The organism is Pseudomonas sp., assembly GCF_035554175.1.
Taxonomy (GTDB): Bacteria; Pseudomonadota; Gammaproteobacteria; order Pseudomonadales; family Pseudomonadaceae; genus Aquipseudomonas.
This window is the reverse complement of the sequence record NZ_DATMIV010000006.1, coordinates 57,672-115,342: the sequence shown is the minus strand read 5'-3', so window position 1 is coordinate 115,342 and position 57,671 is coordinate 57,672. Positions and strand designations below refer to the sequence as shown.

The 57,671-nt window shown below is 60.9% G+C and carries 48 protein-coding genes and 2 pseudogenes (1 of these 50 only partly in view); 17 read left to right on the top strand and 33 right to left on the bottom strand.

The annotated features are described in order from the left end of the window. The 4 genes from VNV36_RS02555 to hemE all read left to right on the top strand — a co-directional run. On the top strand, window positions 1–586 hold the 3' end of the coding sequence (locus VNV36_RS02555; RefSeq protein ID WP_325715945.1) for an AAA family ATPase. It extends 1,019 nt beyond the left edge of the window; 586 of the gene's 1,605 nt are visible here — the last part of the coding sequence; its start codon lies beyond the left edge, outside the window; the stop codon is at window positions 584–586. Window positions 587–1,201: 615 nt separating this feature from the next. After that, window positions 1,202–5,647, top strand: coding sequence for a glutamate synthase large subunit (gene gltB, locus VNV36_RS02550; protein WP_325715943.1), 4,446 nt, complete (start codon window positions 1,202–1,204; stop codon window positions 5,645–5,647). Window positions 5,648–5,770: 123 nt separating this feature from the next. Then, on the top strand, window positions 5,771–7,189 hold the full coding sequence (locus VNV36_RS02545) for a glutamate synthase small subunit GltD family protein (RefSeq protein WP_007909438.1): 1,419 nt from the start codon (window positions 5,771–5,773) through the stop codon (window positions 7,187–7,189). Between the two features lie 252 nt (window positions 7,190–7,441). After that, window positions 7,442–8,509: a uroporphyrinogen decarboxylase gene (gene hemE, locus VNV36_RS02540; RefSeq protein ID WP_325715939.1), complete on the top strand. Its 1,068-nt coding sequence runs from the start codon at window positions 7,442–7,444 to the stop codon at window positions 8,507–8,509. Between the two features lie 120 nt (window positions 8,510–8,629). Here the strand turns inward: hemE and VNV36_RS02535 are convergent, their stop codons facing one another. Continuing rightward, entirely contained in the window at window positions 8,630–9,907 is a 1,278-nt protein-coding gene (locus VNV36_RS02535; RefSeq protein WP_325715937.1) for an MFS transporter, read from the bottom strand. Between the two features lie 118 nt (window positions 9,908–10,025). Here VNV36_RS02535 and VNV36_RS02530 point away from each other — a divergent pair, with 118 nt between their 5' ends. Continuing rightward, window positions 10,026–10,922: a LysR family transcriptional regulator gene (locus VNV36_RS02530; RefSeq protein ID WP_325715935.1), complete on the top strand. Its 897-nt coding sequence runs from the start codon at window positions 10,026–10,028 to the stop codon at window positions 10,920–10,922. 179 nt (window positions 10,923–11,101) lie between these two features. Here VNV36_RS02530 and VNV36_RS02525 read toward each other — a convergent pair whose 3' ends face one another. The 21 genes from VNV36_RS02525 to VNV36_RS02425 all read right to left on the bottom strand — a co-directional run bounded on the left by VNV36_RS02525 (window position 11,102) and on the right by VNV36_RS02425 (window position 30,171). After that, window positions 11,102–11,905, bottom strand: a complete 804-nt coding sequence (locus VNV36_RS02525) for a hypothetical protein (protein ID WP_325715933.1) — start codon at window positions 11,903–11,905, stop codon at window positions 11,102–11,104. A 26-nt stretch (window positions 11,906–11,931) separates the two neighbouring features. Further along, window positions 11,932–13,158 carry a beta-ketoacyl-ACP synthase gene (locus tag VNV36_RS02520; protein ID WP_325715931.1) on the bottom strand — a complete coding sequence of 409 codons (1,227 nt, stop codon included), beginning with the start codon at window positions 13,156–13,158 and terminating at the stop codon, window positions 11,932–11,934. Next, entirely contained in the window at window positions 13,158–13,886 is a 729-nt protein-coding gene (gene fabG, locus VNV36_RS02515) for a 3-oxoacyl-ACP reductase FabG (protein ID WP_325715929.1), read from the bottom strand. Before fabG ends, VNV36_RS02520 begins: the two co-directional genes overlap by 1 nt. After that, window positions 13,879–14,343 (bottom strand): hotdog family protein, encoded by a 465-nt coding sequence (locus VNV36_RS02510; RefSeq protein WP_325715927.1) that lies wholly within the window; start codon window positions 14,341–14,343, stop codon window positions 13,879–13,881. The genes fabG and VNV36_RS02510 overlap by 8 nt, the downstream gene beginning before the upstream one ends. Continuing rightward, window positions 14,340–15,536 carry a beta-ketoacyl-[acyl-carrier-protein] synthase family protein gene (locus tag VNV36_RS02505; protein WP_325715925.1) on the bottom strand — a complete coding sequence of 399 codons (1,197 nt, stop codon included), beginning with the start codon at window positions 15,534–15,536 and terminating at the stop codon, window positions 14,340–14,342. The genes VNV36_RS02510 and VNV36_RS02505 overlap by 4 nt, the downstream gene beginning before the upstream one ends. Continuing rightward, window positions 15,533–16,144, bottom strand: coding sequence for a hypothetical protein (locus VNV36_RS02500; RefSeq protein ID WP_325715923.1), 612 nt, complete (start codon window positions 16,142–16,144; stop codon window positions 15,533–15,535). The genes VNV36_RS02505 and VNV36_RS02500 overlap by 4 nt, the downstream gene beginning before the upstream one ends. Beyond that, on the bottom strand, window positions 16,144–16,869 hold the full coding sequence (locus tag VNV36_RS02495; RefSeq protein ID WP_325715921.1) for a class I SAM-dependent methyltransferase: 726 nt from the start codon (window positions 16,867–16,869) through the stop codon (window positions 16,144–16,146). Before VNV36_RS02495 ends, VNV36_RS02500 begins: the two co-directional genes overlap by 1 nt. Further along, window positions 16,866–18,113 carry an NAD(P)/FAD-dependent oxidoreductase gene (locus tag VNV36_RS02490; RefSeq protein ID WP_325715920.1) on the bottom strand — a complete coding sequence of 416 codons (1,248 nt, stop codon included), beginning with the start codon at window positions 18,111–18,113 and terminating at the stop codon, window positions 16,866–16,868. The genes VNV36_RS02495 and VNV36_RS02490 overlap by 4 nt, the downstream gene beginning before the upstream one ends. Beyond that, window positions 18,100–19,263, bottom strand: a complete 1,164-nt coding sequence (locus VNV36_RS02485) for a cation:proton antiporter (RefSeq protein WP_325715919.1) — start codon at window positions 19,261–19,263, stop codon at window positions 18,100–18,102. The genes VNV36_RS02490 and VNV36_RS02485 overlap by 14 nt, the downstream gene beginning before the upstream one ends. Further along, entirely contained in the window at window positions 19,260–21,590 is a 2,331-nt protein-coding gene (locus tag VNV36_RS02480) for an MMPL family transporter (RefSeq protein WP_325715918.1), read from the bottom strand. The genes VNV36_RS02485 and VNV36_RS02480 overlap by 4 nt, the downstream gene beginning before the upstream one ends. Next, window positions 21,574–22,176 carry an outer membrane lipoprotein carrier protein LolA gene (locus tag VNV36_RS02475; RefSeq protein WP_325715916.1) on the bottom strand — a complete coding sequence of 201 codons (603 nt, stop codon included), beginning with the start codon at window positions 22,174–22,176 and terminating at the stop codon, window positions 21,574–21,576. The genes VNV36_RS02480 and VNV36_RS02475 overlap by 17 nt, the downstream gene beginning before the upstream one ends. Further along, complete coding sequence (locus VNV36_RS02470) at window positions 22,173–22,598, bottom strand: acyl-CoA thioesterase (RefSeq protein WP_325715914.1); 426 nt, start codon at window positions 22,596–22,598, stop codon at window positions 22,173–22,175. Before VNV36_RS02470 ends, VNV36_RS02475 begins: the two co-directional genes overlap by 4 nt. After that, window positions 22,591–24,135 carry an HAL/PAL/TAL family ammonia-lyase gene (locus VNV36_RS02465; RefSeq protein ID WP_325715912.1) on the bottom strand — a complete coding sequence of 515 codons (1,545 nt, stop codon included), beginning with the start codon at window positions 24,133–24,135 and terminating at the stop codon, window positions 22,591–22,593. The genes VNV36_RS02470 and VNV36_RS02465 overlap by 8 nt, the downstream gene beginning before the upstream one ends. Beyond that, window positions 24,116–25,063, bottom strand: coding sequence for a lysophospholipid acyltransferase family protein (locus VNV36_RS02460; RefSeq protein WP_325715910.1), 948 nt, complete (start codon window positions 25,061–25,063; stop codon window positions 24,116–24,118). The genes VNV36_RS02465 and VNV36_RS02460 overlap by 20 nt, the downstream gene beginning before the upstream one ends. Next, window positions 25,060–25,794, bottom strand: coding sequence for a glycosyltransferase family 2 protein (locus VNV36_RS02455; RefSeq protein ID WP_325715908.1), 735 nt, complete (start codon window positions 25,792–25,794; stop codon window positions 25,060–25,062). The genes VNV36_RS02460 and VNV36_RS02455 overlap by 4 nt, the downstream gene beginning before the upstream one ends. Before the next feature lie 128 nt (window positions 25,795–25,922). Next, complete coding sequence (locus tag VNV36_RS02450) at window positions 25,923–27,602, bottom strand: ApeI family dehydratase (protein WP_325715906.1); 1,680 nt, start codon at window positions 27,600–27,602, stop codon at window positions 25,923–25,925. Next, the gene (locus VNV36_RS02445) at window positions 27,599–28,144 is read right to left on the bottom strand and encodes a COG4648 family protein (RefSeq protein WP_325715904.1); all 546 of its coding nucleotides are present in this window, start codon (window positions 28,142–28,144) and stop codon (window positions 27,599–27,601) included. The genes VNV36_RS02450 and VNV36_RS02445 overlap by 4 nt, the downstream gene beginning before the upstream one ends. Continuing rightward, the gene (locus VNV36_RS02440; protein ID WP_325715902.1) at window positions 28,141–28,395 is read right to left on the bottom strand and encodes an acyl carrier protein; all 255 of its coding nucleotides are present in this window, start codon (window positions 28,393–28,395) and stop codon (window positions 28,141–28,143) included. Before VNV36_RS02440 ends, VNV36_RS02445 begins: the two co-directional genes overlap by 4 nt. 9 nt (window positions 28,396–28,404) lie before the next feature. Next, window positions 28,405–28,680, bottom strand: coding sequence for a phosphopantetheine-binding protein (locus VNV36_RS02435; RefSeq protein ID WP_325715900.1), 276 nt, complete (start codon window positions 28,678–28,680; stop codon window positions 28,405–28,407). Continuing rightward, the gene (locus VNV36_RS02430; protein WP_325715898.1) at window positions 28,658–29,470 is read right to left on the bottom strand and encodes a lysophospholipid acyltransferase family protein; all 813 of its coding nucleotides are present in this window, start codon (window positions 29,468–29,470) and stop codon (window positions 28,658–28,660) included. Before VNV36_RS02430 ends, VNV36_RS02435 begins: the two co-directional genes overlap by 23 nt. After that, window positions 29,446–30,171 carry a beta-ketoacyl synthase chain length factor gene (locus VNV36_RS02425; protein ID WP_325715896.1) on the bottom strand — a complete coding sequence of 242 codons (726 nt, stop codon included), beginning with the start codon at window positions 30,169–30,171 and terminating at the stop codon, window positions 29,446–29,448. Before VNV36_RS02425 ends, VNV36_RS02430 begins: the two co-directional genes overlap by 25 nt. 357 nt (window positions 30,172–30,528) lie before the next feature. On the opposite strand from VNV36_RS02425, the gene VNV36_RS02420 reads away from it, so the two are divergent. Beyond that, on the top strand, window positions 30,529–31,299 hold the full coding sequence (locus VNV36_RS02420) for a ParA family protein (protein WP_186531847.1): 771 nt from the start codon (window positions 30,529–30,531) through the stop codon (window positions 31,297–31,299). Between the two features lie 134 nt (window positions 31,300–31,433). On the opposite strand, the gene trxC is transcribed toward VNV36_RS02420, so the two are convergent. Then, complete coding sequence (gene trxC / locus VNV36_RS02415) at window positions 31,434–31,868, bottom strand: thioredoxin TrxC (RefSeq protein ID WP_325715893.1); 435 nt, start codon at window positions 31,866–31,868, stop codon at window positions 31,434–31,436. A 193-nt stretch (window positions 31,869–32,061) separates the two neighbouring features. Between trxC and VNV36_RS02410 the strand changes: the two genes are divergently transcribed. Further along, entirely contained in the window at window positions 32,062–32,358 is a 297-nt protein-coding gene (locus VNV36_RS02410) for a type II toxin-antitoxin system HigB family toxin (RefSeq protein WP_325715891.1), read from the top strand. Beyond that, on the top strand, window positions 32,355–32,756 hold the full coding sequence (locus VNV36_RS02405) for a helix-turn-helix domain-containing protein (RefSeq protein ID WP_325715889.1): 402 nt from the start codon (window positions 32,355–32,357) through the stop codon (window positions 32,754–32,756). The genes VNV36_RS02410 and VNV36_RS02405 overlap by 4 nt, the downstream gene beginning before the upstream one ends. 6 nt (window positions 32,757–32,762) lie before the next feature. Here VNV36_RS02405 and selO read toward each other — a convergent pair whose 3' ends face one another. The 5 genes and pseudogenes from selO to VNV36_RS25700 form a co-directional block, all read right to left on the bottom strand. After that, window positions 32,763–34,226, bottom strand: a complete 1,464-nt coding sequence (selO, locus tag VNV36_RS02400) for a protein adenylyltransferase SelO (RefSeq protein ID WP_325715887.1) — start codon at window positions 34,224–34,226, stop codon at window positions 32,763–32,765. Window positions 34,227–34,274: 48 nt separating this feature from the next. Next, window positions 34,275–37,628, bottom strand: a complete 3,354-nt coding sequence (mscK, locus tag VNV36_RS02395; protein ID WP_325715885.1) for a mechanosensitive channel MscK — start codon at window positions 37,626–37,628, stop codon at window positions 34,275–34,277. A 34-nt stretch (window positions 37,629–37,662) separates the two neighbouring features. Further along, a complete protein-coding gene (locus VNV36_RS02390; protein WP_325715883.1) occupies window positions 37,663–39,405 on the bottom strand; it encodes a potassium/proton antiporter in 1,743 nt (580 codons plus the stop codon). 233 nt (window positions 39,406–39,638) lie between these two features. Continuing rightward, window positions 39,639–40,238, bottom strand: a pseudogene (locus VNV36_RS25705) (methyl-accepting chemotaxis protein); the annotation flags it as partial. Between the two features lie 303 nt (window positions 40,239–40,541). After that, window positions 40,542–41,198 (bottom strand): annotated as a pseudogene (locus VNV36_RS25700) (MCP four helix bundle domain-containing protein); the annotation flags it as partial. 343 nt (window positions 41,199–41,541) lie between these two features. On the opposite strand from VNV36_RS25700, the gene VNV36_RS02380 reads away from it, so the two are divergent. After that, on the top strand, window positions 41,542–41,772 hold the full coding sequence (locus VNV36_RS02380) for a hypothetical protein (protein WP_122508526.1): 231 nt from the start codon (window positions 41,542–41,544) through the stop codon (window positions 41,770–41,772). Continuing rightward, window positions 41,769–42,074 carry a cell division protein ZapA gene (locus VNV36_RS02375; protein ID WP_325715876.1) on the top strand — a complete coding sequence of 102 codons (306 nt, stop codon included), beginning with the start codon at window positions 41,769–41,771 and terminating at the stop codon, window positions 42,072–42,074. Before VNV36_RS02380 ends, VNV36_RS02375 begins: the two co-directional genes overlap by 4 nt. Window positions 42,075–42,132: 58 nt before the next feature. On the opposite strand, the gene VNV36_RS02370 is transcribed toward VNV36_RS02375, so the two are convergent. Continuing rightward, window positions 42,133–42,468 carry a hypothetical protein gene (locus tag VNV36_RS02370; RefSeq protein WP_325715874.1) on the bottom strand — a complete coding sequence of 112 codons (336 nt, stop codon included), beginning with the start codon at window positions 42,466–42,468 and terminating at the stop codon, window positions 42,133–42,135. A gap of 230 nt (window positions 42,469–42,698) precedes the next feature. On the opposite strand from VNV36_RS02370, the gene VNV36_RS02365 reads away from it, so the two are divergent. Continuing rightward, complete coding sequence (locus tag VNV36_RS02365; RefSeq protein WP_325715873.1) at window positions 42,699–42,836, top strand: hypothetical protein; 138 nt, start codon at window positions 42,699–42,701, stop codon at window positions 42,834–42,836. Window positions 42,837–42,888: 52 nt separating this feature from the next. Then, the gene (locus VNV36_RS02360) at window positions 42,889–43,491 is read left to right on the top strand and encodes a methyl-accepting chemotaxis protein (RefSeq protein WP_414705489.1); all 603 of its coding nucleotides are present in this window, start codon (window positions 42,889–42,891) and stop codon (window positions 43,489–43,491) included. Between the two features lie 99 nt (window positions 43,492–43,590). Here the strand turns inward: VNV36_RS02360 and VNV36_RS02355 are convergent, their stop codons facing one another. Then, window positions 43,591–45,393 carry an acyl-CoA dehydrogenase gene (locus VNV36_RS02355; RefSeq protein ID WP_325715872.1) on the bottom strand — a complete coding sequence of 601 codons (1,803 nt, stop codon included), beginning with the start codon at window positions 45,391–45,393 and terminating at the stop codon, window positions 43,591–43,593. A 308-nt stretch (window positions 45,394–45,701) separates the two neighbouring features. After that, window positions 45,702–49,655 carry a trifunctional transcriptional regulator/proline dehydrogenase/L-glutamate gamma-semialdehyde dehydrogenase gene (putA, locus tag VNV36_RS02350; RefSeq protein ID WP_325715870.1) on the bottom strand — a complete coding sequence of 1,318 codons (3,954 nt, stop codon included), beginning with the start codon at window positions 49,653–49,655 and terminating at the stop codon, window positions 45,702–45,704. A 459-nt stretch (window positions 49,656–50,114) separates the two neighbouring features. Here putA and putP point away from each other — a divergent pair, with 459 nt between their 5' ends. The 4 genes from putP to VNV36_RS02330 all read left to right on the top strand — a co-directional run bounded on the left by putP (window position 50,115) and on the right by VNV36_RS02330 (window position 55,319). Further along, a complete protein-coding gene (gene putP / locus VNV36_RS02345; RefSeq protein ID WP_325715868.1) occupies window positions 50,115–51,599 on the top strand; it encodes a sodium/proline symporter PutP in 1,485 nt (494 codons plus the stop codon). 349 nt (window positions 51,600–51,948) lie between these two features. Continuing rightward, window positions 51,949–53,964: a type VI secretion system Vgr family protein gene (locus VNV36_RS02340; RefSeq protein WP_325715866.1), complete on the top strand. Its 2,016-nt coding sequence runs from the start codon at window positions 51,949–51,951 to the stop codon at window positions 53,962–53,964. A gap of 7 nt (window positions 53,965–53,971) precedes the next feature. Continuing rightward, window positions 53,972–54,667, top strand: coding sequence for a DUF4123 domain-containing protein (locus VNV36_RS02335; RefSeq protein ID WP_414705490.1), 696 nt, complete (start codon window positions 53,972–53,974; stop codon window positions 54,665–54,667). Window positions 54,668–54,998: 331 nt separating this feature from the next. Next, window positions 54,999–55,319: a hypothetical protein gene (locus tag VNV36_RS02330; RefSeq protein WP_325715862.1), complete on the top strand. Its 321-nt coding sequence runs from the start codon at window positions 54,999–55,001 to the stop codon at window positions 55,317–55,319. Window positions 55,320–55,418: 99 nt separating this feature from the next. Here the strand turns inward: VNV36_RS02330 and VNV36_RS02325 are convergent, their stop codons facing one another. Beyond that, window positions 55,419–55,925 carry a hypothetical protein gene (locus tag VNV36_RS02325; RefSeq protein ID WP_325715860.1) on the bottom strand — a complete coding sequence of 169 codons (507 nt, stop codon included), beginning with the start codon at window positions 55,923–55,925 and terminating at the stop codon, window positions 55,419–55,421. Here VNV36_RS02325 and VNV36_RS02320 point away from each other — a divergent pair. Beyond that, window positions 55,924–56,763: a 23S rRNA (adenine(2030)-N(6))-methyltransferase RlmJ gene (locus tag VNV36_RS02320; RefSeq protein WP_325715858.1), complete on the top strand. Its 840-nt coding sequence runs from the start codon at window positions 55,924–55,926 to the stop codon at window positions 56,761–56,763. The two genes, VNV36_RS02325 and VNV36_RS02320, sit on opposite strands and share 2 nt — an antisense overlap. Window positions 56,764–56,864: 101 nt before the next feature. Here the strand turns inward: VNV36_RS02320 and msrA are convergent, their stop codons facing one another. After that, complete coding sequence (msrA, locus tag VNV36_RS02315; protein WP_325715856.1) at window positions 56,865–57,530, bottom strand: peptide-methionine (S)-S-oxide reductase MsrA; 666 nt, start codon at window positions 57,528–57,530, stop codon at window positions 56,865–56,867. Window positions 57,531–57,671 lie beyond the last annotated feature (141 nt).

Below are 57,671 nucleotides of genomic sequence, written 5' to 3'. Positions count from 1 at the left end.
CGAGGCCGCCGGTGGCATCACCGAAGGTGACGACGGTGTGCCGCTGGAGGGCTCCAGCGAAACGCCGCCAACCGTGACCACTTCCGCACCGCCGGCCGGCGTTCCGGCCGGTCCTGCACCGACCCCGGTTCCGACCCCCGCAGCCAAGCCAGCGCCCACCCCGGCACCGACGCAAATCGCCACGGCCAAGCCTGCTCCGGCAACACCGGCGCCTGCCGCGAAGCCGGCACCTGCTCCGGCCAAACCGGCCACCGCGGCCAAGCCTGCCGACAAGCCGGTCACCGTTGCCAAAGCGGCCGGTGGCAGTTGGTACGCCGGTCAGCCGACCAGCAACTATGTTGTGCAGATCCTCGGCACCAGCTCGGAAACCGCCGCACAGAACTTCGTCAAGGAGCAGGGCGGCGAGTACCGTTATTTCAAGAAAGTCCTCAACGGCAAGCCGCTTTACGTGATCACCTACGGCAACTTTGCCAATCGTGATGCGGCCGTTTCTGCCATCAAGGCCTTGCCAGCGAAGGTTCAGGCTGGTAAACCTTGGCCTCGCACTGTCGCCAGCGTCCAACAGGAACTGGCAACAACTCGCTGAAGATTCGGCGGCCTTACCCAGGCCGCCTCTCCCGGCACCTCAAAATCTCCATAAGTGCGCGCCGTCTCCAGGGACGGTTGGCGCTTGCTGACGACCGCGACGCCGCCCCATTTTTTGCTGGGCAAGGCGTGAGGAACGTAGTTTGGTTTTTCCAAATAAGTTCCGAGCAACGCTGCCCAGCGAAAAATGGGGCGCGTCCCTTCGGGTTGCGCGCCAACGTGTGCGAGGCTGCGTTGCGGGATTTGCCAAGGGAACAACCATTGGCAGCATCCCGCGCCTTGCCTCGCACACGTTGGCGTGCAACGCGGTTCGCCAGCAAGCGCCAACCGTCCATGCGACCGCGTGCCTTGTGGTGTCTGCGTCACAGTAGTTTTTGAGTCGTTGCGGTCAGAATTTAAAAAAGTTTTGACTAGCACAGCAGATCGCTTTAAACCTTTCACAAATGCGACATGAATTTGCGACAGTTCGTCGTCAAATTTGTGAGCCTCTGTGTCGCTGTGTACAATGACCACCCTTTTGCCCCCGCTAAGCCGGCGTACGTTCGGCGCGGAACGCAAGTGGTTGAATTGAAAAGAAATTTGCCTCCAATAGAGGCAGCCTGGTGAGAAAGTGTCTATGAAAGCAGGTCTGTACCAACCAGATGAATTCAAGGATAACTGCGGTTTCGGCCTGATAGCTCATATGCAGGGCGAGCCCAGTCACACCCTTTTGCAAACGGCCATCGAGGCCCTGACCTGCATGACCCACCGCGGTGGGATTAATGCCGACGGCAAGACCGGTGACGGTTGCGGTCTGCTGATTCAAAAGCCCGATGCCTTCCTGCGAGCCATTGCCCAGGAAAGCTTCGGCGTCGAAATGCCCAAGCAATATGCGGTGGGCATGGTGTTTTTCAATCAGGATCCGGCCAAGGCCGAAGCTGCTCGCGAGAACATGAACCGCGAGATCCTCGCTGAGGGCCTGCAACTGATCGGCTGGCGCAAAGTGCCAATCGACACCAGCGTCCTTGGCCGTTTGGCCCTTGAGCGTCTGCCACAGATCGAGCAGGTTTACATCGGTGGCGAAGGCCTGAGCGATCAGGACATGGCGGTCAAGCTGTTCAGCGCCCGTCGCCGTTCGTCGGTGGCCAACGCGGCTGACACCGACCACTACATCTGCAGCTTTTCCCACAAGACCATCATCTATAAAGGCCTGATGATGCCGGCCGACCTGGCCGCGTTTTATCCGGACCTGAGCGACGAGCGTCTGCAAACCGCAATCTGCGTGTTCCACCAGCGCTTTTCCACCAACACCCTGCCGAAATGGCCGCTGGCCCAGCCGTTCCGCTTCCTCGCCCACAACGGCGAGATCAACACCATCACCGGTAACCGCAACTGGGCGCAGGCCCGTCGGACCAAGTTCACCAACGATCTGATGGATCTGGAAGAACTCGGTCCACTGGTCAACCGTGTCGGTTCCGACTCCTCGAGCATGGACAACATGCTCGAACTGATGGTCACCGGTGGCATCGATTTGTTCCGTGGTGTGCGGATGATCATTCCGCCAGCGTGGCAGAACGTCGAAACCATGGACCCGGATCTGCGTGCGTTCTACGAATACAACTCGATGCACATGGAACCGTGGGACGGCCCGGCCGGCGTGGTCATGACCGACGGTCGTTACGCGGTGTGCCTGCTCGACCGTAACGGCCTGCGCCCGGCGCGCTGGGTCACCACCAAGAACGGTTTCATCACATTGGCGTCGGAAATCGGCGTGTGGAACTACCAGCCCGAAGACGTGCTCGCCAAGGGCCGTGTCGGCCCGGGCCAGATCTTCGCCGTGGACACCGAAACCGGGCAGATCCTCGATACCGATGCGATCGACAACCGTCTGAAATCCCGTCATCCGTACAAGCAATGGCTGCGCAAGAATGCCCTGCGCATTCAGGCGACCATGGAAGACAACGACCACGGTTCGGCCTTCTACGACGTCGATCAGCTCAAGCAATACATGAAGATGTATCAGGTCACGTTCGAGGAGCGCGATCAGGTGCTGCGTCCGCTCGGCGAGCAGGGCTACGAAGCCGTCGGGTCGATGGGCGACGATACGCCGATGGCCGTGCTGTCCCAGCGCGTGCGCACGCCGTACGACTATTTCCGTCAGCAGTTCGCCCAGGTCACCAACCCGCCGATCGACCCGTTGCGTGAAGCGATCGTCATGTCGCTGGAAATCTGCCTTGGCGCCGAGCGCAACATTTTCCAGGAGTCCCCGGAACACGCCTCGCGGGTGATCCTCAGCTCGCCAGTCATCTCGCCGGCCAAGTGGCGCTCGCTGATGAATCTCGACCGACCGGGTTTCGAACGGGCGATCATCGACCTCAACTATGACGAAAGCCTCGGCCTCGAAGCGGCGATCCGCAACGTCGCCGATCAGGCTGAAGAAGCCGTGCGCGCCGGGCGTACCCAGATCGTCCTGAGCGATCGCCATATCGCCCCGGGCAAACTGCCGATTCACGCTTCTCTGGCGACTGGCGCGGTACACCACCGCCTGACCGAAAAAGGCCTGCGCTGCGATTCCAACATCCTCGTTGAAACCGCCACCGCACGCGATCCGCACCACTTCGCCGTGCTGATCGGTTTCGGCGCCTCGGCGGTCTATCCGTTCCTGGCCTACGAAGTGCTGGGCGACCTGATCCGTACCGGTGAAGTGCTGGGCGACCTTTACGAGGTGTTCAAGAACTACCGCAAGGGCATCACCAAGGGCTTGCTCAAGATCCTCTCGAAGATGGGTATTTCGACCATCGCTTCGTACCGTGGGGCGCAGCTGTTCGAGGCCATCGGCCTCTCCGAAGAAGTTTGCGAGCTGAGCTTCCGTGGCGTGCCGAGCCGTATCAAGGGCGCGCGTTTCGTCGACATCGAAGCCGAGCAGAAAGCCCTGGCCGTCGAAGCCTGGAGTCCGCGCAAGCCGATCCAGCAGGGCGGTCTGCTGAAGTTCGTCCACGGTGGCGAATATCACGCCTACAACCCGGATGTGGTCAACACCCTGCAAGCCGCTGTGCAGCAGGGTGACTACGCCAAGTTCAAGGAATACACCTCGCTGGTGGACAACCGCCCGGTGTCGATGATTCGCGATCTGTTCAAGGTCAAGACCCTCGACACGCCGCTGGACATCAGTGAAGTCGAGCCGCTGGAATCGGTGCTCAAGCGCTTCGACTCCGCCGGTATCTCGCTGGGCGCGCTGTCGCCGGAAGCCCACGAAGCCTTGGCCGAAGCCATGAACCGCCTCGGCGCGCGTTCCAACTCCGGCGAAGGTGGCGAAGACCCGGCGCGTTACGGCACCATCAAAAGCTCGAAAATCAAACAGGTCGCCACTGGCCGTTTTGGTGTAACCCCGGAATACCTGGTCAACGCCGAAGTGCTGCAGATCAAGGTTGCGCAAGGCGCCAAGCCGGGCGAGGGCGGGCAACTGCCGGGCGGCAAGGTCAACGGTCTGATCGCCAAGCTGCGTTATGCGGTGCCGGGCGTGACCCTGATTTCGCCACCGCCGCACCACGACATCTATTCGATCGAAGACTTGTCGCAGCTGATCTTTGACCTCAAGCAGGTCAACCCGCAGGCACTGGTGTCGGTGAAACTGGTGGCAGAAGCCGGCGTCGGCACCATCGCCGCCGGTGTGGCCAAAGCCTATGCCGACCTGATCACCATCTCCGGCTACGACGGCGGCACCGGTGCTTCGCCGCTGACCTCGATCAAATACGCGGGTGCGCCGTGGGAACTGGGCCTGGCTGAAACCCACCAGACCCTGCGCGGCAACGACCTGCGCGGCAAAGTCCGGGTGCAGACCGACGGTGGCCTGAAAACCGGTCTCGACGTGATCAAAGCGGCGATCCTCGGCGCCGAAAGCTTCGGCTTCGGCACCGCGCCGATGATCGCGCTGGGCTGCAAATACCTGCGCATCTGCCACCTGAACAACTGCGCCACCGGCGTCGCGACTCAGAACGAGAAGCTGCGCAAGGATCACTACATCGGCACCGTCGACATGGTGGTGAATTTCTTCACCTACGTCGCCGAAGAAACCCGTGAGTGGCTGGCCAGGCTCGGCGTGCGTTCCCTCGAAGAGCTGATCGGCCGCACCGATCTGCTGGAAATCCTCGAAGGCCAGACCGCCAAGCAACATCATCTGGACCTGACGCCGCTTTTGGGCAGTGATCACATCCCGGCGGACAAGCCTCAGTTCTGCGGCGTGGAGCGCAACCCGCCGTTCGACAAAGGCCTGCTGGCCGAGAAAATGGTCGAAATGGCCTCGTCGGCGATCAATGACCTCAGCGGCGCCGAGTTCGATCTGGACATCTGCAACTGCGACCGCTCGATCGGTGCACGGATCTCCGGCGAAATCGCGCGCAAGCACGGCAATCAGGGCATGGCCAAGGCGCCGATCACCTTCCGTTTCAAAGGCACGGCCGGGCAGAGCTTTGGCGTGTGGAACGCCGGCGGTCTGAACATGTACCTTGAAGGCGACGCCAATGACTACGTCGGCAAAGGCATGACCGGCGGCAAGCTGGTCATCGTGCCGCCGAAGGGCAGCGTCTACAAAACTCAGGAAAGCGCCATCATCGGCAACACCTGCCTGTACGGCGCCACGGGCGGCAAGCTGTTCGCCGCCGGCACCGCAGGCGAGCGTTTCGCCGTGCGTAACTCCGGTGCCCACACGGTGGTGGAAGGCACTGGCGATCACTGCTGCGAGTACATGACCGGTGGTTTCGTCTGCGTGCTGGGCAAGACCGGTTACAACTTCGGCTCGGGCATGACCGGTGGTTTCGCCTACGTGCTCGATCAGGACAACACCTTCGTTGACCGGGTCAACCACGAACTGGTGGAGATCCAGCGGATCAGCGGCGAGGCGATGGAGGCCTATCGCAGCCACCTGCAGAACGTGCTGAACGAGTACGTCGCCGAAACCGACAGCGAGTGGGGTCGTGAACTCGCCGAGAATCTCGACGATTACGTGCGTCGTTTCTGGCTGGTCAAGCCTAAGGCGGCGAGCTTGAAATCTCTGCTCTCCAGTACTCGTGCAAGCCCACAATAAAGACGTAGCTGCAAGCGGCAAGCTACAAGCCGCAAGTTAACAGCAGTGCGCGATGTGCCTGCAGAGTGATTTTCTTGCAGCTTGAAGCTAGTAGCTTGAAGCTGCTGTGATGAGGTTTTGAAGATGGCCGAACGTCTCAATAACGACTTCCAGTTCATCGATGTCGGGCGCAAGGATCCGAAGAAGAAACTGTTGCGTCAACGCAAGAAAGAGTTCGTCGAAATCTACGAACCGTTCAAACCCCAGCAGTCGGCCGATCAGGCCCACCGCTGCCTGGGTTGCGGTAACCCGTACTGCGAATGGAAGTGCCCGGTGCACAATTTCATTCCCAATTGGCTCAAGTTGGTGGCCGAGGGCAACATCCTCCAGGCCGCGGAGCTGTCGCACCAGACCAACACCCTGCCGGAAGTCTGCGGCCGGGTGTGCCCGCAGGATCGTCTGTGCGAGGGTGCCTGCACCCTTAACGACGGTTTCGGCGCGGTGACCATCGGTTCGGTCGAGAAGTACATCACCGACACCGCGTTCGCCATGGGCTGGCGCCCGGACATGTCCAAGGTCAAACCGACCGGCAAGCGCGTTGCGATCATCGGCGCGGGCCCGGCGGGCCTGGGTTGTGCCGATGTGCTGGTGCGTGGCGGTGTGACCCCGGTGGTGTTCGACAAGAACCCGGAAATCGGTGGCTTGCTGACCTTTGGCATCCCCGAGTTCAAGCTTGAGAAGACCGTGCTGAGCAATCGTCGCGAAGTCTTCACCGGCATGGGCATCGAGTTTCGCCTGAACACCGAAGTCGGCAAAGACGTGACCATGGAGCAACTGCTCGCCGAATACGATGCGGTGTTCATGGGCATGGGCACCTACACCTACATGAAGGGCGGCTTTGCCGGTGAAGACCTGCCGGGCGTTTACGACGCACTGGACTTCCTCATCGCCAACGTCAACCGCAACCTGGGCTTTGAAAAGTCGCCGGAAGATTTCGTCGACATGAAAGGCAAGAAGGTTGTGGTACTCGGTGGCGGCGATACGGCAATGGACTGCAACCGCACCTCGATCCGTCAGGGCGCCAAGTCGGTGACCTGTGCCTATCGTCGTGACGAAGCGAATATGCCTGGCTCGCGCAAAGAGGTGAAGAACGCCAAAGAAGAAGGCGTGAAATTCCTCTACAACCGTCAGCCGATCGCTATCGTCGGTGAAGATAAGGTCGAAGGCGTGAAAGTGGTCGAGACCCGTCTCGGCGAACCGGACGCCCGCGGCCGTCGCAGCCCAGAGCCGATTCCGGGTTCCGAAGAGATCATCCCGGCCGACGCCGTGGTCATCGCCTTCGGCTTCCGCCCGAGCCCGGCGCCATGGTTTGAGCAATTCGAAATCCAGACCGACAGCCAGGGCCGAGTTGTTGCGCCTGAGCAAGGTCAGTACAAGCACCAGACCAGCAACCCGAAAATCTTCGCTGGTGGCGACATGGTGCGCGGTTCCGACCTGGTGGTGACGGCGATCTTCGAAGGGCGCAATGCCGCCGAGGGGATCCTCGATTACCTGGGCGTCTGACCCCGGCGCCTGAGCTAAACGCAATAACCCTGTGGGAGCGAGCCTGCTCGCGAAAGCGGTCTGTCAGCCAACTTCAATGTTGGATGTGCCGGCCTCTTCGCGAGCAGGCTCGCTCCCACAGTTGTTTTAGGGTGGTGCGAAAATCGTGTTCCAGCGCGATAAATTGACCCGATAGACAAAAGGCTGACCCACAGCCGTGCCTTTTGCCTCGCGCTCTGAGAAAATGCCCGCACTTTTTTTCCGGATGCCGACATGACTGCCCTGAAGAACGATCGTTTCCTGCGCGCCCTGCTCAAGCAACCCGTTGACGTCACCCCTGTGTGGATGATGCGCCAGGCCGGCCGCTACCTGCCGGAATACCGCGCCAGCCGCGCCCATGCCGGCGACTTCATGAGCCTGTGCATGAATCCGGAATTCGCCTGCGAAGTCACCCTGCAACCGCTGGACCGCTATCCGCAACTGGACGCGGCGATCCTGTTTTCCGACATCCTCACCATCCCCGACGCCATGGGCCAAGGCCTGTACTTCGAGACCGGTGAAGGCCCGCGCTTCAAGAAAGTCGTCAGCACTCTGGCCGATATCGAAGCCCTGCCGATCCCTGATCCGCACAAAGACCTCGGCTACGTCATGGACGCGGTCAGCACCATCCGTCGCGAACTCAACGGTCGCGTACCGCTGATCGGTTTCTCCGGCAGCCCGTGGACCCTGGCCACGTACATGGTCGAAGGCGGCTCGTCGAAAGACTTCCGCAAGACCAAGGCCATGCTCTACGACAACCCGCAAGCCATGCACCTGCTGCTCGACAAGCTGGCGCAATCGGTGACCTCGTACCTCAATGGCCAGATCATGGCCGGCGCGCAAGCGGTGCAGATTTTCGATACCTGGGGCGGCAACCTGTCGGCGGCGGCGTATCAGGAATTCTCCCTGGCCTACATGAAGAAAATCGTCAGCGGTCTGATCCGCGAAAACGACGGTCGCAAAGTACCGGTGATCCTCTTCACCAAGAATGGCGGCCTGTGGCTGGAAAGCATCGCCGATGCTGGCGCCGACGCACTGGGCCTGGACTGGACCTGCGACATCGGCAACGCCCGCGCCCGCGTCGGCGACAGGGTCGCGCTGCAAGGCAACATGGACCCGACCGTGCTCTACGCCAAGCCGGAAGCGATCCGCAGCGAAGTCGGACGCATCCTGGCCAGCTACGGCAAGGGCAGCGGCCACGTGTTCAACCTGGGTCATGGCATCACCCCGGAAGTTGATCCGGAACATGCCGGTGCGTTCCTGCGTGCGGTGCATGAACTGTCGGCGCAGTATCACGAGTGATCGTCGCCCAATAAAACGCCCGGGCGTTTATCAAGATCAAAAGATCGCAGCCTTCGGCAGCTCCTACATTGGGATTCGCGTTTCCCTGTAGGAGCTGCCGAAGGCTGCGATCTTTTGCTTTTAAGCTTTCACACCACCAAGTGGCGGCAACTTCGCCAGCTTCAATGCCACCAGCAGCGCAATCAGCAACAACGAGCCGATAAACAGGCCAATCCCGTGCCACCCACCCAAATGCCAGAACACCCCACCCGCCGTCCCGGCAATGCTCGACCCGGCGTAATAGCTGAACAGATACAGCGACGACGCCTGTCCCTTGGCCTTCAACGCCCGCCGGCCGATCCAGCTGCTCGCCACCGAGTGCGCGGCGAAGAAGCCGAAGGTGAACACCAGCATGCCGACGATCACCAGCAACAGCGGCGTGAAAATCGTCAGCGCGAGCCCCACGAACATCAGCGCAATGGTCGCCCACAGCACTTTGCGTCGCCCCAGCTTGTCCGCCAGTGAACCGATTTTTGCCGAGCTGTAGATCCCGGACAGGTAGACCACCGAGAGCAAGCCGACAAACACCTGATCCAGGTTGTACGGCGCGGCCAGCAAGCGATAACCGATGTAGTTGAACAGCGTGACAAACGCGCCCATCAGCACGAACGCTTCAAGGAACAGCAGCGGCAGGCCGGCGTCGCGAAAGTGCATGGTGAAGCCGTCGAGCAGGCTGCGCGGGTGCAGCGAGCGGGCGCGGAAGTTGCGCGACGGCGGCAGGATCTTCCAGAACACCGCCGCTGCGACCAGCGCCAGAGCGCCGATCACCAGCATTGCTGTGTGCCAGCTGACAAAGTCGATCAGCACGCCGGTGATCAAACGTCCGCTCATCCCGCCGATCGCATTGCCGCCAATGTACAAGCCCATCGCCAGACCGATGTGTTGTGGATGAATTTCTTCGCTCAGATAGGTCATCGCCACTGCCGCCAGACCGCTCAACGACAGGCCGATCAGTGCGCGCATGACCAGCACGCCGTGCCAGCTCGGCATCATCGAACTGGCGATGGTAAACAGTGCCGCGGCAAACAGTGCCGCGACCATCACCGGTTTGCGCCCGATGCGATCGGAAACCGGCCCGGTGATCAGCAGACCGAAAGCCAGCATGCCGGTTGCCACGGACAGAATCAGACTGCTCTGCGCTGCGTTGATCCCGTACTCGTGGGACAGCAGCGGCATCATCGGTTGCACGCAATAAAGCAGGGCGAATGTCGCAAAGCCGCCACAGAACAACGCCAGGACGGTGCGCATGAACGCCGGTGTGCCCTTTTCGATGTAGATCTCTTGCAGCTCGGCGATGGCATCGTCGCCGCCGGCAGCGGGCGGGACTTCATGGGCAAGTGGCGCAACGGCAGTTTTCACTTCAAACCTCGGAGGGGCGGCCAGGCAGGCAATGGAAAAAATCATATAGCTGGCTAATGTTTCTATCCAATATATTGTTCGACCTGTTTGATAGCTTTGACGACCTAATGGGGTTCACATGGAATTGCGTCATCTGCGTTACTTCATTGCTGTCGCCGAAGAACTGCATTTCGGTCGGGCCGCGCAGGTGCTGGGTATCTCGCAGCCACCGCTGAGCCAGCAGATTCAGGCGCTGGAGCAGCAGCTTGGCGCGCGGTTGTTCGAGCGCACCAATCGTCGGGTCGAGCTGAGCGAGGCCGGCCGCCTGTTTCTGCAGGAGGCGCGGCTGGTGCTGGCGCAGGTCGACAAGGCGGCGGACGTTGCCCGGCGCGCGCAACTGGGCGAGCTTGGCGAGTTGAAGATCGGCTTCACCTCCTCGGCGCCGTTCAACTCGACGATTCCGCAGGCGATCTTTTCCTTTCGTCAGCGCTTCCCGGCGGTGCACCTGAACCTGCGCGAGATGAGCAGCACCATGGTCGCGGAGGCACTGGTCGATCAGTCGATTGAAGTGGGCATCATGCGCCCGCTCGGTTTGCCGGATTCGCTGAGTGTGGTGGAGTTGATGCGTGAGCCGTTGGTGGCGGTGCTCAGCTCCAAGCATCCGTTGGCCCAGGGCAGCGACGAAGGCCTGTTTCTCTCGGCGCTGGCGCTGGAGCCGTTCGTGTTTTTTCCGCGCAGCTACGGCAGCGGTCTTTACGCGCAATTATTGAGCCTGGCCCGTGAAGCCGGTTTCAGCCCGCACTTTGCCCAGGAGGCCGGCGAGGCGATGACCATTATCGGTCTGGTCGCGGCGGGGCTCGGGGTTTCGGTGCTGCCAGCGTCCTATCAGCGGATGCGCATCGACGGCGTGGTTTACCGGCCGTTGCTCGATCCGGAGGCGATTTCAGCAGTGTGGCTGGTGCAGCGCAAAGACCAGAAATCGCCGATGGCCAAGGCGTTTGTTGAATTGCTCACGCGCAAGGTCGAGTCCGCTTGAAAGATCGCAGCCTTCGGCAGCTCCTACAGGAAAACGCGAGTTCCATTGTAGGAGCTGCCGAAGGCTGCGATCTCTTGATCTTGCCGTTAGGGCAACCGCACCAAATCCCCCTTCAGCGCCACCCGTGTGACAAAGACAAGGGGCGCCAATTGGCGCCCCTTGTCGTTTGTGCCGTCCCATCAATCCACGTGCGCCAGATCCCCACGTAGCGCCACACTCGATACCACCATTCCCGCGCGGCACTGGAATTTTTCGGTGTCTTTGTACAGGTCGCGCTGGTCGACGCTTGCGATATTGATCACCGCATTGGCGTCAGCTTTTTTCGCGGCGTTTTGCAGCGTTGCCAGCGCCGATTGCAGGGCCCAGAAGCAGGCGTCTTCGTCGGACTTGTTCGAGCCGTTGGTCTTGCGGCTGCTGCTCACGGTGTCGAGTTTGCGCACCTGTTTTGGCAGGGTTTCGCCGGCCAGGTAGAACTTCACGCTGCCGTCGAGCAGGCCGGCGTCGGTGGCGCGTTTGACGCCTTCGCGAAAGCTCAGGTAGGTCGGCTCGTCGGCGCCCTGTTTGATGATGCCCAGGTTGTTGACGGCTTCGATGTCCGGGTTGATCGACAGTTCTTTGAGTACGTTGTCACGCAGACGGTTGACCCAGCGGTTGTAGTTGCCGTGGATCTTGCCGTCCCTGGCGTCGAGGCCGTAGCTGCTGCGATAGTCGATTTCGAACGAGGTCGGGGTGAACGGGATGTCGACTTCGGCGTGATGACGGCCGCGTACGGTGATCGCCGCTTTGATCATGCCCGGACGTACCGATTGCACGACCCATTGGCGGTCATTGAGCGCGGTGACGATCGCGCGGCTCATCTGTTGCTGGGTGAAGCCGAGGTTGGGCGAGAACTCTTCCTTGGCGTTGTAAACCGGTTTGCTGGTGCAACCACCGAGTACAAAAGCCAGTGCCAGTAGCGCGGCGATGCGGTGAAACTGAGTCATTCCCTTCACTCCAAAACGTGTTGCGGTCAGTGCCAGCGGCGGAAGATCAACGAGGTGTTGACGCCACCAAAAGCGAAATTGTTGTTCATTACGTACTCATGGTGCATCTGGCGGAATTCGCCGCGCAGGTAATCGAGCCTGCCGCAGTGCGGATCGACCTCGTCGAGGTTGAACGTATGCACGTACAGATCGCGATTCATCATCTCGATGCTGAACCACGACTCCAGTGCCCCGCAGGCGCCGAGGGTGTGGCCGAGGAAACTCTTCTGCGAGCTGATCGGCATGCGCTCGCCGAACAGACTGCTGGTAGCCAGTGTTTCGGCAATGTCGCCCTGTTCTGTAGCCGTGCCGTGACCATTTACATAGCCGATGGCATCCGGCGTCAGCCCGGCGTCTTCCAGGGCCAGCTCCATGGCGCGGCGCATGGTCAGCTGTTCCGGGCGAGTGGTGTGCTGGCCGTCGGCGTTGCTGCCGAAACCGACGATTTCGGCGTGGATGTGTGCGCCACGGGCGAGGGCGTGTTCCAGCTCCTCAAGCACCAGCATGCCGCCACCTTCGCCGATTACCAGGCCGTCGCGGCCCTTGTCGTACGGGCGCGGGCTGGACTGTGGTGCATCGTTTTTCAGGCTGGTGGCATAGAGCGCGTCGAAGACCATGGCTTCGGTCGGGCACAGTTCTTCGGCCCCGCCGGCGAGCATCAGCGGCAGGCGGCCGAACTTGATGGCTTCGTAGGCGTAGCCGATGCCCTGGCTGCCGCTGGTGCAGGCGCTGGAGGTGGGAATCAGGCGCCCGGTGAGGCCGAAGAAGATGCTGATATTGGCGGCGGTGGTGTGCGGCATCATCCGCACGTAGGAGTTGGCATTGAGCCCCTCGGCCACCGAGTTGAGCAGCATGTTGCCGAAGGCCTTGATCTCGTCGGTGCTGCCGGTGGACGAACCGCAGGCGACGCCCATGCGCCCGTCCTTGATCGATTCGTCGCCGAGCAGGCCGGCGTCGGCCAGTGCTTGTTCCGCTGCACCGACGGCCAGTCGTGAGACGCGGCCCATGCTGCGCAGCTGTTTGCGCGTCCAGTGCGCGGGTACCAGGAAGTCATCGATGGGCCCGGCCAGACGCGTGTTGAGTTCGCTGAAGCGATCCCACTCGTCCATCCGGCGGATGCCGCTGCGGTTGGCCGCGAAGTTGCCGGCAATGGTCTGCCAGTCGCTGCCCAGCGAGGTGATGCCGGCCATGCCGGTGACGACGACGCGCTTCATCAGCACAGACCTCCGTTGACCGCCAGCACCTGGCGGGTGATGTACGAGGCTTCCGCCGACATCAGGAAATTCACCGCAGCGGCGACTTCTTCTGGGGTGCCCATGCGTTGCGCGGGGATCATTTTCAGCAGTTCTTCCACCGGCACGTTTTCGTCGAGCATGGCCGTGTCGATCAAGCCCGGGGCGACGCAGTTGACGGTGATCTTGCGTTTGCCCAGCTCGATCGCCAACGCCTTGGCCGCGCCGATCAGGCCGGCCTTCGAGGCGCTGTAATTGACCTGGCCACGGTTGCCGATCAGACCTGACACGGAGGTGATGCAGACGATGCGCCCGGCGGCGCGACGGCGGATCATCGGCATCATCAGCGGGTGCAGAACGTTGTAGAAACCGTCGAGATTGGTGCGCAGCACCACGTCCCAATCGTCGTCGCTCAACGCCGGAAACGCGCCGTCGCGAGTCAGTCCGGCGTTGAGCACCACGCCGTAATAGGCGCCATAGCTGTCGACATCGGCTTCGAGAATGCTTTTGCAGGTTTCACGATCAGCGACGTCAAATTGCAGGATGCGCGCTTTACGCCCCAGCGCTTGGACTTCAGCCTGCACCGCTTGGGCTTCGGTCATGCCGCTGCGGCAATGCAGGACGATGTCGTGCCCGGCTTGCGCCAGACGCAAGGCAATGGCGCGGCCGATGCCACGGCTGGAGCCGGTGACCAGTACGGATTCAGTCATCGTTCGACTCCTTTGTCTGTTGCAGATATTGATTGGCTTGTGGCGGACGGAACACGTTCAGCCGGGCGCTGGCTTGGATGCCGTCGCCGTTGATGTGGCATTCGAACACGCCCATGCCATTGTCGTCTTCCAGTGAGCGCAGACCGTGAATGGTCAGCTCGCTGCCGGCCGGAAAGGCTTCGACATTGCACTCGAATTTGCGCGTGCCGAGGAGGAATCCCAATTCCACCGGATTGCCTTTCTGCCGTGCGTGGCAACCGGCGAAAGCCGCGACGCTTTGCGCCATCAGTTCGACGCCGACCCACGCCGGCAGGCTGCCGTCGGGCAGGTTGAACAGGCCGTCGGGTTTGACCGTGAGGCGGGTGAAAATCTGCTCTTCGTCGAAGCGCTCGATGCTGTCGATCAGAATCATGTCGCCGGCATGGGGCAGCAGTTCGGCGAGCGGCCAGTGGCTCATGGGGCGTCTCCGATTATCAGGCTGACATTGTTGCCGCCGAAGGCAAACGAGTTGCTCATCAGGTAGCGCGGTGCAATGGACGTCAGGCGTTCGTTCGCGGTCACCCACTTGAGTGGGGGCAGCGCCGGATCGGCCTGACCGTCCCAGATGTGCGGCGGCAACGCCTGTTCAGGATTATCGGCGCTCAGGCTTAGCCAGCAGAACGCCGCTTCCAGCGCGCCGGCGGCGCCGAGGGTGTGGCCGGTCAACGGTTTGGTTGAGGAGCAGGCCACGCCGTCGGGAAACAGCGCGGCGACCGCCAGACTTTCCATCGCGTCGTTGTGTTGAGTGGCGGTGCCGTGCAGGTTCAGGTAGTTGATTTGCGCGGCTTGCAGATTGGCGCGGCCAAGGGCTTTTTGCATCGCTTGCAGAGCGCCGCGGCCACTGGGCTCCGGAGCAGAAATATGGTGCGCATCCGAGCTGGCGCCAGTACCGAGCAGGGCGATGCCCGGACCTTCGCCAGACTGTTTGCTCATCACGAACAGCACCGCTGCTTCACCGATGTTGATGCCGTTGCGGTTGGCTGAAAACGGATTGCAGCGCTCGTCCGACACCGCTTCCAGGGCAGAAAAACCATTGAGCGTGAGCTTGCACAGACTGTCGACGCCGCCACACAGCACTGCGTCGCACAGGCCCAGATCGAGCAGGCGCTGGGCGCTCATCAGGGCACGTGCGCTGGAAGTGCAGGCGGTGGAAATCACGTAGGCCGGGCCACTCAGTTGCAGCCAGTCGGCGAGGAAATTCGCCGGAGCGCCGAGTTCCTGCTGACGATAGTCGTACTCGCTGGGGAACTGCTGTTCGCGGATGTAATGAGCCAGACCACGGCTGGCCTCGTCGATGCCCGACGTGCTGGTGCCGAGCACCACGCCGATGCGCTCACGGCCGTAAGTCTGGATCGCGCGATCAATGTCGTCGCGGATCTGCAGCGCGGCCTCCAGCAGCAGTTGATTATTGCGGCTGCTGTGCTCGATCAGTTCGGCAGGGATCGGCGCCAGCTCACCGTGTACGGCGGCCACCGGCAGTGTTCGCTCGGCGACCCAGCCGGATTCGCGGCGCATCCCCGAACAGTCGCCATAAAACAGATTGCGCGCGACTTCAGCCTTGTCGCGGCCCAGAGCGCAGATCACGCCGAGGGCATTCAGGTAAGCGGTCATGGCGTCGATTCACCTAGCTGGGAAACGCGGTAGTGCGGGCCGTGGGGCAGGTTCAGTTCGAAGCTCAGCGGTTGTGAATAACGGACGTCCCAGCGCGCGGGCAATGAGCGGTGAGCGGCCTGTTGCTGGGCGTCGGGATAGTTGCGCAGCAGCTCGGCGGACGGGGTCAGGGCGAACAGCAGCGCGGCGAACAGCTCTCGTGCCTGCGGATTGGGCGGCAGCAGACCATCGGCCTGCCAACGGCTGTCGATCAGCTGCTGGCGGGCCTGGGGAATGCCCAACGGGTCCATCATCGACCAGCGGATGCCCGCGCCTTCTTGCTGGATCACCAGCAGCCAGTCCTGCCGCTGCCCGGCCTGTTCGCGCTCAATGTGCAGTTGCAGCGGCAGGGGCAGCGTCGGGTTGTCAGCCGGCAGCGGCGGCTGGCTGGCGCAGGCACTTAACAGCAAGGCTGATAAAACGATCGCCAGCCACGCAGAGAACCCTGTGGGAGCGAGCCTGCTCGCGAATGCAGTCTGACGTTCGCCACTTTTGCTGACTGATACACCGCTTTCGCGAGCAGGCTCGCTCCCACAGGGTTTCAGGTATTCAGATCGATAGCCGTACATCAGACAGATTCCTGCACTGGCTTGCGCGCGACGACATTCACCAGCGTCTCCTCACGTTGCCCGAACGGCTTTGGCTTGCTCAACCCGAACCGCTCCAGCAAACCGAAATCCTTCGACCGGCTCCACCACAGGTACGGGTAGGAGACATTGTGCTCGGCGAACTCGAAACCCTGCCCGCGAATCATCTGCAGATACCCGGCGGCGCTCTTCTGCACGTGCATCGGGTGGCGGAACAGCCAGCGAATTACCCAGGTATCGATGTAAGCCTCGGTGGACTCGGCGAACAGCAGGTAACCGCCCGGTTTGAGCACGCGATAAAACTCGGCCATGGCCTTTTCCTGTTCGACCAGATGATGGAAGGTCTGGTGACAGAACAGCAGATCGACACTGGCATCGGCCACCTTGAGCGTCGCGCAGTCGCTGCCGATCAGCTCGACTTCCAGACCCAGGCGCGCAGCCTCTTCGGCGCTCAGTTGCAGGCTGTGCGGGTCGGCGTCGACGCCGATCAGGCGCTGTGGAGCGAAGGTCTGGCGCAGATGAGCGAACGACTTGCCCTGGCCGCAGCCGGCATCCAGCAAAACGGGATTGACCGGCAAGGTCTCGCTGAACAATCCACGCAAATCATTGATCGCCACGCGCAACACATGGTGCTGCCAGGTGTGGCTGCGCAGGAACCAGAACCCGAAGCGCGTTTCCTCGACGTAACTGTCGCTCAAGTAATTCATGAGGCGTCCTGTGCGCAGAGTTCGGAAATCATCTTCAGCCGTCGGCGTGCTTCGCTGACAAACGGGTTGCGTTCGTCCCAGGCGTAACCGGCGAGGATCGAGCAGATCATCCGGCGAATGTCCGCCTGGCCGTCCTCGTAGAAAATCACGTCCTGGAAAGTGCCGGCGTACCAGCCTTCGACGTAGCAGCGGAAGGTGTCGACGCCGCGTTTCAACGGCTCGGCAAATTCGCTTTGCCAGTCGACCGTTTCACCCTGCAACTGGCGGTGCAGCACGCCGGCGGCCATGCTCGCCGAACGCATGGCGATGGTCACGCCGGAGGAAAACACCGGGTCGAGGAATTCAGCGGCATTGCCCAGCAGTGCGAAGCCCGGGCCGTGCAGGGTTTTCACGTTGGCCGCGTAACCGCCGAGGGTGCGCGCCGGGGTGTCCCAGACTGCGTTGTTCAGAACGCCGGCGAGGCTTGGCGTCTCGGCGATGAAACTGCGCAGGCAGGCGTCCAGATCAGTGCCGCGGCCCTGGAAGTGCTCCTCGGCCGCGACCACGCCGACCGAGCAACGACCGTTGCTGAACGGGATGGTCCAGAACCACACATCGCGGTGCTGCGGGTGGGTGGTGACGAGGATTTTTTCGCGGTCGAACGCCGGATTGTCGATGTGATCCTGGACATGGGTGAACACCGCCTGACGTACCGGGAAATTCGACGGCGCTTCGAGGTCGAGCAGGCGCGACAGCACGCGGCCATAACCGCTGGCATCCAGCACGAAACCGGCTTCGACGCGGTATTCGCTGCCATCTTCGCGGCGCACTTCGAGCTGCGGTTTCGCTTGCTCGAAATCGACGCTGACAATCGCATCGCCATAGCGGATCTCCGCGCCCTGCAACGCCGCTTGATCGGCCAGCAACTTGTCGAAGTCGGCGCGCTGCACCTGGAACGTGGTCGGCTTGCCGGCGGTGAACGTATCGCTGAAATCAAAGGCGCTGTAGCGCTCGCCCCAGGCGAATGCTGCGCCGGTCTTGCGCTGGAAGCCGGCGGCGTTGACGGCGTCGAGCATGCCGGCTTCTTCGACGAAATCCAGGCAGTGACTGAGCAGGCTTTCACCGATGGAAAAACGCGGGAAGTGCTGACGTTCGAGCACCAGTACATCGTGGCCCTTGCGCTTGAGCAGGGCGGCGGCGATAGCGCCGGACGGGCCGGCACCGATGATCACGACCTGGCGGGATTCCATTTCAACGATTGGCACGTGAGCTCCGGGGCAAAGGACTGTTCAGATTCAAGGGCGCGCGATGCAGGCCGATCAGGGCCGGCAGCAGCGTCGCGATCAGGCCCATCAGCATCAGCGCGAAATACAGCGCCGGGGTGATGAGCTGTTGTTGCAACAGCAGGTTGAGAAAGACGATTTCGCTCAGGCCGCGAATGTTCAGCAGCACGCTCTCACGCCAGCGGCTGGCGCCGGCGAACGAGGCGCCGGCCCAGCCGAGGCCGAGCCAGTTGCCGAGCAGCTTACTGGCAATCGGCAACAGCAGCAGCGCCGCCCATTGTCCGGCGTCGAGGCTGGCCAGAGCGCTGTGCACGTCGATCTGGACAATGCCGAAGGTGAGGATCAACGGAATTGCGATCCACGTCTGCAACCGGCTCATCCAGCGCACCGGTAACGGCAGCACCAGGGGCACTTTCAGCACGGCCATGCACAGCAGATAGCCTATGCCGAAAATCAGCGCATTGAGTTTGTAATGCTCGGCCAGCACCAGCAGGGCGAAGAAGCCGAGGCTGTAGGTCAGCGGACGGCGCACGCGCAGCAGATACAACAGCAGCGGCACGCCAGCCAGGGCCAAGGGCAACAACAGGCTGCTCAAATGCAGGCTGCCTTGAGCGAGGCCGAACAGCGTCCAGCAGGTCAGGTCGATGAGAATCGCGGTTTGCACCAGACGGCGGGTAGCGGTAGGCGGGTAATCGATGTGGCGCAAATACAGATACAACACCGGGATCGCCGTAATGGCGAAGACCAGTCCGATGGCCAGCGCGTTGAGCCAGGGTTGCGGCGGCAGCAACCCATACGCGACCGCCAGTCCGCAAGCGAACGGCACGGCGAAACTCGGCACGGCGATTTTCACGCTCTGACGATCGAGTTTCAGGTCGATCACATCGCTGAGGATGTGCCCGAGCAACAAGGCGAAACTCAGGCTGTAGAGGTTTTTCAGCCAGTGCGGAGCGATCAGTTGCGCGCCGCTGAGCTGCCAGCCCGGCTCGATCCAGCAATACATCAGCAGCGGCAAACCGAAACTCGCCAGCAGCAACTGACTGACAATCGGAATCAGGCCGAAGTGTCGGCCGACACGGGTCGCGAGCGCGAACAGCGCCAAGGCCAGCAACCAGAAGCCGACAACCATCATGGCGCTGGCTCCGCAGACGGTTGATGGCGTCCGGCCCACGGTGCAAGCATGAAGCTGAACGCCAGGCCGAGGCTCACCGACAGACCGAAATTGCTCACCGCCGGCGTGCTCGACACCGCCAGCAGACCGAACGACAGCCAGGTCGTCAGTGCTGCGAGCAGAGTGCCAAGCAGGCTTACCGCCGCGCCGCCAACCTGTTCGCGCATGAGGATTGCGTAATCGACGCTGATCGCTGTCACCAGCAGCAGGCCGAACAGGCTGAACAGGGTCAGCGGCTGACCGAGCCAGCCGAGGCTGGCCAGACTGCACAGCGCCGCCAGCAGCGGCAGGGCGACGATACGCAGCGCACCGGTCAGGCCGAACGGCAGAATCAACACCAACACGATCAACACGCACGAGGCGAGTTTCAGTTCGGCGGCGCTGATCTGCGTGGCGGCGAACACCTTGTTCAGATCGCCCAGACGATCGACCAGCATCACCCCCGGCAAATCCAGCGCCTGCACCCGCAGCAATGACGGATTGTTCAAGCCTTGCAGGCTGGTCATCGCAGCAACGCCGTCGTCGGTGGGGCCGAGCCACAGCATGCGATAAGGCTCACCGAGCGGACCGGCCAGCGCTGCGTCGATGTCTTCAGCGGGCAGGGTCTGCAACTGCTGCAATTCGTTCTGCAAAGCCGCCGCTGGCACGCCGAGATCGAGTAGCGGTTGCCAGAACGACGGCAGCTTGTTCAGCGATTCGCGCACTTGCTGTTGCTGGCTCGGCGCGCTGACCAGTTGATCGAGGGCCAGATAGCCTTGCAGCTTGTCGAGATTGACCAGCTGCTGCAAACGTTCGCTCAGCGCCGCTTGCCGCTCGAGCAACTGCTCCTGATTGGCGGCTCGGATGAGGAAGAACTGGCTGGTCGGCTGATAGCCGGTGATGCGTGCGATGGTCTGCGCTTCATCGGTCAGATGTTGCGGCGCACCGACCCATTGACGGATATCGTTCTTGCTCTGCAACTGCATCAGCCCGCCGACGCAAAAGGCGATCAGCAGGGCCAGCAGCACGGGCGTGCGAATGAATTCGAGCAGCGTCTCGCGCAGGTGAATCAGGCGCTCGGCCAGGCGCAGCGGCCATTGCGCCGGGCGCAGTTGGACATTTTTCAGCAGCGCTGGCAGCAGGCAGACCGCCGACAGATAGGCGCCCAGCAAGCCGGCGGCGGAGAACACCGCGATCTGGGTCAGTGCCGGGAACGGCGTCCACGCCAGAGCCAGATAGCCGATGACGCTGGTGATCAGGCTCAGCGTCAGCCCCGGCAGTGTCAGGCGCAGGGCCGGCCAGCTACGCCAGGGCTTGAGACTCCAGCTCTTGGACAGATAGTGCAGCGGGTAGTCCACGGCCACGCCGATCAGGCTCGAACCGAGCACCAGGGTCATCACATGCATGTGGCCGAACAGCGTTACGCAGGCCACCGCGCCGAACAGCATACCGACCAGCACCGGGACGAACGCCAGCAACACGCGCCAGCGGCGAAACGCCAACAGCAGCAACAGCAGAATGCCGACCGTCGCGCCGCCGCCGACCCAGGTCATTTCGCGAGTGGCTTGTTGCTGACCGTTGGCCGCGTAGAGCAGACCACTGGCAGCGAGCAATTGCACATCGCTTTGCGCCGCTTGTTCGCGGCTGTGCTGGAGCAGATCCGCCACTTGCAGGGGCAGGTTCATGTCGAAGGCGTTGCCGGTGGTGCGCGCACGCAGCATCACCCAGCTTTTGCCGTCGGCTTCGGCGACCAGTGCGCCACTGCCGATGTCCAGTTGCACGGCGCCGTGTTTCGGCTGGCTGTTCTGGATGCGTCCGGTCAGGCCCAGCCAATCGTCCTGACTCGGCACCAGGGTGAAACCGTTGAACGGGTCGAACAGCGCCTGCACGCGTTGCTGAATGAAAACATCAGGATGCTCGCTGAGCAGTTGCCGGTCGTCCGCCGAGAGCATCGCCAATCGCCCTTGCAGCAATTGCGTGCGTAGCGCTGGCAAGTCGGCTTGCAGGTTCCACTGCACTTTTTCGAACAACCCACTGGCCTGCCATTGTTCGCCCAGTTGCTGCGCCATGGCCAGCGCGTGCTGGCGCTCGGTGTGGCCGACCAGCACCAGCATTTCGCGGTTGAGCGGCTCCTGCATGCGCTGTTCGGCGCGCAGTTCGAGGGCGTCGGGATTGGTGCCGGGCACCAGCTCCATAAGGTTGGCCGACAGCGGCGCACCGTCGCGCCACTGCCAGCCGGCCAGCGCGACCACGGCCAGCAGCAGGCTCAGAAACAGCCAGGGCAGCCTGCGTTCACTCGGCAAAGTCATGTTGCTCCGCGTCGCTCAAGGGTTGCTCGGCGGTACTGTCCTGCATGCGCAGCAACGTGCTGTCGCCCTGGGTTTCCAGCAGCTCGATGGTGTGCACCAAGGCGCCGCCGTCGATGTTGATCTGGTTGAACACTTGCTTGAGCAACATCGAGCGTGGGGTCAGGGTCAGTTTCCACTGCTGTGCCGTGCCGCTCAGGGCCAATTCGAAATCCCGCTGCAAACCGCTGCTGTCACCTTGCAGCACGGCGAGGAACAAGCGGTTCTGCTCGGCACCGGCGCTCTTGTTCGGCAGCAGTTGCCAGCCATTGTTGTCGCGACGGGCGATGCCCTTGGCGGTGATGCGGTAATCCTGCTGCAGCGGGGTTTTCAACAACCACAGCAGCCCGTGGTTTTTCGCCAGAACGAAATGGCCTTTGCTGATCAGCGGCTGCGGCAGGGCGCGCAGGTGTTTTTCCTGAATGAACTGGCCGTGGATCACCTGCGGTTTCGCCAGTTGTTGACTGAGCTGTTGCAGGTCGAACGCATTGGCCCATGACGACACGGCCAGCAGCGTCAGCGCGCCAAGGCTTTTGAAAAACAGATTCATCGCAGCATCCTTTCCACGGCGTCGGTGAAGACTTTCGGTGAAGCCAGTTGCATCTCGCGGCTGCTGACCTCGACGGCGACCTGCACCGAGCTGGCGCGGGTCAGGCGTTCGCCGCTTTGCAGGTCGGTGATCAGATAATTGATCTTCAGACGGTTTTCCCACTCGACCAGGCTGGCGCGTACATTCAACCGTTGGCCGAACACCGCGCCGCGCACGTAGCGCAGTTGCAGGTCGATGATCGGCCAGGCGTAACCCGACTCGACCATGTGCGTGTAGTTGTGGCCGATCTTGTCCAGCAGCGCGCAACGCGCCACTTCGAGGTATTTGACGTAATGGCCGTGCCAGACCACGTGCATGGTATCGACGTCGAAGAACGGCACGAGGATTTCGCTATCGGCGTGAAGCACTCCGGCACTACGCATGCAGCCTCCAGTGTTGGGCGGCGATGCGTTGCAGGCACAGGCGCAGTTCGCCTTCCAGTGCGCGGTCTTCGATGACCGGCGGGAAATCCTTGCCGAGCTCTTCGTGCATCGCCGCCAGCGCTGGCGGCAGCGGGCGGGCGTCGGCGGCTTGAGCGCGCAACCACACGCCCTGGTTGGCAGCCAGAAGGGTAGCGGCGGCGACCTGTTCGGTCAGCTCCAGCACGCGGATTGCATCCCGGGCAGCGATGGTACCCATGCTCACCTTGTCCTGGTTGTGGCACTCGGTCGAGCGCGAGAACACGCTGGCCGGCATGGTGTTTTTCAGCGCTTCGGCAGTCCAGGCACTGGTGCCGATCTGCACTGCTTTGAAGCCGTGATTGATCATCGCCCGATCAGCGGGTGCGCCGGAGAGGTTGCTCGGCAAGCCGTGGTTGTAGCGCTCGTCGACAAGCAACGCCAGTTGCCGATCGAGCAGGTCGGCGACGTTGGCCACCAGATTTTTCAGACTGTCCATGGCGAACGCGATGTGTCCGCCGTAGAAGTGCCCGCCGTGCAGCACGCGCTCGGCCTCGGCATCGATGATCGGATTGTCGTTGGCGCTGTTCAGTTCGGTTTCAATGAACGAGCGCAGCCAGTTCAGGCTGTCGGCGAGCACTCCGAGCACGTGCGGTGCGCAGCGCAGCGAGTAGCGATCCTGCAGACGGTGCAGCGGTGCGGTCGGCGCGTCGATCGCCAGGTCCTTGCGCAGCCACGCCGCTACCTGCATTTGCCCCGGATGCGGCTTGGCAGCGAACAGACGTTCGTCGAAGTGCTCCGGATTGCCCTGCAGCGCGACGACGTTGAGCGCAGTGATGCGCGTGGCCAGTTGCAGCAGGTAATCGGCGCGGGCGAAAGCGAGGCAGGCGAGGCCGGTCATCACTGCCGTGCCGTTCATCAGCGCCAGGGCCTCTTTCGGGCGCAGCACCAGTGGCGTCCAGCCCAGTTCGCGATGCACGTCGGCAGCCTGACGGCGCTCGCCCCGGAACAGCACTTCACGCTCGCCGGACAGGGTCGCGGCGACGTAGGACAACGGCGTCAGATCACCGCTGGCGCCGACCGAGCCTTCTTCGGGAATCAGCGGCAGGATGTCGTATTCGAGAAACCCGTGCAGACGCTCCAGCAACTCGATGCGCACCCCGGAGACGCCGTGACACAGCGACTGCAAACGCGCCGCCAGCACCGCGCGCGTCGCCTGCGGGTCGAGCAGTTTGCCCAGGCCGCAACCGTGGAAAGTGTAGAGATGCCGCGGCAACGCTTCGACGTGATGCAGCGGCACCGCGACCACGCAGGAATCGCCGTAACCGGTGGTGACGCCGTAGATCACGCCTTCCTTGTCCAGCAACGAATCGAGAAAACGCGCGCCCTTGGCGATGCGCTCGCGCCAGGCCTCGTCAGCCTGCAACTGCACGGGCGCCTGACGGTTGGCCAGGGCCAGCACGTCTTCGATGCGCAAAGGGCGTTCGCCGAAGGTTACCGGCTCATGGGTTGGCGTCGTCATCGGTCTTCCAGAAAGGGTAAAAGTTGAACCATTGCTGCGGGGCTTCGAGGCAATAGTGACTCAGGCGCTGGGCGTAGCGGGTGGCCCACTGATGAATGACCTGCTCGCGCTCGCGGCGTGTCCACACCACGGCGTCGGCGAATGGCTCTAGGGTCAGACGATAGTGGCCGTCGGGTTGCTTCAGGCACATCAGCAGATTGACCGGGCATTTGAGCAGGCCGGCCAGCAGCCATGGGCCTTGCGGAAACGGCGCCGGATGGCCGAGAAAATCCACCGTCACGCTGCGCCCGCCATGCAGCGGCACGCGGTCGCCGGCAATCGCCAGCCACTCGCCGCGTTCCAGCCGTTCATGCAGCTGCAGCATGATTACCGGGTCCAGTTCGCTCACCTGAATCAAACGCAGATTGGTCGCCCCGGCCTCGCCGAGCAAGCGGTTGAACTGCTCGGCATGCTTGGTGTGCACCAATACATTCATGGTGACTTTTTCGCCGATTTCCGCCAGCGCCCGGCACACTTCGAGGTTGCCCAGATGCGCGCCGACCAGCAGTTGCCCGCGACTGCCGCGCAACTGCTTGCGCAGCAACGCCGGGTCGATGATTTCGATCTGCTCGATGCGCAGCTTGCCGTTCCACACGTCGAGCTTGTCCAGCAGTGAATCGGCGAAAGCCATGAACTGGCTGAATACCCGCCAGTGGCTCGGGCGCAAATCGTCCCGTTGGCTCCACTCGGCCAGACGCTGCTGGTACTGCCAGGCACTGCGCCGGGCGACGCGGCCGAACAGGAAGAAATACAGGACGATGCCGTACAGCAACGGACTGAGCAGGCGCCGGCCGAGGACTTTGGCGGCGAACGCGGTGAATTTCATCAGCAGGAAACTGCCGCGTTCTTCGCGGTCGGCCCAGTGCTTCTTGTCGACTTCTGCGCTCATGGTTTCCACCGCCGCCAGAGGATCACCGGCCAACGCAGCAACATGCCAAAGAACAGCCGTGTGTGCATGCTGGAAATCAGCGCATTGTCGTGGAACAGGCGAAAGTGCGACACGCCGTCCAGCGGGTAATGCACGCTGGTCTGCAGCCAGCGCATCGGCTGATTGCGCCACGCCAGACGCACGAGGATGTCCGAATCGAAATCCATGCGCTTGCCGACTTTCGCCGAGTCGATCACCGCCAGGGTCGGCGCCAGCGGGTAGACGCGGAAGCCGCACATCGAGTCGCGGATCTGCAGCGACAGGGTGTTGATCCACACCATGACGTGAGTCAGATAGCGTGCGTACAGACGCCCCTTCGGCACGCTCTCGTCGAACAGCGGATAACCGCAGATCATCGCCTGGGGATGGGCGCGGGATTCGGCGACGAAGCGCGCGACATCATGCAAATCGTGCTGGCCGTCGGCGTCGACCTGCAAGGCGTGGCTGTAGCCCAGGCGCGAAGCTTCGCGCAAACCGGTCATGACTGCGCCGCCCTTGCCCTGATTGGCGGTCAGGCGCACCAGAAAAACGCTGTCGCGTTCGGCCAGAGCATCGAGGACTTTTGCGCAGGAGGGCTTGCTGGCGTCGTCGACCAGAATGCATGGCAGATCCTGGGCGAGCAGAGCATCGACCACGGTGCCGATCGCGGTTTCGTGGTTGTACACCGGGATCACGGCGCAGGGCTTATGCATGGGACACATCCCCTTTGTGGCGAGGGAGCTTGCTCCCGCTCGAGTGCGAAGCGCTCGCCTTCGATGGGCTGCCAAAAACTGTTGGGGGTGCTTCGCAACCCAGCGGGAGCAAGCTCCCTCGCCACAGGTTATGCATGGGCAGGCCCCAAGAGGATGCGGCCACTGGAACAGGTCGCCGAGTCATTGCGATAAGCAAAATACAACTTGCCGCGCTGTGCATCGAAGCGCAGGTGCAGTTGGATCTCATCACCGGGCCGCACCAGTTGCTGGAACTTCAGCACCTCCATTCCCGCAAACGCACCGTCCAGTTTCAGCAACTGCCGACCCAGATTCAGCGCCCACTCGACCTGCACCACGCCGGGCAAAACCGGTGCCTTGGGAAAATGTCCGCTGAAGTAGGCCAGATCCGGCGGCACGCTGAGTTGCAGGCTCCACTCGCCGTTGGTTTCTGATTGTTCCAGCACTTCAGGGGCTTTCGGCCGAGCGGCCAGCAGCAATGCATCGACTTCGGCCTGGGGCAGTTTGCCCTGGCTGTTCAATGGCATTTGCCGCAGCAGGCGCCAGCGTCGGGGCAGGGCGAGGACTTCGCAATGTTGGCTCAAATGTTTGCGCAGGATTTCGGTCAGGCCACGGCGGCCGTGCTCGCGCAGGGCGAACAGCCCCGATTCGCTGAGTACCAGCAGTGCACCGAGCGAGGCGCGGTTCTCCTGTACCACGCCCAGCCGCGCTTCGGCGACCCAGCCATGGCCGACCAGAGCCTGTTCGAGCATCGGCAGCGAGATGCGTTTCTCTTCCAGTTTGACGATGCGGTCCAGACGCCCCAGCAGTTCGAAGCGCCCGTCGGCGGCAATGCGCGCGGCATCGGCGCTGTGTTCGACATGGCCGGCTGGCAGATAAGGCGAGGCAATCAGCAGCGCGCCGTGGCTGTCCTGGCTCAGTTCGACGCCGGCAAACGGTTGCCACAAAGGCTCGCCCTGACGCCAGGCAATGCCACCGGTTTCCGAGCTGCCGAGGATTTCAGTCGGCCATTGCTGCAAGCGCTGCTGCAGACTTTGCGCGGCCTCGGACGGCAACGCGCCACCGGAGGAAAACACCCGGCGCACCGCGCTCAGGGCCGGCCAGTCGAGGTTATCGCCCATGCGCTTGAGCAGCGCCGGGCTGGCGACCCAGGCGAATGCAGCCTGTTCGCGGCTGGCCCGTTGCAAATCTCCGGAAAACGCCAGTTGCCGGCGCACAAACGGACGTCCGGCGCACAACGGCCACAACACACGAAACAGCAGGCCGTAGATATGTTGCGTGGCGACACTGCCGATGATGCAGGCTTCGCCGAGATCTGCGCCCCATAGCTGCTCCAGCGCTTGGACTTCGTTGGCCAGTTGCCGCAGGGTCTTGTCGATGCGCTTGGGCTCGCCACTGGAGCCGGAGGTACACAGGCTCAGACGGCATCGGTCCAGATCCAGTTCGGCGCCGGGCAGTCCGGGTTGAGCGAAGTCAGGCAAGTGCGCGTCTTCAGGCTGATCGGTCAGCCACATGTCGACTTCATGCGCCCAGCGTTGGCGTGTCTGCGCTTGCAGGTCGGCCGGCAGCAATACGCTGACGCCTGCGCGCCAGGCACCGAGCAGCGCGATGGCGAGGTCGGCGGCATCCTCCAGATGCACGGCCAGCCGTTGCACGCCTTGGCCTTGCAGGCCGGCGGCAACGCTCAACGCCTGCGCATGCAGTTGCGCGTGATCCAGTGCCGGCGCCTGGCAAATTGCCCGTGCCGGCAATGCCTTGAGCAACAGTTGCTCAAGTTTTATCCAATTCATGTACGGCCTCTTACCCGTTGTCGTATCAGCCATTCAATGGCAAACATCAGGCCGATCAATCCGTAGGAGATCAGGCCGGTGTACAACATCCACCAATCCAGCGGCGCCCACAGGGTGAGGAGGGCGGCGCACAAACCGTTGCAGAAGAAAAACACGCTCCAGACCAGCGTGACCTTGCGCGTGTAGCGAATGGCAACCTGCGGCAGCTCCGGTTCGCGCAAACGCGCCAGACGCTCGACCATCGGCGGGCCGAATTTCAGGCTCACCCCGAACAGCACCAGCATGAACGCGCTGATCAGCACCGGATACCAGCGCAGCAGTTGCGGGCTGTCGAACACCGCCAGCAGCAGGCAGAACACCATGGCCACGCAGGCCATCCACAGACTGCCGGGTTTGCGTGCGCCGGTCAGGGCGCGCGCCAGCCACAGGCTGCCCAGTAGCAGCGCAAATTGCCACGGGGCGAAATGCTCCATGCCGAAATACACTGCAAAGGGGTACAGCAGACCGGCCAGCAGCAGGCCCAGGCCGATCAATCGGCTCATGCGGCCGGGTGAACCAGACGGAACACCGCCTCGACCACGTCACCGACGGTGCGTACCGATTTGAATTCCTCGGCGGCGATTTTCTTGCCGGTCTGGCGCTTGATGTGATCGATCAGGTCGACGGCGTCGATGCTGTCGATTTCCAGATCCTGATACAGGTTGGCGTCCATGCTTACACGGGCCGGATCCAGTTCGAACAGCTCGACCAGGGCATCGCGCAGGGTATTGAAAATATCGTCACGAGTTTGCATGGTCCGGTCTCAAGCTGCCTGTTTTGCCGTGACGAATGCCGCAAGGCTGGCCACGTTGGTGAAATGGTTGCGGGTGTCTTTGGCATCGGCGTCGATCTTGATGCCGTACTTTTTCTGAATCGCCAGACCCAGCTCCAGCGCATCCACGGAGTCCAGGCCAAGGCCTTCGCCGAACAATGTCTGCTCGTCACCGATGTCTTCGGGGCTGATGTCTTCGAGGCCGAGGGCGTCGATGATCAGCTGTTTGATGTCACGCACCAGGCTAGCGGTGTTCAGTTCGCTCATCTGCGGCGAGCTCCTTAATGAAATAGTCATGCAAATAATCGTTGAGCTTGCGCGAGGCCTGCGGCGCCGGGCCTTGCGCAGCGAAGGACTGTGGGTCTATATCGGCCCCGACGCGAAAACTGAAGTGCACGCGGCGATGGGGGATGCGATACCACGGCTCGGCCTTGGTCAGGGTGGTCGGGCTGACTTCGATAATCACCGGCGTGACGATTTTCGCACCGCGCAGGGCAATCGCCGCCGCGCCCCGATGAAAGGATGGCGCCTGCCCAGGCTGGGTGCGTGTGCCTTCGGGGAAAATGATCAGCGTCTGGCCGTCCTGCAGCGACTGCGCGGCAGCATCGAGCATGTCCATGCTGCCGTCGTTGCTGATGTATTCGGTGCGGCGTAGCGGGCTACGGGTAAAGGGGTTTTCCCACAGGGTTTTCTTCACCACGCAGTTGGCATGGCGAACCAGGCCGATGAGAAACACCACATCGATCAGCGACGGGTGATTGGCGATGATCATCTGCCCCGGTCGGCCGAGGCGTTCGGCGCCCTGGATGTCGTAGGTGAGCACGCCGGTGCGGGCCATGAAGCGTACGAAGAACCAGAACAACCGACTGACCGTGCGCCGGGCGCGCAGGCGATGCTGGAGTGCGTCACCGGGCAGGCAGGCGAGTAGCGGAAACACCAGCACGCGCAGACACAGTCCGCCGAGTCCGAACAAAGCGAAGCTCGCAGCAGTGGCCAGCAGACGCCAGTAATAAGCGTCGCGGTGTTTGGTAGTCACGGATTGCGTTGCCAGGTCCATACACGATTCTTCCACGCATGTTGGCAATCAGGTTGCTGGCCGAACAGAGTTCGCAACAGGTTGAGCGCATGCGGCCAGTGCGCCTTTGACTGGATTTTCGTGCTGCTGTTCAGGGTCAGCCGCCAGTCGGTACCGGGCGTCAGCAATAAACCGACCGCATAAGGGAACGGTACATCGTCGACCCACTGCGAGTAAGCCTGGGGTGGTTGCTCTTCCGTGATCACCAGCAATACCGCCGGGGCGCCTTCATCGAGCAGTGCGGCTGCTTCGAGCATGCCGTGTTCGAGGCCATCGCCAGCGGCGGCGAGGGCAGTCATTTCGCTGGTTTCGCCGCGCATGATCGACCACAGACCGATGATCGCGTTGTGTACCGAGAGGCTGAACTGGGTCGGTGACAAAGGTTGTTCGGTCGCCAGATCCCGGAGAATTTCAAACGTACGCGGGGTTTCGCCATGCCGCGAGACGAACACCAGCGGCAGATTGTCCCGTCCGTCGGCCAACGGCCAGCCAACGCTGAAGGCCATCCGCGCCAGACGGCTGAGGCGCCGGCGTTGCATGGCCGGCAGAAACGACACATCGGGCGCGGCATCACTGCTCTGCAGCACGACCGGCTGTCGGCTCCAGGCCTGCCAGGCGTCCACGCTGTCGAGCCCCGGGGCCCACGCGCGCCATTGGGCGATGTTGAAGTTGATCACGGACATTCATCCCGCCCCTGCGGGGCATTCGTTGACGCGTTGGCTCGCCAGCGCCGCAGCAGGCTTGGCTTGGCGCAGGGCGCCGGGTGGCGCGCATTATCCCGGTGCGACGGGTGTGTAGCAAATGTTGGTTACATTTTGCCCAACAAAATGTACCGAGCGGTTCGCCGGGTAACTGTCACTTGGCCATTATCCAGATCTGTCATTGCTTGTCTGTCAGGAGTCTCCTTGATCAATGGCTGTTTTTTCCGTGTCTGGATGCCGATATTTACACCTGTAGGCGTAGTCCGAATCCGTGAAGGTAGCGAAGCGCGCTCACGGGCATCTACACTCGGTCATTCTTTGATACACGGAGGTTTGGTCATGCGGCGCGTGGTGTTCAATCAGAAAGGTGGCGTGGGCAAATCCAGCATCGCCTGCAATCTGGCGGCGGTCAGCGCCAGCGAGGGTTATCGCACATTGTTGGTGGACCTCGATGCCCAGGCCAACTCCACCCAGTACCTGACCGGGCTGACCGGCGACGACATCCCGATGGGCATCGCCGATTTCTTCAAGCAGACGCTGTCTTCGGGGCCGTTCTCGAAAAAGAATCAGGCTGATATCTACGAAACCCCGTTCGACAACCTGCACATCATTACCGCCACCGCCGAGCTTGCCGATCTGCAGCCCAAGCTCGAGGCCAAGCACAAGATCAACAAGCTGCGTAAGTTGCTCGATGAGTTGGCCGAAGATTACGACCGGATTTACCTGGACACTCCACCAGCGCTGAATTTCTACGCGGTGTCAGCGTTGATTGCTGCTGATCGTGTACTGATTCCGTTCGATTGCGACAGCTTTTCCCGTCAGGCCCTGTACGGGCTGATTGCCGAGATCGAAGAATTGAAGGACGACCACAACGAAGGCCTTGAAGTCGAAGGTATCGTGGTCAATCAGTTTCAGGCGCGGGCCAGCCTGCCGCAGCAGATCCTCGACGAACTGATTGCCGAGGGCTTGCCGGTGTTGCCGGTGTATCTGAGCAGTTCCGTGCGCATGCGCGAGTCGCACCAGGCCAGCATGCCGCTGATCCACCTTGATCCACGGCACAAACTGACCCAGCAGTTCGTCGAGCTGCACAATCTGCTGGAAGATCACTGATTTCCTGAATCACACGCAAATTCCCAATGTGGGAGCGAGCCTGCTCGCGAATAGGCCGGCACATTCAACATCAGCGTGGAATGACGGACCGCCTTCGCGAGCAGGCTCGCTCCCACAGGGTAATCTGTGGTGTGTCAGAGCCCTTGGCTACGCAGCCACGCCATCAACTGCGGCAACGGAAACGCACCGCTCTGGCGCGCCACTTCCTTGCCGTTTTTAAACAGAATCAGACTCGGAATCGAGCGAATCCCCAGTTGCGCCGACAACTGCTGATTCGCCTCGCTGTCGAGCTTGGCAAGCCGACATTTGCCTGCCAACTGCGCCGCTGCCTGTTCAAATACCGGCGCAAACGACTTGCACGGCCCGCACCAGTCCGCCCAGACATCCACGAGCAACGGCAGATCCCCTTTGATCTGACTGGCGTAATCGCCTTGCTTGAGGTCGAACGGTTTGCTCAGCAGCAGCGCAGATTTACAGCGCCCGCATTTGGGTTGGTCAGCCAGACGCCCGGCGGGGATGCGGTTGAGGCCGTTGCAGGTGGGACAGGGGATGAGGAGCTGGGTTGTCATGAGCGAAATCCAGAGGAGAGCTGATGGTAGGTAGTTTGAGACGTTTGCTCATATTTTCAATCGTGCACGGTCCGAGGTTAAACCTAGGCTGAGATTTACCGGACGCACCGTCGGTCTGTCCGATTCTATCGCACATTGCGATAACTACGCCCTTCGATTAACCTCCCATAGCAGAATGCGATAAGGATGTTGCATGCATGTGTTTAGCGAAAGACCCATCAGAGAGGCCAAGGAAAAATGGCCACAATCCGCAAGCGCATTGGCGACGTGGTTTCGACTGGCAAAGAGAAGCTGTCCCAAGGACTTCGCGGCGATGAAATCGATATTTCCTGCGATCGACAAGGTGGGCCAGTTTCATGTCTTTGACCTGGGCGGCAACAAGCTGCGACTGATAGCCTTCGTCAGTTATCGATCGCAGAGGTTGTACATAAAATATGTTCTGGATCATGACGAATATGATCGGGGCAAATGGAAGGAAGGGCATGTATGAGCGTTTTGATCAAGACAGTGGCCGAGCACTGGGAATATGTCGCTCCGCTGGTTCGAAAACCGAAGAGTGAAGAGGATTATGACGCCTTGGTGCGGGCGGTCGATGAGATACTTGAAATAACCGGGGAAGATGAGTCGCATCCATTGATGAGCCTTTTGGACATCATCAGTGACTGGATCGAGGAATGGGATCGCACCCATCATCCCATGGCTGAAGCGAGCGGCGAAGAAGTGCTCGGCTATATGATGCGCGAACACGGCCTCACTCAGAGCGACCTTCCTGGCGTGGGTACTCAATCCGTCGTTTCGGAAATTTTGAGCGGGAAGCGAAAGCTCAATCTGCGCCAGATCCGCTGGCTCGCTGAACGTTTCAATGTACCGATCGAAGTGTTTATCTGAATCGAGTCACGACGAACAACTGATCTCCAAATGCTTGCCCCACTCCGGCGGCCGCTCGGCGTAACCTTCCATCCCGGGCTGCTCGTCGAACGGTTTGCTCAGCACCGCATGCAATCGGCGCACTTGCGAGTAGTCACCTTGCTCTGCGGCATCGATAGCTTTTTGCGCCAGGTAATTGCGCAGGATGTACAGCGGATTGACCGCGTGCATACGTACGCGGCGTTGTTGCTGATCGGCACTGCCATCACGGGCAACCCGGGCAACGTAGCGCTCGGCCCAGGCATCGAAGCCTTTGATATCGACGAAGTCATCGCGCAGGCGGGCAACTGCCTGTTTGGCTGATTCTTCACCGAGTCGGCGGAAGAACAGCGTGTAATCGACGCCGCTGTTCTGCATCAGTTGCAGCAGGTTTTCCAGCAGTTGTTGATCATCGGCCTCGGCGGTGGTGAAGCCGAGGCGGCGGCGCATCAGGTCGAGGTAGTGCGCCTGAAACAGGGGCAGATACAAGCCGAGGGTTTCGCGCAGGGCTTCGACGCTGATGAACGGCGTCAGGGCCTGGGCGAGGGCGCTGAGGTTCCACTGGCCGACCGGCACCTGATTGCTGAACGAGTAGCGGCCCTGATCGTCGGAGTGGTTGCAGATGAAGTGGGCGTCGAAGTCATCGAGGAAGGCGAACGGGCCGAAGTCGAAAGTGATGCCGAGGATCGACATGTTGTCGGTATTCATCACCCCATGGCAGAAACCGTAGGCCTGCCACTTTGCGATCAGTTCGGCGTTGCGCTCGACGATCTCGCGGAACATCGCCAGATACGGTTCCGGTTGCTCAAGGCATTCGGGAAAGTGCATCGCCAGCACATGCTCACCGAGCTGTTTCTGCTGCTCGGGGCGTTTGGTGTAGTAGAAATATTCGAAATGGCCGAAGCGAATATGGCTCGGCGCCAGCCGCAGCACCATCGCTGCGCGCTCCTGTTTCTCGCGCCAGACCGGGGTGTCCGAGCCGATCACGCAGGCAGCGCGAGAAGCAGGGATGTTCAGCGCATGGAGTGCTTCGGACGCCAGAAACTCGCGAATCGACGAACGCAGCACCGCGCGGCCATCGCCCATGCGCGAAAACGGTGTTTGCCCGGCGCCCTTGAGGTGCAAGTCCCAGTGCTCACCGGCATTGTTGTACACCTCGCCCAGCAGCAAGCCGCGACCGTCGCCCAACTGCGGGGTGTAGCCGCCGAACTGATGTCCGGAATAGACCATTGCCCGGGGTTCGGCATCGGCCCACAGCTTGTGGCCGCTGAACAGTTGCGCGAATTCTTCGGTTTCTGCCGCGGCCGGATCGAGATCAAGCAGGGCCAACGCTTGCTGGCTGGCGACCACCAGACGCGGATTGTCGATCGGCTCGGGCAGTACGTGGGCGGAGAACGCATCGCCAAGACGGGCGAAACGGTTGTCGAAGGTCAGTTCGTCGAGGGCTTTCACGGGCCGGCTCCAGCAGAATGTCCGAGCATTCTGCTGGGATCATGTCCGTTAGTCGAGTTTGGCCGGCGGCGGTTCCTGCGCGGGTTTCTGCCCGTCGACGATCGGCACGATGGTTTTGTTCTCGGGCTCCACGGGCACCATTTTGTATTCCTGTCCGTGAAGGTTTTTCAGGTAGACCTCCATCTGTCGGAACGAGATGTTGATGTGCTGTTTCTTGAACTCGCGGTTGATGAAACGGTTGACCTCATCGAGCACCGGGTTGCGGTCGCCGAGGTCGCGCACATGCATGCGCAGTTCGTGGTCGAGGGTGCTTTCGCCGAAGTTGAGGAAGTACACGTGTGGCTCCGGTTCCTTGAGCACACGCGGGTTCTCGCGGGCGGCCTTGAGCAACAGTTCCTTGACCAGATCCAGATCCGAGCCGTAATCGACGCCGAGCTTCAGCGTGACGCGGGTGATGGTGTCGGTCAGCGACCAGTTGATCAGCTGCCCGGTAATGAACGTTTTGTTCGGGACGATGATGTCCTTGCGGTCGAAGTCGGTGATGGTCGTGGCGCGGATGCGGATCTTGCTCACCGTGCCCGACAGGTTGCCGATGGTGATGGTGTCGCCGATCCGCACCGGGCGCTCGAAGAGGATCATGATGCCGGAGATGAAGTTGGCGAAGATCTCCTGCATCCCGAAGCCGAGGCCCACCGACAGCGCCGCCACCAGCCACTGCAATTTGTCCCAACTCACGCCGAGAGTCGACAGTGTGGTGACGAAGCCGACGCCGGCAATCACGTATGACAGCAGCGTCGTCGTCGCGTAAGCACTGCCCTGGGCCAGATTGAGCTTGGACAGCACGAACACTTCGAGCAGGCCGGGCAAGTTGCGCGCGAGGGCGAAGGTGATGCCGATGATGATCAGTGCGCCGAGCATGTCGCCGATGCTGATCGGCACCATGCTCATGTTGGCGCCGGTGCCGCTGGTGTATTCGTAAAGGGTGATGTTGTCCAGATACGAGAACACCGAAATCAGATCCGACCAGACCCAGTACAGCGCGGCAATGAAGCCGCCGAGCAGGGCCAGACGGATCAGGCGCAGGGATTGTTCGTTGACCTTTTCGATGTCCAGCGTCGGCTCTTCGATCACCGCTTCGCCGTCGCCCGCTTCTTTCGCTGCCTGCCGTTTGGCCAGCGCGCGCTGGTAAGCCAGACGCCGTGCGGCAACGCTCAGGCCACGCACGAAGGTGGCCTCGATCACCAGCCAGAACATCAGCAGGTACAGGGTGTTGATCAAGCGGTCGCTGAGTTTCAGTGCGGTGTAGTAGTAGCCAAAGCACACTGCGACGAACAGGGCGATCGGCAGCAGAGTGAACATCACGCCGACGGCTTTGCGGAACAGCGAGGCATTCTGGTGCGTCGGGCTGCTGATCAGCAGGCGACTGAGCAGCCACGCCATCAAGGCATAGCAAGTCAACACCACTGGCATGCCGAGCACATCGTCGGCCAGCGCCGCCGGTTGCAATTCGGCGACCGCCACGACGGCGACCAGTGCCATGACGACCAACCCGAGTCGGCGCACCCAGCCCTGAAGAAACTCCACTTGGGGTTTTTCCCAACGGAAGTGCAATTCCGCGACACCGCCGGGCGCGAGAATCCGGTAAGCGGTGTAGAACACCAGCCAGGCCTGGCCCATCTGCAACAGCGCTGCGCCCATATTGGCGTTCTGCCCGCGCGCGTCGATCTGCAAGGCCAGCCCGCACAACGCCAGACCCAGCGCCACCGGCATTGCCAGGAGGATATTGATCAGGATCGCCTGCGGCGTGTGCCACTGACTGTCGCGTTTGAAGTGGCCGATGTCCTGGTGAACCTTGTTGAGTCTTCCGTACAGAGCCTTGCGTCGCCACAGCAATGCACCGATCAGCAACGCCAGTGGCAAAAACAGCAGCGGGCGCTGGGTCAGGCCATCGGTCAGTTCGCTCAGGCTCGAAGCCCAGGGCAGGGTGTTGACCTGCCGCTGCAGTCGCTCCGGCACCCCACGCATCCATTCCACGTCCAGTGGCTTGTTGCTGGGGATCCAGAACATTTGTTCGTCGAGGGTCGCGCGCAGGCTTTGCGCGGTGCTCAGCAGTTGTTTCTGGTTGAGCTGCAGCGTGATCGATTCATTGAGCATCGCGCTCAGTTCGCGGTTCAGCCGTTCCAGCAGATCGGCGCGGGTGTTGGCCAGATCCAGCAGACTCTTGCGCAGTTGTGGAGTGACTTGTTCCGGTGGCTGCGTGGCCAGCAAGTTGTCGACATAGGTCGCCGGGTTGCTGAGCAGCTCGCGTTGCTGGCTGACATCGAACTGATACAGGCGAATATCGGCGATCTGGTCGGCAAGGTCGCGATCGACCTTCAAATGGGGGAGAGCCTGTTTCTGTTTGTAGAGAATCTTCGACAGCAGCAGGCTGCCCTTGAGCACGCTGATCTGCTCGTCCAGTGCTGCATCGCTCTGGGTCAACGTGTCGAGTTGCTGTTTGGTCTGCAGGTTCTGCTGGGTGACTTCGTTGAGACGATCGGTGCTCTTGAGCAAATAGTCCGAAAGCTTGAGGTTGGTGGCGCTCTCACTCGCCAACAGGCTGCTGCCGCCGGCCTTTTGCGCTTCGATCGACTGTTGGGTAACGGTTTCCTGCGACTGTGCCAGACGCTTCTGGTTGATCAGGGTCTGCAGTTCCTGAATCTCGCGGTCGAGGCGGTCGGATTTCTCCGAGAGCAAATCGTGCTGGGCATTGCCCAGATCCTGCAACTGACTGTTGCCAGCCAGTTCCTGACGGCGCAGCGGAATCAAAGCATTGAGTGCGGCCAGCTCGGCATTCAGTTGATCACGCTGTTCAGCGGTGACCGTTTTGCCGGTGTCCTTGCCGGACTTGAGAATGGTGTTGATCTGCTGGATGCGCGTCTGGCTCGCGGAAATCTCGGCCTGTGCGCGCTCGGGGCGGGTTTGCGCGGTGATGATCAGGCTGTTGGCGTCGGCCAGGGCTTTTTGCAGATCGCTTTGCTGAGTCGAGCGATCGGTGAGGATCTGCTCCAGTTGCTGGATCGATTCTTTTGGAAAGCGCTGCGCCACCGGCACTGGCGCGGTCGCCTTGAGGCGGCTGAGTTCGCGGGTGTTTTCAATCGTCTGCTTCGGCGCACTGGCCAGCTGACGCTTGAGATCGATCAGCTTCTGCTCGTAATCACGCTGGTTGTTCAGCTGATTGAGGGTGTTCTGCAGGACGGCCTGCAGGGTCTTCTTGTCGGCATCTGGCAGTTTGCTGTCAGCCAGCTTGTCGAGGCTGGCCTGCACGGCGTCGCTGGAGGGTGGTTCGGCAGCGTGCAGCGGGCCGACAGTGAGACTCAGGCCCAGCAGGGCCGCGGCGAAAATGGAGCGCAGGGTAGGCATAGAGACCGGTCAAGCAAGTGAGAGTGGACGCAGTTTAGAGGAAGAGTCCGGGGCCCGGGCGACTTCCTTCGGGGAATCTGACGCCCACTTTGCCGATCTTGTTCCCGTCCATGACCGCGACCGTCCAGTGGGTGTTATTCCACTCTACCTGGTCGCCGACGACAGGTGCACCGCCGACTTTCTGGGCAATGAAAGCGCCCAGCGTCATGTCCGGATCGATGCCTTCGGCCGGCAAGCCATACAGCGCGGCAACCGCTTTAAGCTGGGCGTCTCCCTCGAGCACGAAGTCGCCGAAGAAACGCAGATCTAGGCCGCGTTGCGGCGCCTGGCTGAACAGTTTGCCGAGGGCCGGCAGGTTGTGTTCGTGGCCGATAACACACAACAAATCATCGACTTCCAGCACCGTACTACCCGACGGATGGAGCAGTTGCTGACCACGAAACAGCGCCGCAATGCGCGTGCCTTCGGGCATTTTCAGCTCACGCAGGGGCGACCCGATGCACCACTTCTCCGCGCCGAGCTTGTAAACAAACAGCTCCCACTCGCTGGTCACATGCACTTCCAGCGCCGCCCGGGAAATCGGCGCGGGTTCCGGCGGTACCGTCACTTTAAGCAGCTTGGCTACCCACGGCAGGCTCGTGCCCTGCACCAATAGCGAGACCAGCACGATAAAGAAGGCCAGATTGAAGTACAGCTGCGCTTGCGGCAGACCGGCCATCAGCGGGAATACTGCGAGAATGATCGGTACCGCGCCGCGCAGGCCGACCCAGGAAATGAAGGCTTTTTCCCGACCGTGGAAGGCCTTGAACGGCAGCAGGCCGACCATCACCGACAGCGGCCGCGCGAACAGGATCATCCATAGCGCAAGGCCGAGAGCGGGCAGGGCGATCGGCAGCAGGTCGTGCGGTGTGACCAGCAGGCCCAGCACCAGGAACATGCCGATCTGCGCCAGCCAGGCCATGCCGTCGAGCATGTGCAGAATGCCGTGACGGCTGCGCACCGGGCGGTTGCCGATGACCAGACCGCACAGGTACACGGCGAGGAAACCGCTGCCGTGCAAAGCGTTGGTCAGCGCGAACACCACCAGACCGCCGGCGATGATCAGAATCGGATAGAGCCCGGCGGCGAGATTGATGCGGTTGACCAGTTGCAGCATCACCCAACCGCCGCCCAGACCGATCACACCACCGATGCCGAACTCGCGGATCAGGTGGGTCAGCAGGCTCCAGTGCAGGCCGGTCTGGCCGCTGGCGAGCATGTCGATCAGGGTGACGGTGAGAAACACCGCCATCGGGTCGTTGCTGCCGGATTCGATTTCCAGGCTGGCGCTGACCCGTTCATTGAGACCCTTGCCGCCGAGCAGTGAGAACACCGCAGCGGCGTCGGTCGAACCGACGATCGCGCCGATCAGCAGGCCCTGAATCAGGTTGAGGTCGAACAGCCACGCGGCAGCCATTCCGGTCAGCCCGGTAGTGATCAGCACACCGACCGTGGCCAGCGACAGCGCCGGCCATAACGCCACGCGGAAACTCGACACCCGCGTGCGCAAGCCGCCGTCTAGCAGAATCACTGCCAGTGCCAGGTTGCCGACCAGATAGGCCGTCGGGTAATTATCGAAAATGATCCCGCCACCATCGACCCCGGCAGCCATGCCGACCGCGAGAATGATGACCAGAATCGGAATGCCGAGGCGTGAAGACAGCGAGCTGACGAGAATGCTTGCGCCTACCAGCAACGCGCCGATCAAGAACAGGCTGTTGATGGTCGTCGCATTCAAAGGCAGTACTCCAGAAGCGGAAAGACAGGGCGCAAACTGACCATGCAGTCTGCGTGCCAGCGATTCTAACCTGTTGAAATGTGATGCTGTCAAAAAGCTTTTGCGCTCGGTGATCGTTCCCACGCAGTGGGAACGATCAGATCAAAAGATCGCAGCCTTCGGCAGCTCCTACACAGGCTTGATGTACACCCCTGTAGGAGCTGCCGAAGGCTGCGATCTTTTGCTTTTGAAGATTACAGGCTGAACCGTCCAACCATGTTGTTCAGGTCCAGCGCCAATCGCGACAGCTCGTTGCTCGCCGCGCTGGTCTGGTTCGCCCCGGTCGCCGATTGCACCGACAGATCACGGATGTTGACCAGGTTGCGGTCGACTTCCCGCGCCACCTGCGCCTGCTCTTCGGCAGCGCTGGCGATCACCAGATTGCGCTCGTTGATTTCGACAATGGCGCTATTGATGGTGTCCAGCGACATACCGGCGCCACGGGCGATGTTCAACGTCGACTCGGCGCGCTCGGTGCTGTTGCGCATCGAATCCACGGCATGTTCAGTGCCGCTCTGGATGCTGCCGATCATGCGTTCGATTTCGCTGGTCGATTGCTGGGTGCGATGAGCCAGGGCGCGCACTTCATCTGCCACCACGGCAAAGCCGCGACCGGCTTCACCGGCACGGGCCGCTTCGATCGCTGCGTTCAACGCGAGCAGGTTGGTCTGGTCGGCGAGGCCACGGATCACGTCGAGTACCTTGCCGATATCGCGCGACTCATTGGCCAGATCGCCGATCAAGGACGCGGTGCTCTGCACATCGGCGCTCATTCGTTCGATGGCGCTGACGGTTTCCTGCACCAGATCACGACCGTCGCCAGCCGAAGCGGTGGCGTTTTTCGAAGCTTCGGAAGTGCTGACTGCGTTGCGCGCGACCTCTTCGACGGCGCTGGTCATCTCGTTGACGGCGGTGGCCGCCTGTTCGATTTCGTTGTTTTGTTGGGTCAGGCCGCGAGCGCTTTCGTCGGTGACGCTATTAAGCTCCTCCGCCGCAGACGCAAGCTGCGTGGCCGAACCGGAAATGCGCTGCAGGGTGTCGCGCAGCTTCGATTGCATCTTCGCCATGGCCGCCAGCAGGCGCCCGGCTTCATCGTCGCCATCGACATGGATCGGCTGGGTCAGATTGCCTTCGGCGATGGTTTCTGCGGCTTCCAGTGCTTTGGAAATCGGTTTGGTAATACTCACGGTCAGCAGCCAGGCGAACAGCAGGGTCAAGCCGCTGGCGATCACCAGCAGAGTGACGACCAGATCAAATGACATCGAGTATTGATCCTTGGCGCCCTGATCGGTCTCGGCGATTTGCTGGGTGTTGATCTCCAGCAAGCGCGCGAGGGCGGTGTTCACCGCTTCAGAGTTACTCAGCAAATCGCTGTTGAGCATCTCCCGCAACTCGTCGACCTGATTGTTGCGCGACAGGGTCTTCATACGCTCTTCAAGCTGACGGTACTGCGCCAGCAACTGCACGTATTGATCGTACGCCGCGCGTTCTTCAGGGCCGGAGATCAGCGGCTCGTAGGCACGTTGCGCATCGCTGATCTGGCGGTTGCGCATGTCGAACAGTTCGATGGTTTTCTGCTGCACGTCGGGTTCGCGGTTGATCAGCAAACGATAGGACAGCACGCGCAGACGCAGGGTCAGTTGGGTGAATTCGTCGAGGGCCTTGATCGATGGCACGCTGGCGGTGGCGATGTCTTCGCCGGCCGCACGAATCTTGCTCATCTGGTTGAGGGCAAACACCCCCAGAATCAACATCAGGCCGCCGATCAGGGCGAAACCGGTGAACGCCCGGGGGGCGATATTCATATTGCGAAGGGACATGGGCGGATACCGAAAAGGGCCGCATCCATGCGGGCTGAGACTGCTGTATGGGTGACTTATCGGTCATGCGACTAAAGTCTTGAGGTGGTGTGCGTATTTGTCGCACGCAGGCCTTGGCGACGAAGTGCAGGAACCAGATCGACCATTCACAGTCTTTTAAACTCGCGAGAAGCTTCGCCACCCAGGAAAATCAAGGCCTTGCGCCGGTTTAACCCTGGCATCCGTGGTGACTTTTCTTTATCGTACGCGCCCTTTGAAAAACGCTTGGAAGATCAAAATGTTGGAAGCATCCCTCAGCCAATTGGAACAGCTCGTCAGCGACCTGGTGCAACAGAACCAGACCCTGCTGCAGACCAACCAGACCCTGTCCACGGAACTGGCCCAGGCCAAGGATGAAAACGAAAGCCTGCAACTGAACCTGATGGAGCAGGAAGAGAAGCACGGCGCCACCGCCGCCCGCATCCAGGCGCTGGTCGATCGCGTCAACGCAGGTCCCGTCAGCGCATGAACCACGGCACAGCAGGGGTAAAAGTCATCTCCATTCTCGGCGAGGACTATTCGATCAAGGCTCCGGCGGGGGAAGAACAGACCTTGCTGGACGCTGCCATGATGCTCAAGGCCGCGCTGGAAGACACCAAGCGCAAATACCCGACGCTGATCGGCGATCGCTTGCTGGTGCTGGCGGCGATGAATCTGTGCTCGCAGCAGATCGAAATGAAGAAGCGGCACAAAGAAGAACTCGACCGTTATCAAGAGCAAGTCAGCGCCACGGTCGACGTCATTTCCAAGACCATTGGGCAGCAAGGCTGAGTATTAGAAGCGACGCCTCTAAGACAGAGGCGTCCCTGTTGCAGATGTATACGAATATTCAGGCGGGGGTCCAAGTGGCATATTTGACCCATTGATCTTCTACTTGCTGATACCAAAGAGCGGTTACAACGCTGATGTTCTGACCGATGACCACGTGATCCCCCTTCCTCAAGTAATCACCGCGCTTTTCTATCGATATCGGCTGAGTTGTCGTATAAATCTCGCCGGAGCTCAGGGTAATGAGGGCGTGATACTGACCCTTATCATCCGCGCGGAAGACTTTTTTCACGACAGTATCGCGTTTCTCATCGACCCATACGCCATCATTCAGGTGCGCGTTCAAAATGAAGGTGTCTAGTTGCATTGATCGCGCGGCCTCGTTCTGGTTTTTCATGAAACTCTCCTTGCCGAATAGTAAAGAATCTTGATTCATGCTCGCGACGCAATCGCCGCGTCTTAACCATAACTGCGTGTGCACCTGATGTGACCTGTCATATCTGACAGGTGAAGCATGTTTTTTTGGTGCGATATGCTTAGGAAATTGAGTAAATAAACTAGAAAAGTTGTATACAATCGGCGCGACAGTTGCAGTAGTTGCCTCTCTTATTCCTTGGGGGGGGCTCCATGCAGTGGTGGCGACGCAGTATTCAGTGGCAGTTGAATCTCGGCATGGGCGCGGCCCTGCTGATCAGCATCGTGATCGTGATCGTGGTTGGCATTTATACCCTGGTGGTCAACCGCCTCGCCCAGAGCTATCTGTGAAGCGCTGCAAGCGCGGGAAGTGGTCGGGGGTTCGATCCGACATATCGAAAGCATGTCCGATGAAATTGGTGTGGCGGCAGGGGCGGTCGGTGAGTTGGCGCAGCAAGTGGCCTCGATCGATTCGGTGCTGGCGGTGATTCGTGGCGTTTCCGAACAGACCAATCTGCTTGCACTCAACGCCGCCATCGAAGCCGCCCGTGCCGGCGACATGGGCCGTGGATTCGCGGTGGTTGCCGACGAAGTACGCACTCTGGCATGCAGAACCCAGGCCTCGACCGACGAGATTCAACTGATGATCGGCAGCCTCAAGCAAGGTGCAGAAAATGCTGTGTCTTCGATGCGCACTGGTCAGGCCGCGACGGGTACCGGGGTTGAGTCGAGCCAGCGGACCGGCGCATCACTGACGGCGATCACCGGCCAGGTCGAGCGCATCAGCGACATGAACCTTCAGGTGGCGACGGCGACCGAAGAGCAATCGGCGGTGACCGAAGAGATCAACCGCAACGTGCAGGGGATTTCCGATCTGGCGCGGGCGACGGCTGGGGAGGTTCGTGCGTGTCGTGAGGATTGTCAGATGTTGCAGCGGCTGGCGGATGACCTGGCGCGGCAGATGGGTGGGTTCAAGTTGAGCCGAGAGATGTATCGCCCAGATTGACGCCATCGCGAGCAGGCTCACTCCTACAGGGGTACGCATTCCAAGCTGTAGGAGTGAGCCTGCTCGCGATTGGATTTCACCAGCTAAACGGATTCTTGATCAGAACCACGCCTCCCGCATCCCCAGACACGTATCATCCCGCGCCTGCAGCAAATCCAGCTCATGCTGGCAACCCGGCACTTCCCACGTCAGGAAATACCGCGCCGCCTGCAACTTGCCCTTATAGAAGTCGGCGTCGGCAGCATTGCCCCTGGCCAGTCCTTCCTCGGCGCGAATCGCCTGTTCCAGCCAGCGCCAGCCAATCACCGTGTGACCGAACACTTTCAGGTACAGCGCCGAGTTCGCCAGACTGCTGTTGACCTTGCCCTGGGCCAGATCGGTCAGCAGGCCGATGGTCACGGTTTGCACGCGTGCAACGAGTTTTTCCAGCGGTTCGCGCAGTGCGCTCAGCGAGTCGTACGCAGTGGCACGTTCGGCCGTGGTGGCGATCAATCGAATCAACTGCTTGAGACCGGCGCCACCGTTCTGCGCCAGTTTGCGCCCAAGCAGATCCAGCGACTGGATGCCGTGGGTGCCTTCGTGGATCGGGTTCAGGCGGTTGTCGCGGTAGTACTGCTCAACCGGATATTCACGGGTGTAGCCGTGGCCGCCAAGAATCTGGATCGCCAGTTCGTTGGCCTTCAGGCAGAACTCCGATGGCCAGGATTTGACGATTGGCGTCAGCAGGTCCAACAGCTCATGCGCCTGCTTGCGTTCGGCTTCGGTTTCCAGCGTGGTGGTGTCATCGAACAGCCGCGCGGCATACAGGCCTAGGTCAAATGCACCTTCGACGTAGGATTTCTGCATCAGCAACATACGTCTTACATCCGCGTGCTGAATGATCGCCACCGGCGCCGTGGTCGGGTCCTTGCTGTCTGGCACCCGACCCTGCGGGCGCTCGCGGGCGTACTCCAGTGAATACAGATAACCGGCATAACCGAGCATCACCGCGCCCATGCCGACGCCGATGCGCGCTTCGTTCATCATCTGGAACATGTAGCTCAGGCCATGGTGTGGCTTGCCCACCAGATAGCCGACGCACTCGCCGTTATCGCCGAAGTTCAGCGCCGTGGATGTGGTGCCGCGCCAGCCCATCTTGTGAAACAGCCCGGCGAGCAGCACGTCGTTGCGCTGGCCGAGGCTGCCGTCATCGTTGACCAGAAACTTCGGCACGATAAACAGCGAAATACCTTTCACCCCTGGCGGGGCGTCCGGCAGCTTGGCGAGCACCATGTGCACGATGTTTTCGGACAGTGGGTGATCCCCGCCTGAAATAAAGATCTTGTTGCCCTTGAGGCGATAGGTGCCGTCGGATGCAGGCTCGGCGCGGGTACGAATATCCGACAAGGACGAACCGGCATGGGGCTCGGTCAGGGCCATGGTGCCGAAGAAGCGTCCGTCGATCATGGGTTGCAGGAAGCGCCGTTTCTGCTCCTCGCTGCCGAAGCTCTCGATCAGATTGGCCGCACCCATGGTCAGGAACGGGTAGGACGTCGAAGCCGCGTTGGCTGACTGGAAATGCGCAAAGCAGGCTTGCGACAGCAGGGTCGGCAGTTGCATGCCGCCGGCCTCGAAACTGCGTGCGGCGTTGAGAAAACCGGCTTCGAGAAAGGCATCCACCGCCGGTTTCACTTCGGGAATCAGAATGGCCTGGCCATCTTCATAGCGCGGCTCGTTTTCATCACCCTTGCGGTTGTGCGGGGCGAAGTACTTTTCGGCGATGTTGCGCGCGGTGCCGATGGCGGCGTCGAAGGTCTCGCGATTGTGCTCGGCAAAACGCTCACGCCGGGTCAGGCCCTCGGCATCAAGGACTTCGTACAGCTCGAAAGCCAGATTGCGGGAACTGAGCAGCGTCTCGGACATGGCGGCCTACCTGGAAGTTGGGGTTGGGGCGAGTCTAAGGCGGGGAATAGAGGGTGGATAGGATGATTGATGAGCGTGATGCAGAAGCAAAAGATCGCAGCCTTCGGCAGCTCCTACATTTGGAATACGTTTCCATGTAGGAGCTGCCGAAGGCTGCGATCTTTTGATCTTCTGTGGGAGTGAGCCTGCTCGCGAAGCGGTGGGTCAGGCAACATTCATGTCGTCTGGCACTCCGTCTTCGCGAGCAGGCTCGCTCCCACAGGAGGATGGCGTACCGGGCGGCCATTGCGGCAGCCCGGATATTGGATTTAACCGATCGTCATCAAACTGGCATTACCCCCCGCCGCAGCGGTATTCACGCTCAATGCCCGCTCGATCACCAAGCGCTCCAGGGCAATGTTGGTTTCGCCCTGGGACAGGCCCTGAACCCCAACGATGGCACCGCCACGCTGGGCGATCTGCTGGCAGACGCCGCGCAACTGGTCGGAGTGGCCGTGATGCAAGACAGCATCGAACACCACTTCGTCCTTGTTCCAGTCGGCAACGCGCTTGATCCGCGCCTGGACTTCCTTCGGCAGCCGTGCGAACAGCGCTTTGGTCAGCTCGGATTCCGGCCACACCGCCGAACCGCCTACCGCCAGAACCGCCGCCAGTTGCGTCAGCAGATCGCCTTCGACCTCCGCCAGGCACAGCACGTGCTCGCGCGGCAGGATCGCGTAGCTGTTTTTCTCGCCGGTCGGGCCGGCCAGTACGCGGGTGATACCGCTCTGCGATTGCGCCGCGTATTGCACGCACAGGGTGCTCAGATCCGCGAACTTGTTGTTGTCGGCCCAGGCTTTCAAGGCGTTCAGCGATTGGCTCATGGCCTCGCGCAGACGCACATCCGGCGCAACGGCAGCATCACCGCGAGCGAAGGACTGTTCGATGGCGTCGGCAGGACGCGTCGACAGCAGGCGATACAGATACAGCGGGCCGCCGGCTTTCGGGCCGGTACCCGACAGACCTTCGCCGCCAAACGGCTGCACACCGACCACGGCACCAACGATGTTGCGGTTGACGTAGACGTTACCGGCGTTGACGTTGTCGATCACCTTGGCGATGGTCTCGTCGATGCGCGTGTGCACGCCCAGCGTCAGGCCATAACCGGAGGCGTTGATCTGGCCGATCAGCTGATCCAGCTCTTTGCGCTTGTAACGCACCACGTGCAGTACCGGGCCGAAGATTTCGCGCTGCAGTTCGTCGAAGCTTTCAAGCTCGATCAGGGTCGGCATGACGAAGGTGCCGCGCTTGACCTCTTCGCTGTCGGCAATCGCCACCTGATAGACATTGCGGCCTTTGTCGCGCATGCCCTGGATGTGCTTGTCGATGCCGGCCTTGGCTTCGGCGTCGATCACCGGGCCGATGTCCACGGACAGGCGCTCAGGGTTGCCGAGACGGCTCTCGGCCATGGCCCCCTTGAGCATTTCGATGACACGATCGGCGGAATCTTCCTGCAGGCACAGCACTCGCAGCGCCGAGCAACGCTGACCGGCGCTGTCGAAAGCCGAGGACACCACATCGATAACCACCTGTTCGGTGAGTGCCGAGGAGTCGACGATCATTGCGTTCTGGCCACCGGTTTCGGCGATCAGCGGAATCGGGCGACCCTGGTTGTCGAGGCGCCCGGCGATGTTGCGTTGCAGCAGGCGCGCGACTTCGGTGGAACCGGTGAACATCACGCCTTTGACACGCTCGTCGCCGACCAGACCGGCGCCGACGGTTTCACCGCGACCCGGCAGCAACTGCAGCACGCCTTCCGGGATGCCGGCTTCGAGCATCAGGCGCACGGCCTGAGCGGCGACCAGCGGCGTCTGCTCAGCCGGTTTGGCCAGTACCGGGTTGCCGGCGGCGAGTGCGGCGGCGACTTGACCGCTGAAGATGGCCAGCGGGAAGTTCCACGGGCTGATACATACGACCGGGCCCAGTGGGCGGTGAGCGTCATTGCTGAAATCGTTGCGTGCCTGCACCGCGTAATAACGCAGGAAATCGACCGCTTCGCGCACTTCGGCGATGGCGTTGGCGAAGGTCTTGCCGGCTTCGCGAGCCAACAGGCCCATCAGCGGCTGGATCTCGCCTTCCATCAAGTCAGCGGCACGTTCCAGAATCGCCGCACGTTCCGCCGGTGGCGTGGCCTGCCAGATCGGTGCCGCGTTCAGCGCGCATTGAATGGCGTTGTCGACGTCTTCGACAGTGGCTTCCTGTACGTGGCCGACCACGTCGCGATGATCGGCCGGGTTCAGCACGGCGACCGGCGTTTCGTTGCTGGAAGTGCAACCAAGCATCGGCGCGGCTTTCCAGTCGTTGTGTGCCGTGGCGAGCAGGGCGCAGGACAGCGAAGCCAGGCGATGTTCGTTGGCCATGTCGATGCCGCTGGAGTTGGCGCGCTCGGCACCGTACAGATCACGCGGCAGTGGAATGCGCGGGTGCGGCAGGCCGAAACCGCCTTCCACGGTGGCCATCTGCTCGATCTGCGCAACCGGATCGGCGACCAGTTCCTGAATCGAAATCGACTGATCGGCAATGCGGTTGACGAACGAGGTGTTGGCGCCGTTTTCCAGCAGACGACGCACCAGGTACGCCAGCAGGGTTTCGTGAGTACCGACCGGTGCGTACACGCGGCACGGACGGTTCAGCTTGCCCTCGGATACTTTGCCTACAACTTGTTCATAGAGCGGTTCACCCATGCCGTGCAAGCACTGGAATTCGTACTGGCCCGGGTAATAGTTCTGACCGGCAATGTGGTAGATCGCCGACAGGGTGTGGGCGTTGTGCGTGGCGAACTGCGGGTAGATGACTTCCGGCACCGACAGCAGTTTGCGCGCGCAGGCAATGTAGGAAACGTCGGTGTAAACCTTGCGGGTATAGACCGGATAGCCTTCCAGGCCTTCGACCTGGGCACGCTTGATTTCGCTGTCCCAGTATGCGCCTTTGACCAGACGGATCATCAGACGGTGACGGCTGCGGCGGGCCAGATCGATCACGTAGTCGATCACGTACGGGCAGCGCTTCTGGTAGGCCTGAATGACGAAGCCGATGCCGTTCCAGCCGGTCAGTTGCGGCTCGAAGCACAGACGCTCGAGCAGATCCAGCGACAGCTCGAGGCGGTCGGCTTCTTCGGCGTCGATGTTCAGGCCGATGTCGTATTGCTTGGCCAGCAGGGTCAGCGACAGAAGGCGCGGGTACAGCTCGTCCATCACGCGCTCGTACTGCGCACGGCTGTAACGCGGGTGCAGTGCCGACAGCTTGATGGAAATGCCCGGGCCTTCATAAATCCCACGGCCGTGGGAGGCTTTGCCGATCGAGTGAATCGCCTGTTCGTACGAGGCCAGGTATTTCTGCGCGTCGACTTCGGTGAGTGCCGCTTCACCGAGCATGTCGTAGGAATAGCGGAAGCCCTTGGCTTCGAACTTGCTCGCATTGGCCAGCGCTTCGGCGATGGTTTCGCCGGTGACGAACTGCTCGCCCATCAGGCGCATGGCCATGTCGACGCCCTTGCGGATCATCGGCTCGCCGCTCTTGCCGATGATCCGGCTCAGTGACGAGGTGAGGCCGGCTTCGTTGTGAGTAGCGACCAGTTTGCCGGTCAGCAGCAAGCCCCAGGTGGCGGCGTTGACGAACAGCGACGGGCTGTTGCCCAAATGCGGATGCCAGTTGCCGGTGCTGATCTTGTCGCGGATCAGCGCATCGCGAGTGCCCTTGTCGGGGATACGCAGCAGTGCTTCGGCCAGGCACATCAGCGCTACGCCTTCCTGGGACGACAGGGAAAATTCCTGCAGCAGACCCTGAACGATGCCTGCACGACCGCCGGCACTTTTCTGGTTACGCAATTTTTCCGCGATGGTTGCGGCGAGCTTGTTGGTGGCTTCAGCCATCGGTGCCGGCAGGCGCGCCTGCTCGATCAGCATCGGCACCACCTCCGGCTCAGGGCGGCGATAGGCGGCGGTGATCGAAGCGCGCAGTACCGATTGCGGCAGGATGCTTTCGGCGAATTCGAGGAAGCATTGGTGAGCGTGATCGGTCTGCACTTCGCCAGCGTCATCGGCGTCTTTAGCGGTCGAACCGTTCAACTCGGTCAGGGTTGCACCACCCTCGAGTTTTTCCAGGTAATTGAAAATTGCCTGCTTGATCAGCCAGTGCGGCGTGCGATCAATCGAGGTTGCGGCAGCCTTCAGGCGCTCGCGGGTCGGGTCATCGAGTTTGACCCCAAGGGTGGTGGTAGCCATATTTTTATCCTCATGGTTGCCACAGTTGCGTGGCATCAGCTGGCCGCAAGATTAGCCGTGCACTGAAACAGGTGCAACCGGGTGCAACCCTTTTTTTACCGGAATAATAAGCAGCTCGTCAGGAAATAATTTCTGGTACGAAAGTGCTGCTCCTGCTTGGTGCTTTTACTTCTAGCAAAAGCTTGCGATTGCCACAAAAGGGAGCAAAAAAGGGGTGCTGATCGATTAATCCGACTGGGTGCAACTAATTCTCGCGAAACTGGTTGCACCTTATTTGCTTTGTTGCATAGCATTCGCCGCCAAGGTGCAACCGGGAATAACCCGGTGCGCCGGCTGATGGCTTTCCTGGGGAAACATCAGTCCTAAATTGCGCGGGATCCCGAATCGTCTGCCAAACGTCGTCGTTTGCGAGCGGTTCACCACCGCCGCTACATAAAAACAAAGCCAGGGCGTAACTCAATGAGCGTAAGCAATCCAACCCTGATCACGTTCGTGATCTACATCGCAGCAATGGTGCTGATCGGCTTCATGGCCTATCGCTCCACCAACAACCTTTCCGACTATATTCTCGGCGGTCGCAGCCTCGGCAGCGTCGTTACCGCGCTGTCGGCCGGTGCATCGGACATGAGTGGCTGGTTGTTGATGGGCCTGCCGGGCGCCATCTACATGTCCGGTCTGTCCGAAAGCTGGATCGCCATCGGCCTGATCGTCGGTGCCTACCTGAACTGGCTGTTCGTCGCCGGCCGTCTGCGCGTGCAGACCGAGCACAACGGCGATGCCCTGACCCTGCCGGACTACTTCTCCAGCCGTTTCGAAGATACAAGCGGCCTGCTGCGGATTATCTCGGCGGTGGTGATTCTGGTGTTCTTCACCATCTATTGCGCTTCCGGCATCGTCGCCGGTGCGCGTCTGTTCGAAAGCACCTTCGGCATGTCCTACGAGACGGCGCTGTGGGCCGGTGCGGCGGCGACGATTGCCTACACCTTTGTCGGCGGGTTCCTCGCGGTAAGCTGGACCGACACCGTACAAGCCACACTGATGATCTTCGCGCTGATCCTGACGCCGATCATCGTGCTGCTGGCTACCGGCGGCGTCGACACCACGTTCCTGGCGATCGAAGCCAACGACCCAAGCAACTTCGACATGCTCAAGGGCACCACTTTCATCGGTGTGATTTCGCTGTTGGGCTGGGGTCTGGGTTACTTCGGTCAGCCGCACATCCTTGCGCGTTTCATGGCGGCAGACTCGGTCAAATCGATTGCCAATGCCCGTCGCATCTCCATGACCTGGATGATCCTGTGCCTGGGCGGCACTGTCGCAGTGGGTTTCTTCGGTATTGCGTACTTCTCGGCGCATCCGGAAGTTGCAGGTCCGGTGACCGAGAACCACGAACGTGTGTTCATCGAACTGGCGAAAATCCTCTTCAACCCATGGATTGCCGGTGTGTTGCTGTCGGCGATTCTGGCTGCGGTGATGAGCACCCTGAGCTGCCAGTTGCTGGTGTGCTCGAGCGCACTGACCGAAGACTTCTACAAGACCTTCCTGCGCAAGTCCGCTTCGCAACTGGAGCTGGTCTGGGTCGGTCGTGCCATGGTGCTGCTGGTGGCCCTGATTGCCATCGCACTGGCGGCCAACCCGGACAACCGCGTACTGGGCCTGGTGTCCTACGCCTGGGCCGGTTTCGGCGCAGCGTTCGGTCCGGTTGTACTGATCTCGGTGGTCTGGAAAGGCATGACCCGCAACGGCGCACTGGCCGGTATTCTGGTCGGCGCGATTACCGTGGTGGTCTGGAAGCATTTCGAACTGCTGGGTCTGTACGAAATCATTCCTGGCTTCATCTTCGCCAGCCTGGCCATCTACTTTGTCAGCAAGGCGGGTGAACCGACTCGCGGCATGGTTGAGCGCTTTGAGGCAGCGGAAAAAGACTTCCATCTGAACAAGTGATGGACTGAGCTTCGGCTCACATAAAAACGGCCCGTTTCCTAAAGAGACGGGCCGTTTTTTATTGCCTGTGATTCTTGAGCGCAGTGTAGATCCCCTGTGGGAGCGAGCTTGCTCGCGAAGACGCCGTGTCAGTCGATGGAGATGTTGGCATATAGGCCGCTTTCGCGAGCAAGCTCGCTCCCACATTGTTCAGTGGGGAGTTTGGGGGATTTGTCTGTAGTCGAAGGCGCCGCGTTCTCAGGTCCTTTCAGCAAACCACGTAGGGCAAATCTGAATTCCGCGTCACCTGCTCATGACCCCTTGCCCCTCATGCAGAATCGCCCGCCCTCACACTGCAGAGAGACATCGGATGTTCGCGTCTGCCAATCAACCGCGTTTCACGTTGACCCTCGAAGGCGCCCAGCATGACCTCAAGGTCCTTGAGTTCACGGGCAGGGAAGCCATCAGCCAACCCTTTCGCTTCGAACTGGAACTGGTCAGCGAGCGGCCGGACCTGGATCTGGAAAGCCTGCTGCATGGTCAGGCATATTTGAGTTTTGACGCTCAGGGTTGCGGTATTCACGGTCAGATTTATCAGGTCGGACAGGGCGATTCCGGGAAACGTCTGACACGCTATCACCTCAGCCTCGTCCCGCGTCTGACGTATCTGGGGCATCGCATCAACCAGCGGATTTTCCAGCATCAGAGCGTGCCGCAAATCGTCGCGCAGATCCTCAACGACCATTCGATCCTGCGCGATGCCTTCGAATTTCGTCTCGGCAGCCAATACCCGGAACGCGAGTACTGCGTGCAATACGCTGAAAGCGATCTGGCTTTTATCCAGCGCCTGTGTGCCGAAGTCGGCATTCATTATCACTTTCAACACAGCCCCGAAGGCCATCTGCTGGTATTCGGCGACGACCAGACCGTGTTCCCGAAACTGCCCGAGCCGACGCTGTATCTACCGGGCAGCGGCATGTCGGCGGGCGCACCGGCGATTCAGCGTTTCAACGTGCGCGTGGAAACCCGTACCAGTGTGGTTACCCGGCGCGACTACAACTTCGAAAAGCCGCGCCTGTCTTTGCAAAGCCGCAGTGACGGTGAACAGCGTCCGGTGCTGGAGGACTATCACTTCCCCGGCCAATTCAACGATCGTGAAACCGGCAAACACCTGACGCGCCGCGCGCTTGAACGGCATGTCGCCGATTACCGCCAGGCCGAAGGCAGCAGCGACGAATCTTCATTGGTCAGCGGACATTTTCTGCAACTCACCGAACATCCGCGCAACGATTGGAATGATCTGTGGCTGCTCACTGCCGTCGAACATCGCGGTCGCCAGCCACAGGTGCTTGAGGAATCGGTGACCAGTGATGGCGAATCCTTTCAGGGTTACCGCAATACTTTCGTCGCCACGCCGTGGGATGTGATCTTTCGCCCGGCACTGGCGCCGGAGAAGCCGCGCATGTCGGGTTACCAACCCGCCGTGGTTACCGGCCCGAAAGACCTGGAAATCCACTGCGATGAATACGGCCGGGTCAAAGTGCAACTGGCCTGGGATCGCGATGGCGAACTGAACGAGCACTCCAGTTGCTGGCTGCGCGTCGCCAGCGGTTGGGCCCACGACCGTTACGGCAGTGTGCTGATTCCGCGGGTTGGCATGGAGGTGCTGGTCGGCTTCATTGACGGCGATGCTGACAAGCCGCTGGTCATGGGGTGCCTGCCCAACGCCGCGACACCGGTACCGCTGGAATTGCCGGCCGACAAAACCCGCAGCATCTTCCGCAGCCAGAGCAGCCCGGGTGGTGGCGGTTATAACGAACTGCGCATCGAGGATAAAAAAGGCGCCGAGGAAATCTACCTGCGTGCCCAGCGCAACTGGACCCAGCATGTGCTCAACGACCAGCAGATACAGGTCGACAATCAGCGCAGTGTGGTCGTCAGCGGCACTGCCCGGCATGAACTCAAAGCTGATGAGCAGCGTATCACCCACGGCCAGCGGCAGACCGAGGTCAGGCAGGATGACCATTTATCGGTGCACGGCGACCAGCAGATTCGGGTGAGCAGTCAGGCCACGAGTGCCTCTGCGCAGATCCATATCAGCGCTGGCCAGCAAGTGGTCATCGACGGCGGCGCGAGTGCGACGATTCAGGCCGGCGGGCAGTGGATCAATATCGGCCCCGGCGGGATTTTCAGCAGCGTGCCAATTGTCGTGGGCGGCGCGCCAATGCTGGCGACCAGCGCTGCGCCGCAGGTGCCGGGGCTGTCGGAAAAATTCGCCGCAGCGCCGGCGGCCATCCTGACTGCCGCACAAATCATGAGCTTTAAAGGCGATGCGCCGTTCTGCGAGGAGTGTGAGCGGTGCAAGGACGGTATTTGTGCAGCCTGAAAACGTGATGCCGGCAGATTGGCTGGCACGCGAACCGCTGCAAGCGTCAGAGCAATTGTTCGCGATTTTCAGCCGTGCCAGCGCTGCCGATGTTTTTGAGGCCTGGCAGGGCACAGCAAATCCGCTCTGGGCCGAGACGATTTATGCAGAGTGGGACGCGGTGATGCCATATGTGGGAATTGTCGCTGCTGATAGTGAGTTTTTGCGCTGGGTAGCTGAAACCGAGTCGCGAGACTGGGGTTGGCTGGCGGTGTCTTCGGCGGCCCTTGAAGTGGTAATCGAGCATTTTCGCAGCTTGACTCAAGTGCTGATGCCGGACGGTAAGACGGTGTTTTTCCGGTTCTGGGACGGAAGGTTTCTGCTGCCCCTTCTGCAGTCGCCAGAGGTCAATCCCGCGCAATTGCTGCCGGTTGTCTCGCGAGGCTTGATCAATGGCCAGGCCTTTGAAATCGGCGGCCGAGCGCTGGTGTCGGGGCGGGTCTTGCCGTGGTGGACCGTGCCGCCAACGGTATTGGCGCAGACCGATGAAGGCGTACGGGTCGCCAATGTTCTGCAATGGCTCAGCGAAGAACAGCCAGCCATGTTCGAGGCATTTCCCGAGGCGGTGCTGCGCTGCAAGGTCGGGCAGTTTTTAAAATTATCGATGTCGGAAGATTCGTCACGATCGGCGCTTCTGGAGTTTTTGCTGGCAGAGGCAGAGTGAATTTTCGGGGCAAACGCTTCGGACGTTTCCTTCGAATCGCGGCGGTTTTCATGAACTGGTGCGTGGTGGGTTGCAGGGATAGTCTTTTCGTTGTCACTGCGAGAGTGGTGGCAGGGTGAAGGATTCCCGCATTCATGACGTTACAGTTCGTTGGCTTTTTGCGGCACTTGGTTCAAGTCCGTAAGATTGTTCGCGGCGGCTGTGCGTGGGGCACGCTTCGGCGTGGCCGAGGTCCATGATTGCTCGGTTCCTACTCCTGCGCACAGCTGCCACCCTAACCCGTAGGAAGGTGTGATGGCGGCTCACGTTTATCAATCATGGGACCCGGAAAATGACCAATATGCATACTGATTCACCCTACGAAAAAATCACCCCCCACCCCGACAACCGCTTCATGGCCCTCACCGGCAATTGCAGCGACATGCCCAGTCTGTTCATCGACACCCACGTGCCCCTCGACATCCTCATGGACGCCGCCAACTACCGCATCCGCGCGGTGGTTCAGGTCCTGGAAAACATGTGCATGCGCGGCTCGATCGAATGCGACTCCGTCATCCTCAGCGACTTTGCATTGCTGTGCGCCATTCCACTGCGCGATGGCTGCGATGTGCTGGACGTCATCGGCAAGCGCCTGCGCAGCTTACCCGCCTGAAAAAGATCAAAAGATCGCAGCTTTCTACAGAGTGAGCGCCTATCCCATGTAGGAGCTGCCGAAGGCTGCGATCTTTTGATGTTGATTGAAATCAGGGAGTCAGTCAGAGATGTAGGCATCTTGAGTTTGGATAAAGCGGTTGAACGCTTCGGAGTTGTAGATTTTCAGGCACGCAAGGAACACTACTTTCTCATTTGAGTGTTTGCTGCGTGAGGGTGTCTGCTCGTAAGCCGCCAACACGTAGCTCAGTGTTTCTTTATAGGGATCGTGCAGCACTTGCAGCGTGTCTTCATTTTGCAGGATGGAATGCAGGCCGTTGCCCATGAATGAGTAGGCATCGGCGGATAGTGGTGTTCTTTCTGGGGACTGACCGAGGTGTCTGGGTGTTGTACGCCGACCTGCGACTTCAGCGGTGACCTTCGTTTGGCCAAGCCTGAGATCACGTCGATCATTCAAGTCGATGTAACTCGCAAGATCACCACCGTCAGTCCCCTCTCCCTCCGGGAGAGGGCTAGGGTGAGGGCAGGCTTTTGTCCGCTCGGCCGCCAACCCCTGACTTGCCGCCCGGTAAAAGGTAAACTTTGCGGCCCTCGCAGGAGCAGCCATGAATTATCGTCACGCCTTCCATGCCGGCAATCACGCCGATGTGTTCAAACACCTGACCTTGACCCGCCTCATCGCTTTGATGTCGCGCAAGGAGCAGCCGTTTGCCTATCTCGACACGCACGCCGGCATCGGTCTGTATGACTTGCAGGGCGATCAGGCCAATCGTACCGGCGAGTATCTGGAAGGCATCGCGCGGTTGTGGGATCAGGCGGATCTACCGGCAGTGACGGCTGACTACATGAAGGTACTGCATGAGATGAACCCGGATGGCCAGTTGCGTTACTACCCCGGTTCGCCGGAGCTGGCGCGGCGTCTGACCCGGCCGCAGGATCGGGTGATGCTCAACGAGAAACACCCTGAAGACGGTGTGTTGCTCAAGGACAACATGGCCGGTGATCGCCGGGTGAAAGTGCATCTGGGTGAGGGCTGGCATGTTGCTCGGGCGATGCTGCCGGTACAGGAGAAGCGTGCAGTGATGCTGATCGATCCGCCGTTCGAACAAATCGATGAAATGCAGCGTTGTGCGGCGTCGATGAAAGAGGCTATCGGCCGCATGCGCCAGACCGTCGCGGCGATCTGGTATCCGGTGAAGGATCAGCGTGCACTGCGGCGTTTCTATCAGGATCTGGCCGGGACCGGTGCGCCGAAGTTGTTGCGTGTGGAGTTGCTCGTGCATCCGCTGGACACGCCGAACAGCCTGAACGGTTCCGGGCTGGCGATCGCCAATCCGCCGTGGGGGCTGGAGGAAGAGCTGCGTGAGTTGTTGCCGTGGCTGTCGAAGAAACTGGGACAGACTCAGGGTGGCTGGCAGATGGACTGGTTGATTGCCGAGAGCTGATCAACAGCAAGATCAAAAGATCGCAGCCTTCGGCAGCTCCTACACAGGAATGCGTTTCCCTGTAGGAGCTGCCGAAGGCTGCGATCTTTTGCTTTCAGGGTTTAATTATCTGCCAGGCTCGCAGGCATGCACACACCCGTGCCGCCAATGCCGCAATAGCCTTCCGGATTCTTCGCCAGATATTGCTGGTGGTATGCCTCGGCAAAGTACACGGTCGGCGCCTGTTCAATCTCGGTGCTGATTTCACCCAGGCCGGCCTTGGCCAGTTCCGCCTGATACACGTCTTTGCTTTTCAGTGCCGCATCCAGTTGCTCCGGGGTGGTCGCATAGATCACCGAGCGGTACTGCGTGCCGATGTCGTTGCCCTGACGCATGCCTTGAGTCGGGTTATGCAGTTCCCAGAACATCGCCAGCAGTTCTTCGTAACTGACTCGGGCCTTGTCATACACCACCAAGACCACTTCTGCGTGGCCGGTCAGGCCCGAGCAGACTTCTTCGTACGTCGGGTTCGGCGTGAAGCCGCCGGCGTAACCGACCACGGTGCTGACCACACCTTCGCGCTGCCAGAAGCGTCGTTCCGCGCCCCAGAAGCAGCCCAGACCGAAAATCGCAAAGTCGACGTCCTGAAAGAATGGACCGAGCAGTGGAGTGTCTTCGAAGAAGAAATGTTTTTCCGGCAGGGTCATCGGGGTTTCGCGGCCGGGCAGGGCTTGTTCTTTGGTTGGAAGCACGTTTTTGTTCACCAGAATTTCCGAGCGCAGAACCATGAGCGTTCCTCTCAGTCAGGTTGGAGGTAAAAAGTCAGACCGCCAGTGTGCCGAATGATGCCCGATTTCGCACTATTCAATGTAGGAGCTGCCGAAGGCTGCGATCTTTTTGATCTTGTTTTTAAAAGCAAAAATCAAAAG

Coding starts and splice junctions, on each gene's coding strand:
- gltB (WP_325715943.1), top strand. CDS start 1,202: ATGAAAGCAGGTCTGTACCAACCAGATGAATTCAAGGATAACTGCGGT.
- VNV36_RS02545 (WP_007909438.1), top strand. CDS start 5,771: ATGGCCGAACGTCTCAATAACGACTTCCAGTTCATCGATGTCGGGCGC.
- hemE (WP_325715939.1), top strand. CDS start 7,442: ATGACTGCCCTGAAGAACGATCGTTTCCTGCGCGCCCTGCTCAAGCAA.
- VNV36_RS02530 (WP_325715935.1), top strand. CDS start 10,026: ATGGAATTGCGTCATCTGCGTTACTTCATTGCTGTCGCCGAAGAACTG.
- VNV36_RS02525 (WP_325715933.1), bottom strand. CDS start 11,905: ATGACTCAGTTTCACCGCATCGCCGCGCTACTGGCACTGGCTTTTGTA.
- VNV36_RS02520 (WP_325715931.1), bottom strand. CDS start 13,158: ATGAAGCGCGTCGTCGTCACCGGCATGGCCGGCATCACCTCGCTGGGC.
- fabG (WP_325715929.1), bottom strand. CDS start 13,886: ATGACTGAATCCGTACTGGTCACCGGCTCCAGCCGTGGCATCGGCCGC.
- VNV36_RS02510 (WP_325715927.1), bottom strand. CDS start 14,343: ATGAGCCACTGGCCGCTCGCCGAACTGCTGCCCCATGCCGGCGACATG.
- VNV36_RS02505 (WP_325715925.1), bottom strand. CDS start 15,536: ATGACCGCTTACCTGAATGCCCTCGGCGTGATCTGCGCTCTGGGCCGC.
- VNV36_RS02500 (WP_325715923.1), bottom strand. CDS start 16,144: ATGTACGGCTATCGATCTGAATACCTGAAACCCTGTGGGAGCGAGCCT.
- VNV36_RS02495 (WP_325715921.1), bottom strand. CDS start 16,869: ATGAATTACTTGAGCGACAGTTACGTCGAGGAAACGCGCTTCGGGTTC.
- VNV36_RS02485 (WP_325715919.1), bottom strand. CDS start 19,263: ATGATGGTTGTCGGCTTCTGGTTGCTGGCCTTGGCGCTGTTCGCGCTC.
- VNV36_RS02480 (WP_325715918.1), bottom strand. CDS start 21,590: ATGACTTTGCCGAGTGAACGCAGGCTGCCCTGGCTGTTTCTGAGCCTG.
- VNV36_RS02475 (WP_325715916.1), bottom strand. CDS start 22,176: ATGAATCTGTTTTTCAAAAGCCTTGGCGCGCTGACGCTGCTGGCCGTG.
- VNV36_RS02470 (WP_325715914.1), bottom strand. CDS start 22,598: ATGCGTAGTGCCGGAGTGCTTCACGCCGATAGCGAAATCCTCGTGCCG.
- VNV36_RS02465 (WP_325715912.1), bottom strand. CDS start 24,135: ATGACGACGCCAACCCATGAGCCGGTAACCTTCGGCGAACGCCCTTTG.
- VNV36_RS02460 (WP_325715910.1), bottom strand. CDS start 25,063: ATGAGCGCAGAAGTCGACAAGAAGCACTGGGCCGACCGCGAAGAACGC.
- VNV36_RS02455 (WP_325715908.1), bottom strand. CDS start 25,794: ATGCATAAGCCCTGCGCCGTGATCCCGGTGTACAACCACGAAACCGCG.
- VNV36_RS02450 (WP_325715906.1), bottom strand. CDS start 27,602: ATGAATTGGATAAAACTTGAGCAACTGTTGCTCAAGGCATTGCCGGCA.
- VNV36_RS02445 (WP_325715904.1), bottom strand. CDS start 28,144: ATGAGCCGATTGATCGGCCTGGGCCTGCTGCTGGCCGGTCTGCTGTAC.
- VNV36_RS02440 (WP_325715902.1), bottom strand. CDS start 28,395: ATGCAAACTCGTGACGATATTTTCAATACCCTGCGCGATGCCCTGGTC.
- VNV36_RS02435 (WP_325715900.1), bottom strand. CDS start 28,680: ATGAGCGAACTGAACACCGCTAGCCTGGTGCGTGACATCAAACAGCTG.
- VNV36_RS02430 (WP_325715898.1), bottom strand. CDS start 29,470: ATGGACCTGGCAACGCAATCCGTGACTACCAAACACCGCGACGCTTAT.
- VNV36_RS02425 (WP_325715896.1), bottom strand. CDS start 30,171: ATGTCCGTGATCAACTTCAACATCGCCCAATGGCGCGCGTGGGCCCCG.
- VNV36_RS02420 (WP_186531847.1), top strand. CDS start 30,529: ATGCGGCGCGTGGTGTTCAATCAGAAAGGTGGCGTGGGCAAATCCAGC.
- trxC (WP_325715893.1), bottom strand. CDS start 31,868: ATGACAACCCAGCTCCTCATCCCCTGTCCCACCTGCAACGGCCTCAAC.
- VNV36_RS02410 (WP_325715891.1), top strand. CDS start 32,062: ATGCATGTGTTTAGCGAAAGACCCATCAGAGAGGCCAAGGAAAAATGG.
- VNV36_RS02405 (WP_325715889.1), top strand. CDS start 32,355: ATGAGCGTTTTGATCAAGACAGTGGCCGAGCACTGGGAATATGTCGCT.
- mscK (WP_325715885.1), bottom strand. CDS start 37,628: ATGCCTACCCTGCGCTCCATTTTCGCCGCGGCCCTGCTGGGCCTGAGT.
- VNV36_RS02380 (WP_122508526.1), top strand. CDS start 41,542: ATGTTGGAAGCATCCCTCAGCCAATTGGAACAGCTCGTCAGCGACCTG.
- VNV36_RS02375 (WP_325715876.1), top strand. CDS start 41,769: ATGAACCACGGCACAGCAGGGGTAAAAGTCATCTCCATTCTCGGCGAG.
- VNV36_RS02370 (WP_325715874.1), bottom strand. CDS start 42,468: ATGAAAAACCAGAACGAGGCCGCGCGATCAATGCAACTAGACACCTTC.
- VNV36_RS02365 (WP_325715873.1), top strand. CDS start 42,699: ATGCAGTGGTGGCGACGCAGTATTCAGTGGCAGTTGAATCTCGGCATG.
- VNV36_RS02360 (WP_414705489.1), top strand. CDS start 42,889: ATGTCCGATGAAATTGGTGTGGCGGCAGGGGCGGTCGGTGAGTTGGCG.
- VNV36_RS02355 (WP_325715872.1), bottom strand. CDS start 45,393: ATGTCCGAGACGCTGCTCAGTTCCCGCAATCTGGCTTTCGAGCTGTAC.
- putA (WP_325715870.1), bottom strand. CDS start 49,655: ATGGCTACCACCACCCTTGGGGTCAAACTCGATGACCCGACCCGCGAG.
- putP (WP_325715868.1), top strand. CDS start 50,115: ATGAGCGTAAGCAATCCAACCCTGATCACGTTCGTGATCTACATCGCA.
- VNV36_RS02340 (WP_325715866.1), top strand. CDS start 51,949: ATGTTCGCGTCTGCCAATCAACCGCGTTTCACGTTGACCCTCGAAGGC.
- VNV36_RS02335 (WP_414705490.1), top strand. CDS start 53,972: ATGCCGGCAGATTGGCTGGCACGCGAACCGCTGCAAGCGTCAGAGCAA.
- VNV36_RS02330 (WP_325715862.1), top strand. CDS start 54,999: ATGACCAATATGCATACTGATTCACCCTACGAAAAAATCACCCCCCAC.
- VNV36_RS02320 (WP_325715858.1), top strand. CDS start 55,924: ATGAATTATCGTCACGCCTTCCATGCCGGCAATCACGCCGATGTGTTC.
- VNV36_RS02325 (WP_325715860.1), bottom strand. CDS start 55,925: ATGGCTGCTCCTGCGAGGGCCGCAAAGTTTACCTTTTACCGGGCGGCA.
- msrA (WP_325715856.1), bottom strand. CDS start 57,530: ATGGTTCTGCGCTCGGAAATTCTGGTGAACAAAAACGTGCTTCCAACC.